Here is a 57,671-nt window from a genome sequence, read left to right as displayed (position 1 = left end):
GGCGTGCCTACGCCTCAGTGGGGATGACGAGCTTGTATCCCTTACCGTGGACGTTCTTGATCTCGACGCGAGGATCAGCATCGAGCATGCGGCGAAGCTTCGTCACATAGACGTCCATACTACGCTGGCTGAAGGAGTTCTCATGCCCGCCAGTAGGCTCGGTGAGCCCCCAGATGACGTTGAGCGCATGGCTACGCTCGAGCGTCTGATTGGCGAAGAGACAGAGCAGCGAGAGCAGCTCGCACTCCTTGGTCGTCAGGCGACGTGACGTCTCGCCGAGGGAGAGCGTCTGAGTCGTCGTATTGAAGATATAGCGCCCGAGCTGGTACACGCGCTGGGGCTCCTTCTCGCCCTCGTGCTTGATCGTGCGGCGCAGGATCGCCTCGATACGCAGGAGGAGCTCCTCCATGCTGAAGGGCTTGGTGATGTAGTCGTCAGCCCCAGAGCGGAAGCCCTCGAGGATGTTCTCACGCATACCGAGGGCGGTGAGGAAGATGATGGGCACGTCGGCCGAGAGGCTACGAATATCCTTTGCTAGGGTGAGACCATCACGCTTGGGCATCATGATATCCAGGAGACAAAGGTCGTACTTAGCGCTCTTGAAGGCTTCCCATCCCTGGTCACCATCAGTACAGAGCGTGACGGCGAACTTCTTACTCTGCAGGAGCTCCTGAAGGATGGTCCCGAGATTCTCTTCATCCTCACAGAGGAGGATCTTTAATGGTTCGTCCATAGTCTTTAATCTATTAGCTGTCGTAGTTTATAATCTATATACTATATAGGTAGGTAACGCAAACCGCTTGGTAGCACTACTCCGGCTCAGAGGCCGGTAGGCGAATGATCATCTTAGTCCCCACACCCAGCTCACTCTCGGCAGTGATCGTACCGCCACACTGGTTGATGACGGAGGTCACGTACGCCAGACCCAGGCCGAAGCCACGCACGTCGTGGCGCTTGCCGGAGGTGACGCGGTAGAAGCGGTCGAAGACACGCTTCAGCTCGCGCTTCTCCATCCCGATCCCATTATCCTCGATGGTGATACGGATCTTGCCGTCTTCGTCAGCAGTACGGATCGCCAGACGCAGGGGCATATCGGGGCGGCTGTACTTGACCGCGTTGTCGAGGAGGTTGAAGAAGACGTTGGAGAGGTGAATATGATTTCCCTGCACCCACGTATTCAGGGCATCCAGGTCCAGCTCCAAGTCTCCGCCACGTTGCTGGGCGTGGAAGGTATAAATCTCCGCTACGGGCAGGAGCAGCTCATTGACGTCCAAGGGCTCCAGTGAGAAGCGCCCCGAAGCTCCGTCCAGCAGCGAGAACTGCAGCACCTTGTCGATGAGGAACTTCATACGCTGTGCCTCCAGCCCGATGATATCCAGTGCACTCTGAGCTCGCGGCGTGAGGTCGCCTCGCTCGGCAAGTGACTGTCCCAGCGACTGACTGGAGAGGAGGATGGTACTCACAGGCGTCTTCAGCTCATGCGTCATATTGTTGATGAAGCTCGTGCGCTGCGAGGAGAAGCTCATGTGCTTGAGAAGGACCCCGAGGGCGGAGAAGCCGAGGACAAGCACGATGATTGTGGAGATGAAGCTGGGCAATGCCAGCCGAAGCACCTCCGACTTCGTGGGGGTGGCGTCAAGCGTGACCTTCATGTAGGGGCGGTCCATCTCAGAGCCATCAGTCGGCACGAAGAGATACTGCACCACGGTATTGCGCTCTTCCCATCGCTTGGCATTGACCATCGCCGGGGGGATGTACTCATAGAGCGTACGCCCCTGGTAGTCATGTAGCGACATCATGTAGGGCCCGCAGAGATCCTTGTTGTCCAGATGCTCACGGATGAGGCTCTTCAAGAGACGCACATTCACCATCTGCGGGATGCTATCCTTGTTGTAGCTATCATATAGATACTTCAGGATGTAGCGGTCGAGCGCATGGACGTTGGAGAAGTAGGCGTGTACAAGGCGGTCGGACGGACGGTAGTCGACACGACTCGTATTCCCCTTGTGTGGCATCTTCAGGTAGATGTTCTCCCGATCCAGAGCCCGCCGGACGATCTGGGTATCGAGCTTGGTGCGCGTCCAGATATCGAATGAAGCGACAGAGGTCGGTAGGAACTCGCTGTCCTCAAAGCGGTCATTCTTACGATTGAGCCCCTTATTGAGGTAGCGTATCAGCTCACGTACCTGTAGCTCTTCTGCCACCTCGCCCATCGCTTCCTTCATCTGATTGCGAATCCCCTCGGTGCGCAGCTCAAGCACGCGACCATAGTATTCATATTGCACCCATGAGAGGAGTCCATAGGCCGAGACAAGGGCCATGACGATGATCCAGATGACTCGTTTTCTCATGAACGATGCAGTAGCTATTGGGAGTGACGACTAAAGAGACACATTACTGTTATTATATGCAAAGATAAGCATTTCCGCCCTTCGCACCGTTAATTCCTTTTCAAAGCGTCAAAGATACCCCCTTTCTTCCTCACTCACCCGGCGATAAGGTAAAGATATGTCACCATAAAATTCGCTCACGAAGCAGCACCCTACCGACGTTACACCACACGGTATCCACCCGCTGCCACCCTGAGGATGCGAAGCCGATGCATCGCCTTTAGCGCGGCACTTGCACCCGAGCCTATTGCCGCGAGTCCTGCCCGCTATTTACTCTGCTAAGGCATCGCACGCCCAGCCCCCCCCCCCCGATATACCTCTCCGAAGTGACACACAAGCCCTTCGCCTTATCGCAAGTATTCCTCTCATCCAGCGGAAGGAAAAGCATTGCTCTCGCGAAGGAAAAAGCGCCTTCACGTAGTGGTTTTCCTCTGTCTACGTACATAGTCTTAATGACCAGGCACGAAAACCCTAAAGTCTACGTACGTAGATATTAGAGCCACGTACGTAGCCCAAACTTATCTACCACTCGTCCGCAACTTTTATTCCTATGCGTAGCAACGGCTACAATAGTCGTTTAACTCCAGACCAGTAGTCGTCTGCACATCGACCTCCCGAGCTTCGCCTACAAGCCACTATAATCAGGAACCCACATCTCGCCAAGGCGGCAGCGAGAGGATAGCAGTACTCGGCGAGAAATTCCCACCGAGAAATTCCCACGATAGGGAGTCCCTCCCCCTACATATATTATGTAAGGAGTCGTATGGGGCATACCGCGTCAGCACGAGAAGTGAGGAAGCGATAAGCTGAATAAAAAGCACAACGACGAGAGGAACAAAAACCCACCTCCACGAAGGCCCATCCTTAAATACCAAAACCAAAAGCGCCACATTCCTTTGATACACGTCGAAAACCAAACGAACTTCCTAAATTATTTAAGGTTATTTTGACCTGGAAAACACCCCTTTACAGGCCCTCCGAGGAAGAAAATTTCGCCCTCCAAAAGCGCACACAAAGAAGGACTAAGAGAGCAAAAAAGAGGGAGCATCATGAACATCGCATATACATAATACACAGGTATTTAGAGAAGACCTATTCCATCCATAGGGCACCTAAACAGCGATGAAACACTCGACTTTAAAGGGCTATAAATAGCGGCTCTCCCCACCCAAGCCAGCACCCTGCTATTGGATAGGAAATAAAAATCTCTACATTTGAAAAAAGGATACGCTGGAGCACGGGTGGGGCAACCCTCCCTTTAGGAGAAAGACATGACGTGAAAGACCGCGAGGATGACACCTCCAGAGTAACCCATGAATAGATAGTAATCCCAAGTTACGGCTCAAAGCAAGTACCCACATATCACACTAAAACTACTATTCTCATGAGAAGAGCACTTTTCTTCCTCCTCGCCCTCTTCCTCTTCGCAGGAGTGGGTTGGTCGCAGAAGAAGACGATCACCGTCACGGGGGTCATCATCTCATCTGCGGATAAGGAGCCCGTCATCGCAGCCAGCGTGTCCTGCGTCGAGTTCCCCACCACAGGGACCATGACCGACGTCAACGGACGCTTCACGCTGAAGCTACCAGATGCAGCTAAGCACCTTACGATTAGCTGTATCGGCTACAACAAGCTCAAGCTGCCCATCGCCTCGGGTGAGATGAAGATCACCCTGCAGGCTGAAGAGCAGGTGATCAAGGACGTCGTCATCACGGGGTATGGGAACACCCGTAAGTCCGCCTTCGCAGGGTCTGCTACGACCATCTCCACGAAGAACATGAAGGACGTGCCCACCACATCCCTCGAAGATAAGCTCACTGGGGCTATCGCAGGGGTAGCAGTGAACTCCAACTCGGGTCAGCCCGGTAGCATCGCTACGGTGCGTATCCGTGGTCTCGGCTCTATCAACGCTGGTAGCGACCCACTCTACGTCATTGATGGGGTACCGGTCAATAACTCCAGCGCCTCAGTCTTCGACTACGCTAAGGGGGGGATGAGCCCACTCTCTACGATCAACTCCAACGACATCGAGAATATCACCGTCATCAAGGACGCTGGTGCTGCAGCCCTCTACGGCTCACGTGCAGCTAACGGGGTCGTCGTCATCACGACCAAGAGCGGTCGTGCTGGGAAGACGCACTACAACTTCAAGGCTGACTGGGGTAGCTCGGATATGGCTATCGACTACCGCCCTACCCTCAGTGCAGAGAAGCGTAACGAGCTGATCCGCCACGGGTACACCAAGTACTACAGCGAGCTCCGCGACAAGACGACGAATCAGCTCCTCTACCCCAACGCCTCTGACGTAGCTGCTCAGGTAGAGAAGACCATCGGTACCGCCATCGCTAAGCCTTGGTCTGGCTACACGGACTGGCGCAAGATCCTCCTCCGCAATGGTGCTTCACAGAACTACGAGTTCAGCGTCTCGGGTGGTGGTGAGAAGACGAAGTTCTACACCTCAATGTCCTACGCAGACCAGAAGGGTATCTCGCTGGCCTCTGACTTCAACCGTCTGACCGGTAGCTTCAACGTCAGCCACACCGACCGCCGTCTGGAGCTGAAGGCTCGCATGCTCTTCGCTAAGACCAAGCAGCACACCAGCAGTGAAGGTGGCGCCTACGCTAACCCTATCTTCGGCGTATCCGCTACACTGACCCCATCCAACTATCCCTTCAAGGAAGATGGATCTTACAACAACAGCTTCTCGGGGAACAACAACATCAACCCCCTCTTCGCCACGACGCAGAACTTCTCCGAAACGCAGCTCGTGCGCGTCTACCCCTCTCTCGAAGCTACGTTCACCGTCTTCCCCTGGCTGAAGCTTCGTCAGAACGTAAGCTACGACTACACCAACTCCGAAGAAGCCGTCTGGTGGGACCCTCGCCAAGGTGACGGTGAAGCTGCTAACGGGGTCTTCCAGCGCTCCAACCTCGAGCGTGCTACCCTCACCACGCAGTCACAGCTCTACGCTAACCATGACTTCGGCAAGCATCACCTCTCTGGTGTAGCCAGCTTCGAGTCCGAAGCCTTCGACCGGCTGAACGTCTATATCTGGGGTACTGACTTCCCCTCTTACCTCAAGTACGAACTGGGGAATGCAGGGAACTCAAGCGGTAGCACCGAAGTCGACAAGACCCGCATGCTCTCCTTCCTCGTCAAGGGGGACTACGCTTATGATGACCGCTACATCTTCGGTGCTTCAGCCCGCTGGGACGGCTCTTCTCGCCTGGCTCCAGCTCACCGCTGGGGGCTCTTCTGGTCACTCTCTGGCTCATGGAACATCGGTAAGGAAAAGTTCATGAAGTCTCTCGAGCCCATCCTCTCCGACACCCGTCTGCGTCTCTCTTACGGTGCTAACGGTACGCTCCCCTACGGCTACTACGACCACCTCTCCCTCTACAGCTTCGGCTACAACTACAACGGGGGTACGGGGGCTTCGGAAAGCGATCTCGGATCACCCAACCTCTCTTGGGAAAAGAACAAGGCTTTCAACCTCGGTCTTGACTTCCGCCTCTTCAATCGTGTCGGTGTTACCTTCGACTACTACAACCGTCTGACTACCGACCTACTCCTCTACAAGAACATCTCAGGTACGACGGGCTTCAGCAGCGAGCTGCAGAACGTAGGTAGTATGCGCAATACGGGCTTTGAAGTCGAACTGCGCTCGACCAATATCTCTACGGACAAGTTCTCTTGGAGCACGACCTTCTCTCTCGGCCACAACAAGAATACCCTCCTGCGCTACGACGGCATACAAACCACACGTGTAGACCGCACTTGGATCCACGAAGTTGGTCACCCCTACAACGCCTACTATCTGGCTGAATACGCTGGTATCGACCCCAAGACGGGTAAGGTACAGTACTACTCCAATAAGTACGACGAAGCCACGAAGACCTACGACCGCTCCATCGTCACGGAGGGCTCTCAGGCCAACCGTCGTCGTATCGATGACAAGCCCTTTGACCCCACCTTCACTGGCGGGCTTATCAACAACATCACTTGGGGCCCCGTCGACATCAACTTCACCCTCAGCTACTCCCTCGGTGGCTACCTCTACGATAGCGCTACCGCGCTCTACCAGGACGGTAACGAAGAAGTGCTGAACCTGGCTATCCCCAAGTACTACGACATCAATAAGATCTGGAAGAAGGTCGGTGACAAGACGGAGCTTCCCTCCTTCGAGCCTACGAATACGTATACGTACTCGACCCGCTTCCTGCGCCCCACCGACCACCTGCGTCTGAAGAACTTCACCATCGGCTTCACTGCTCCTAAGCGCTGGACTGAGAAGATCGGTGTCAACACCCTGCGCCTCTACGCTGCAGGTAACAACCTCCTCACGTGGAAGGATAAGATGCTCGTCGTCGACCCCGAGCAGCGTGGCTTCGTAGCCTACGGCACGCCTCCCCTGCGCACCGTCACCTTCGGTCTTCAGGTCGGTATCTAGTGTATTGCTAACCACACAAATGACAGTTCAAGTCTTATGAAAAGGATCATCATAGGCCTCATGGCCTCCCTGGGCCTCGTGGCCAGCATCTCGTCCTGTAAGGGTTACTTCAACACCGAGCCTTCGAACTCCACTGGCACGGAGAAGGCGCTCAAGGAAGAAAGCCTCCTACAGCCCTCCCTCCGTGGTCTCTTTGACGGCCTCCAGGGAGGAAGATCCAGCACCTCATACTACGGTCAATCCTTCACCATCATAGGGGATGTACGAGGGGATGATATGCAGTGCCCCACCGTAGGCTCCCGCGGGAATAATTACTACAAGATGGACTATACCCGTAGCAATATCACGGGGCCTTGGTTCAAGATCTACAATACGATCCGTCGCGCTAACCGCCTCCTGCAGATGTGCGAAAAGCTCTCTCAGGGAGCTTCAGCCAGCCTGCAGAAGGAGATCGCCAACGCCAAGGCACAAGCTCAGGCCGTACGTGCACTCTGCTACTTCGACCTCTGCCGTGTCTACGCTACGCCCTATCCCTACTCCAATGATGGGGCTGCGCTGGGTGTTCCCCTCATCGAGGGTATCCCCGACAATGCTGCTACGCCAGGTCGTAACACCCTCAAGGAATGCTATGACTTCATCATCAAGAACCTCACGGAGGCTATCTCCAGCAATGCCCTTGAGGATACCAGCTATGGCTACATCAGCAAGTCTGCAGCTAAGGCACTTCTAGCTCGCGTGTACCTCTACAAGGGAGACACCGAGGGCAATACGAAGGCACTCAGCCTGAGCAAGGAAGTCATCGACAGCCATCTCTATGAGCTCGCTACCGATGTCACGACCTACAAGCAGGTCTGGAGCGAAGCCAGCTCGAAGGAAATGATCTTCTCGATCGTGAACTTCGACTCTAAGGACTGGGCCGACCGCGAAGGGCTTGCCTACGTGCTCCACGTCAATGGGTATTACAACGCCTTCATCACGAAGAAGTTCTACGAAGAGATGAAGGAAGACGACAACGATATCCGCTGGAATGTCCTCTGGGCAAGCACAGGCACGAAGGCTGAAGGGGTCGTAAAGAATCTCCCTGACGCTACGCCTGACATGAAGATGTTCATCGGGAAGTACCCTGGTAAGGCAGCCCTCAAGGATATGCGTACCAACGACATCCCCGTCATCCGTCTGGCTGAAGTCTATCTGAATGCTGCTGAAGCTGCCTTCAAGCTCGGCGATACATCTACCGCCCTGAATTACCTCAACGTCATCGTCAAGCGTGCTAACCCCGCCAAGAGCGTCGCTGCAGGCGACCTCACCCTCGCTCGCATCCTCAAGGAGCGTAGTAAGGAACTCGTCGGTGAAGGCCACCGCTTCTATGACCTGATGCGTAATGGTCAGACTTGCGAACGCTTCTACAAGGGTCTTGTCGGCTGGCACGGTGCGCTGATCAACGAAGCTCGCACCTTCGACCACACGTACTTCCGCACGATCCTCCCCATCCCCGAGAGCGAAATCAATGCGAACGCTACGCTGGGCAAGCAGCAGAACCCTGGTTACTAAGCCTCTTAGAGGGTGGGCACTGCCCACCGCTCTGAAGTAACCCCACTATAGCATCCCCCCCCGTCACTCGAATAGAGGAGGCGGGGGGAGATGCCGTTTTTAGAGAAGAGCAAAGCTCCCGAAAGAGAAGGTGCGCAAAGCTATATTGGTCGCTGGGTGAACCTATATAGGTACGCGCTCTGACCTATATAGGTCGCCATCACGAGCAATATAGATTCACCCGCCGACCTATATAGGTTGGTACTACCCTCTACGACGGGGAGCATCACCGCCTCAGGGGCAAGCCCATCAAATCCCACATAGGAAGAGTGTAAATACCCTGCAGGAAGTGCGACTTCCCCCCGAAGGTGCATTTCCCTCTATAGCCCTAAAAAGTGTATCTTTGCGATTAATAAATTGGCGATAGTAGACGTGCCCAAGATCGTAGATAAGTATATCCTCCGGACTTTCATCCCGCTCTTCGTGATGAGCTTCGCCGTGTGCTGGTTCATCGTGGTGATGCAGTTCCTCTGGCGCTACATCGATGAGCTGGTCGGCAAGGGGTTGAGTGGCTTCATGCTGCTAAAGATTATCTTCTATGCAGCCCTCTCCTTCATCCCCATGTCGCTCCCGCTGGGTATCCTGCTGGCGTCGCTGATGACGCTGGGCAATCTGGGTGAGCGCCTTGAGCTCCTTGCGCTGAAAGCCTCGGGTATCCGCCTCTACCGCATCATCCGCCCCATCATGCTCCTCGTCGTGGCGATGGCATGCGGGCTCTTCTACTTCCAAAACGATCTGATGATCCGTGCCCAGGTCCGCATGTGGACCCTGGTCATCACAGCCAAGTATGCAGCCCCCGAGATGGAGATCACCCCGGGGGTATTCTATACTGGTATCCCAGGCTACAGCCTCTACGCCAAGAGCCGCGATGCGAGCACGGGGCTGATGCACCGTATGATGGTCTACGACATGAGCCGTGGCTACCTCAATCCGCGCATCATCCGTGCCGACTCAGGCCGTCTGGTGATGGACAAGAGTAAGAAGTTCCTCGTCCTCAAGCTCTATCAAGGTCAGAGCTTTGAGAACATCCAGACGCAGAGCTACAATACCGCCAGCGAGCCTGTCCCCTACATGCTCCCTCACTTTGACTACAGTGAGACCTTCATCCCCTTCGATGCCAATATCAAGATGCAGGACGAGGGAGAGCTCAGCTCCATGTACGTCGGGAAGAATCTTCATCAGCTGCAGGTATCCATTGACTCCATCCGCCCCATCCTCGATAGCACGCGCAATAGCTACGCTCGCATCGTGCAGTCCGACCTCTTGACCAGCCACTACGGCTTCTCTCCCTATGCCTACGAGGACACCACGGTCTTCGCCCGCCAGCAGGAGCGTATCGCTACCCTCGTGAAAGAGACCAGCGGAGTGAAGCCGGAGGAAGCCAAGGCATCACTCACACTCACTGCACAAGACAGCTTGGAGGCTATCGGCTCCGCCCTCGACAAGGCGAAGCGTATCACGGAGGAAGCCCAGATCTATACGGGTACGGACGACACAGAGTTCTATCACTACCGCACCTTCCATCAGGAGTGGCATCGCAAGTTCACCTTCCCCGTCTCCTGTATCATCTTCGCTCTCATCGGCGCCAGCCTCGGCGCCATCGTACGCCGTGGGGGGATCGGGATGCCTATCATCATCTCCATCTTCTTCTTCGTCGTCTACTTCATCATCGACTCCTTCGGCACGAACATGCTACGCAGCGAGTCGATACCTATCTGGCTGGGGATGTGGCTGAGTAACATCCTCCTCTTCCCCGTCGGGATATTCCTCGCATACAAGGCGAACCAAGACTCTTCGGCGCTCAACGTCGAGGCCTACGTGATCTTCTTCCGCAAGCTCTTCGGCTTCCGCGGGGTCCGTAAGGTCGAGTATCAAGAGCTCATCATCGAAGAAGCCGACTATGAGGCTGGTGCCGTCGCTGTGGCACAAGCCATCGCGCATACTGATGCCCTCCTCCGCAGCCCTATGCTCTCAGGACGTATCTGGCAGATCTGGAGCCACGGAGCCGAGCAGCAGGCATTGGCAGCCCTCAGCGAAGAGCTCGACGCTATCACCGAGAGCCTGCGCCACACGCCCTCACGACTCTTGGTCAGCAAGCTCTGCGACCTCCCTCTCCTGCCCACACGCCTCTCGCCCTTCCTCCCAGAGGAGCCGCGCTGGGGCCGTATCCTTGGGGCTATCCTCCCCATATCTCTTCCGTCTGGACTCTTCCTCTCGCGAGTACGCACCCACCTCAAGGCTGACCTTCGCACGACACGCACGGTGCTCACGCAGATCGCCGAAGAAGTCGCTGTAGCCGCTAAGGGAGTCCATCGCTCCGCCCCCGAATTATCCACTACACAGTCTACCGATCCAGACTCCTGGGAGGTAGCTATACACACACAAGATCTATGAGCGAAATCAAGCTAAACACCATCGAGGAAGCCCTCGAAGACTTCCGCCGTGGTGAATTCCTTATCGTCGTCGACGATGAGGACCGCGAGAACGAAGGCGACTTCATCATCGCCGCTGAAAAGGTTACCCCCGAGAAGGTGAACTTCATGATGCGCTACGGCCGTGGTGTCCTCTGCGCACCTATCACTGAAGACCGTGCCCGTGAACTCGAGCTCGAGATGCAGGTACCCAACAATACCTCCGTCCACGAGACCCCATTCACCGTCACCGTCGACCGACTCGGCAATGGCTGCACCACCGGTGTATCGATGTATGACCGTGCCCAGACGATCCTCGCCTTAGCTGACCCCAATATCACCCCAGGCGATCTGGCCCGTCCTGGTCACGTCTGCCCACTGCGTGCTCGCAACAAGGGTGTCCTGCGCCGTGCGGGGCATACCGAAGCGGCCGTTGACCTGGCCCGTCTGGCTGGCCTGCAGCCTGTAGCCGCACTCATCGAGATCATCAACGAGGATGGTACGATGGCTCGCCTTCCCCAGCTGTGGGAGGTCGCTCAGCGCTTCGGCCTGAAGATCATCACCATCAAGGATCTCATCGCCTACCGCCTCCGCACGGAGAGCATCGTAGAGCGTGGTGAAGAGGTCGCCATGCCCACGCAGTGGGGCGACTTCCGCCTCATCCCCTTCAAGCAGAAGAGCAATGGTCTCGAGCACATCGCGCTGATCAAGGGTGACGTCGCTAACGGCCAGCCCGTCCTCGTACGCGTACACTCCAGCTGTGCCACGGGCGACATCTTCGGCTCGATGCGCTGCGAGTGTGGCGAGCAGCTGCACAAGGCTATGGAGCTCATCGAGAAGGAAGGTCGTGGCGTCGTCGTCTACCTCAATCAGGAAGGCCGTGGCATCGGTCTTATGGAGAAGATCCGCGCCTACAAGCTTCAGGAAGAGGGCTTAGACACCGTCGATGCGAACCTCCACCTCGGTCACCAGGCTGACGAACGTGACTACGGCGTCGGCGCTCAGATCCTCCAGCAGCTCGGCATCCAGCAGATGCGCCTACTCTCCAACAACCCCATCAAGCGCGTCGGCCTCGAAGGCTACGGCCTCGAAGTCGTCGAGACGCTTCCTCTGGAGATCCAGCCCAATGAGCATAACGCCTTCTACATGCAGACGAAGAAGGATCGCATGGGCCACGTCCTCCCCCACCTCAACAAGTAATCACCCACTTCATCCATATAGCTTATGGCAATATTCGTCAACGAAGTCTCCCGCACTTTCGGGGAGTACCTCCTTATCCCAGGGCTCACGACACGTCAGTGCACCCCACAGAACGTCTCTCTGACCACGCCACTGGTCCGCTTCGCTCGTGGCCAGGAGCCCCGCATCAGCCTCAATATCCCCTTCGTCTCGGCGATCATGCAGTCGGTCTCCAACGATACGCTGGCCATCGAGCTGGCTCGCAATGGCGGGCTCTCCTTCATCTACGGCTCGCAGCCCATCGCTGAGCAGGCTGAGATGGTACGCCGCGTGAAGAAGTTTAAGGCAGGCTTCGTATCGAGCGACTCCAACATCCGCCCCGACGCTACGCTGCGTGATGTCCTCACTCTGCGTGCCCGCATGGGTCACTCGACGATCGGTGTCACCAAAGACGGCTCGCCCAACGGTCGTCTGCTCGGTATCGTCACCAGCCGTGACTACCGCATCGGTACCACGCCCGAGGATACCCTCGTCAAGGACTTCATGACCCCCTTCTCTAAGCTCAAGGTCGGTCGCCTCGGCATCTCCCTCAAGGAAGCCAACAACATCATCTGGGAGCACAAGCTCAATACCCTGCCTATCATCGATGAGAACGACAACCTCGTCTACCTCGTCTTCCGCAAGGACTACGATGCGCATAAGGACAATCCCGTCGAGCTCTCCAACAAGGCTACGAAGGAGCTCCTCGTAGGTGCTGGTATCAACACCCGCGACTACGCTGAGCGTGTCCCCGCCCTCGTCGAAGCTGGCGCAGACGTCCTCTGTATCGACTCCTCTGACGGCTACTCTGAGTGGCAGTACGATACCCTCCGCTGGATCCGCGAGAAGTACGGCGACAAGGTCCTCGTCGGCGCTGGCAACGTCGTCGACGAAGAGGGCTTCCGCTACCTCGCTGAGGCTGGTGCAGACTTCATCAAGGTCGGTATCGGTGGTGGCTCCATCTGTATCACTCGTGAGCAGAAGGGTATCGGTCGCGGTCAGGCTACGGCGATCATCGATGTCGCTCAGGCTCGTGACAAGTACTTCGAGGAGACGGGTATCTACGTCCCCATCTGTAGCGACGGCGGTCTGGTACACGACTACCACATGACGCTGGCTATCGCTATGGGTGCCGACTTCCTCATGATGGGTCGCTACTTCGCTCGCTTCGACGAGTCACCCACGCGCAAGCTCAAGATCGGCAACAACATCGTCAAGGAATACTGGGGCGAAGGCTCGAACCGCGCTCAGAACTGGCAGCGCTACGACAGCGGTGGTAGCGAAGCTCTGAAGTTCGAAGAAGGTGTCGACAGCTACGTCCCCTACGCTGGTAAGCTCAAGGACAACCTCGCACAGACCCTCGGCAAGATGAAGGCCACGATGTGCAGCTGCGGTGCTATCACCCTGCCCGAGCTCCAGCAGAAGGCTAAGATCACCCTCGTCTCCAGCACCTCCATCGTCGAAGGGGGCGCGCATGATGTGATCCTCAAGGATCGCGGATGATCACCCTACTCGGACCTACCGCATCGGGCAAGACTGCCCTGGCCGTCCGTCTAGCGCATAGACTTGGCTCAGAGATCCTCAGTGCGGACTCGCGCCAAGTCTATCGCGGTATGGACGTCGGCACCGGCAAGGACCTCTCCGAGTACACCTATGAGGGGACGACCATCCCCTACCACCTCATCAACATCGTCCCTGCCGGGACGAAGTACAACCTCTTCGCATGGCAGCACGCCTTCCACGAGGCGTATGCTGCCATCCGCGAGCGAGGCATCCAGCACCCCATCCTCTGTGGCGGCACAGGGCTCTATGCCGAAGCCGTCCTCCGAGGCTATCATCTACCCGACGTAGCACCCAATCCAGTGCTACGAGAGAGCCTACAAGGGCTTTCGCTCGCCTCTCTCCGTGAGCGTCTTACCTCCTACGGCCCCCTGCACAATGATACGGACCTCGACTCGCCCCAGCGCGCTATCCGTGCTATCGAGATCGCGGACTATATCCAGCGGGAGCACCTCGCAGGAGCTGACCACACCGAGTACGAGCCCATAGAGAGCCTCATCCTCTGCATCACCCTTCCCCGTGAGGAGCGCAGGGCGCGCATCACCGCACGCCTCCGTCAGCGCCTTGACGAAGGCGATCTCATCGGGGAGGTCCAGCGCCTCATCGATTCGGGTATCGCACCCGAAGACCTCATCTACTACGGGCTGGAGTATAAGTTCGTCACGCAGCACCTCCTCGGAGAGCTGACCCGCGACGAGCTCTTTACCGCCTTAGAGACGGCCATCCATCAGTTCGCCAAGCGACAGATGACGTGGTTCAGAGGCATGGAGCGCCGAGGCTTCACCCTTCACTATATCGACGGACTACTGCCCCGTGAGGAGCAGCTCAGCCAGGCCTTAGAGTACCTCGAGGCATGGGAGCAGAAGTAGCCCGTCCCATTCTCCCTACTGCATTATGATCCAGTATAAAGACCTTACCGCTGGCCCCAACTTCTTCCTCATGGCTGGCCCATGCGCTATCGAAGACGAGGACACACCCCTCTTCATCGCTGAGCGCATCGTCGAGATGACCACCCGCCTCGGGATCCCCTATATCTTCAAGGGTTCCTACCGCAAGGCCAACCGCTCGCGTGTCGACAGCTTCACGGGCATCGGCGACGAGAAGGCACTGCGCATCCTACGCCGTGTACGGGAGACCTTTGACATCCCCGTCGTCACCGACATCCATGAGACGCAGGAGGCTGCACTCGCTGCCGAGTACGTAGACGTACTGCAGATCCCCGCCTTCCTCTGCCGTCAGACCGATCTCATCGCTGCGGCAGCACGCACGGGCAAGATCGTGAACATCAAGAAGGGGCAGTTCCTCTCTGCCTCGGGTATGGAGCACGCCGCACGCAAGGTCACCGAGTGTGGCAACGACCAAGTCATCCTCACCGAGCGTGGCAATAGCTTCGGCTACTCCGATCTCGTCGTGGACTTCACGAATATCCCCGCCATGCGCTCCACGGGCTTCCCTGCCGTGATGGACGTCACCCACTCACTCCAGCGCCCCAACCAAGCCAGCGGTGTCACCGGTGGCAAGCCTGCGCTCATCGAAACGATCGCTAAGGCCGCCATCGCGGTCGGTGCTGATGGACTCTTCTTCGAGACGCACCCCGATCCCGCCTCCGCTAAGAGCGACGGGGCTAACATGCTCCCTCTTGACCTCTTTGAAGGCCTGCTGGAGCGCCTTGTCCGTCTACGTGCCGCCCTATGAAGCAGCTCCGCGTCCTCCTCTTCACCGCGCTACTCCTCGTCTCCTCGCTCGCACTGAGTGCTCAGACGACGAAGTATGCCGCCATCATCAAGGCTCTCGGACAGACCGAGCTCTTGGACGAAGACCGCCGTACTCAGCTGGCGACGCTCCTCGCACAAGACTCTGCGCTCAGCCTCCCCTTGGAGCTTGACCTCGGCGCTAAGCTCCTCGCGGTCTCAGAGCATAGCCTTCGCCTGCAGACCAGCCCGGTAGGTACGGCAGAGCTGCGCCTCCTTCCGCTCGCCAGCGGTCAGGGTCCGCTCACAGCACTCATCGAGACCGTCAGCTCTCCGCAAGTCGATGCCCGCATCTCTTTCCTCAGCGCAAGTGGCGAAGCCCTTCCGTCTACGACACTCCTTCGCCTTCCCAGCTCGGAAGACTTCCTCCGCGGCCTCCAGCTCCCTATGAGCACGGCCAGCGATCGCCTGCGTGAGCTGCTCTATCCGCTACACTATGAGCTCAGCTGGGCACAGGGCACATCTGCCCCCACCCTCATCGTCCGCCCCACCCTGCTACTCTCGGAGGAGGACAAGCAAAGCGACGAGCTCAAGGCCCTTATCGCCCAGCTCCCCGCACTCACCACGACTTGGGGCGGTCAGTCCTTCGCCCCCTTTGTACGCGCCACAAACCCCTAAGCATAAATGAAAGTCAAGCACGTCATCATCGCCGCCTCGGCAGTCATCATCGCTCTGGTCGCAGCGTTCTACTTCGTCCTGCGCAATGAGCGCGCCCAGCTCCAGGAGGAGAAGGACCTCTTCGCCAGCGAGCAGAAGGAGATTATGCAGGAGGAGCTGCAGAAGCTCGCCTCCGAGTACGACATCCAGTATCAGAAGCTCTCTCAGGGTATGGGCGAGCAGAAAATCTCCCTGGCTACCGACTCACTCATCAGCCAGCTCCTCTCCGAGCGTGCTAAGGTCGAGCAGCTGCAGAAGGAGCTCAAGAGCAACAAGGCCACCAGCGCCAAGCGCATCGGCCAGCTCACCCAAGAGATATCTACCCTGCGCAATGTCCTCAAGAACTACGTCATACAGATCGACTCCCTTCAGTCGGCCAACGACCGCCTGCGTCAGGAGAATAGTGAGGTACGCGCCAGCTATGCCCGTGCGACCAATGAGGCGCAGCAGCTCTCCAACGAGAAGGCACAGCTCTCCGACCGTGTGAAGCTCGCTGCGAAGCTCGATGCTACGCGCATCTCCATCACGCCCATGGACAAGCGTGGCAAGCTCAGCAAGAAGCTCGAGAAGGCGGTAAACATCCAGATCCACTTCACCGTAGCGAAGAACGTCACCGCTGCCGTCGGGGAGAAGACCTTCTACTGCCGCATCACGCAGCCCAACGAGGAGCTTCTCGTCAAGCCTGGGGCAGGTACCTTCCCCTTCGAAGGCAAGCAGATCCCCTATTCGATTCGTCGCGAGATCGAGTACAACGGCGAAGACACCGCAGTCACGATGTATTGGCCCGTCGAAGAGAGCCTGCAGAGTGGCACCTACCGCGTCAAGCTCTTCGCCGATGGCAACCTCATCGGTCAAGCCTCCTTCACGCTGTAACTCGCACCCTACCCCATTCCCCCAATAAAGCTCGAGGGGCAGGAGATACGCATCTCCTGCCCCTCGGCTTTTTAGCTCCTCTTCAAGAGCTCTATCCCCACACTAATACGCCCCCTTAAAAGAGAGCGATACGGATAGGCGGCATGAACCTATATTGGTCACTGACTCGACCTATATTGGTCAATGTGCAAACCTATATAGCTTGCGTTTGCGACCTATATAGCTCCACCCAGCGACCAATATAGGTCTATCTTACCTTCCCCTATGACATGGTATGGGAAGGACGCCGATGTCGTTCCTCTCCCCAGCATGGGGAAGCGAACGCTCCCAAGGAGGGAAATGAATTTTCCATACTTGGAATCGTCTACTTTCCTCCGCTGGGAAATCCCGACAAGAGCACGGGGTGAGCCAGCACCATCACAGCGGAGACTCGTCCCTCTTATAGGCGCCCTGTGCGCACCAATATAAGATGGTATTTCGACCAATAGTGGTTCGTGCTCGGACCAGTAGTGGTCACGACGCAAAGCAGTACTGGTTACTACTGCTAACCACTACTAGTTCACTCGCTGACCAATACTGGTCCGATTTTCCACCTCCTACAGCATTGGATTTGAATAGCGCTTATTCACTCTGACAGAGCAAATAAAAGGCATCGGCCTTCCCCCATTGCGGAGGAAGGCCGAGGCGCATAAAGATATAGACGAGTGGCACTTAGTTCACGACCATCTCATCCAGAGGAGTACCTGGAGTGTAGACCAAGGAGGTCTTCATATAGGAGTTAGGATCCTTAACCGAGCTCATCTCAACAGTGGGCTTACCAGCAGAATTCGTCCAGTACTTGAAGCGATAAGGCGATTTCTCAACCAGATAATCTATAATCGGAGAGAGTGCCTGCTGATGGAGATACCAGTCATAGCCAACACGAACGAATTTCTTCACCAACAGCTGATTCGGATCTCCCGTCACCGCAGCGAAGTCAAGATAATAGCTTGCCCAAGCCTGGCTAGTGGGAGCAAACACCTGGAAAGACACCTTTGTATCACCACCATCGGTACGCCCCATATAGGCAAACTCACTCAAGGTGGTTCCAGCCTGATACCAGCGATCTCGGGAGATCAGCCCAGGAATAGCCTCCTTACCTTCGCTGGCAGGTGTCCCATTGATGCTCGTAAGCACGTCAACAAAGTCCTTAGAAGCCCAACCTTCATAGAAGTACATCTTAATCTTTCCCTGAGTCAGATCATAGAAGGTCTCCTGGATATCCAGCTGCTGCGTCCCATCGGGAGCGAGCACCTTGTAGGCATCTCCCTCCTTCTTGACCTGAAGGCTGCGCAGTATTTCGGTACCGATCTGACCGACACGTTCGGCAGGCTTATCATCCATCACATCGTCAGGAGCGATGACGTTCACCCCCTCTGGCGTGAAGTAGATCGGCATCAGCTTCGACACCCCATCCACCGTGACATGGAGTTGGCGCGCCAGACCAAAGACGGAGATATTCGCTTCCTTACCACCGAGCTTCAGTGGAGAGAGGGCCTTACCATAGAGGGCATCACGTACGGCCTTGACCTTAGCGAGATATTCTTCTGGTTCTTCATCGAGGCGGGTCAAGACGAGCTTGTTCTTACTATAGATCCCAGTGAAAACAACCTGCTTACCATCAGGAGAAATACTCTCCAGACGAAGTTCGAAGTCCCCCTCTAAGCCCTGCAGGAGGGTGTAGTCAGGCGAAGCATAGCGACCGATACGACTATTCGACGAGTCGAAGGTCAGACGGACACCATCACTCTGAGAGAGCGTGTAGGTCGATCGTACGGCACCACCATCTTCGGAGGAAACATCTACCATCGTCTTATCATCGAACTTGAAGCAGAAATTGATCCCACCATACTGATAGCTACCAGGGATCATCACACCTCGCCAACCATGTGGGCTACTTCCCAACAGCTTATAGAGGGAGAGTATCTCGTCATCGAGTACTACCCCAGGGCGACCCATTCCTGTTGGTGCATCTTCGTAGAGCTGGCAGGAAGAGAAGAGCGAGAGAGCTGCAAAGGCCAATATATAATAGAGTCTCATAGTCTTACTTAGTTGCTGGGATAGTAGAATAGTAGGAAGCAGGGAGGCGAGAGAAGTCAGCCTTCGTATACTCATTGTAGGCATCCCATTTATCTGCAGCTGTATACTTAGGATCTGCCGTCAAGACAGACATACGGCGCTGGGCTTCAGCTCGGATGACTTCTATATCGATATGGAACTCACTAAGCATATACTCCTTGATGATCGCAATCTTTTTCTCGATGAGCTGACGCCCATTGAGCGGATTATCTGCAGGGTATCGACCAGTAGCTGCCTCCTGCATCTTAGCTTCCCATTCCTCTGGCTGGAAGACGATGTACCAGCCGAAGAGCTCAGCAAAGTCTTCTGCAGCACTCTTGCTGGCGTAGTCGGAGATAAAGCCGGCATGCAGACTGGAGATATTCTTCAGATACCAGAAGCTGAAGGCATCATCCTGCTTGTACTGAGCGAGCGTCAGCTTAGCATACTCTGGTGGGACGGGATGCTCTTCATCAAGAGTATGCGCGGACTCGTGGTAGAGCGTCTGAATGTAGTTGTCACGAGCATTCAGATACTCATACCTGAAGCCATCCCAAGAAGAATAGTTACTGAAGTCAGGGATTGAGAGGTTGTTGATGTTATAGACCTGGATCCATCCGTTAGGAGCTTCCCCAAGGAGGTTCTGCGTCGGACCAAAGCCACGTGTTCCGAAGAGGACGAGGAGCTTGATCGTATACTTCTCAGTGAACCCCTTCGGAGCGACCTTATCGTAGACATCGAAGAAGGTATAGCGCATGAGGTTGACGTAGTTCAGCGCCTTCATCTCATCCGTTGGTCCGAGCTTATACTGATTGCTTGCAAAGCGGTCTTCGTAGCGGTAGCGGATATTGACATTGTACTTCGCAGCGAAGTAATCCTCAATATAGCGCTCCACCTCCGTCATACGACTACGGTCGCGTGCCAAAAAGAGCGTACGAGAGGGGTCGATCTCATCGGTATCGGAGGCACACCCCGATACGATAGAGCCCAAAGTGAGGAGAGCTAAGGGGGCGATGAGTAGCTTCTTTATGATATTCATAGCCATATTATGTTAGCGAGGATTCTGTTTGATTTTACCCGTGACAGCCTGCTCAGGGAGGAAGATGGCCTGGCGAAGGTCGTTGCCCTTGAGGATGCCGTCATCCTTCACCTCATAGGTGCCAGCACCTAAGTCGGTCTTCCGCCAGTGGTAGACGGTGATACCATAGCGCTTGATATCCTGCCAGCGCAATCCTTCGTGCAGGGAGAGTACACGGCGGCATTGTAGTACGTACTGCAGGAGGATCTCGGCACGCGTCCCTTCGGTGATCTTCGAGCCGTCGTGGAGGGTGAAGTGTGCCCCCGTGATGTGCTTCTTAGGCGACATAGTCGTCTTGTCCGCATAGGGGAGCTTATCATAATAAGCCTTGAGTTCGGCCTCGGTGAAAGTACGCTTAGCGACAGACTTACGCAGGTAGACATCCGTCCAGGCATTGAGGTCACGGAGCGCAGCTTCATAATCCCCCAGGCGCACTTCGGCTTCGGCTCTGTTGATCAAGAGCTCATCCGTGGTCAGCAATACTTCCTTGGTGCGACCATTTCCCAGATCAGGCATCTTAGGCTGGTAGACCTTGTCGGTATATACCTTGTTGAAGATATAGGGCGAGAAGTTGTATTCGTCATGCGCCCCTCCCTTGTTCCAGATGTTGGCCCAGAGGGTCTCTTCATCGGCGGTGCGATTCTGGTGTGCATAGCGCGTAGCAGTGAAGTACTCCCCAGAGGTCGTCAAAGAAGGATAGTTACTCTTGAGCGAGACGACCAAGAGATTGGCAGGCTCAGCGAGGCTCGAATAAGCTAAGGCCTTCGCATTGACATTCTCCGCATTGATATTAGCGAAGATACTTTCCCACTGGCGGAGGCGACTTTGAGGATCAGCACCGAGCACCTTGTCAGCGTACTCCTTAGCCTTCTCGGGCTTATTATAATAGAGGTAGAAGCGTGCAGCGAAGGCATAGGCTGCTTCGGGGGTGAAGTGGAAGCGCTTGACTTCTTCCTTGTAGTCCGCATACTTCTCCAAGAGGGGGATAGCTGCCAAGAGGTCTTGCTCGATCAGCTCATACGTCTCCTTGAGTGTGCCACGCGGGTAGTCTGGGAGTAGCGTCGTCACACGCTCCTTGACGTAAGGGATACCGAGGTTCGTAGCCCCTCCCTGACCATCGAAGTTGTAGGGGAGGCAGAAGACGTTCGCCAGCTGGAAGTGCGCCCAAGCACGTACGGCTAAGGCTTCTCCTCGAGAGGCCAGATTACGGGGGCCTTCGTCACCACTTTCCAGGATGAGGGTCAGCACCTCATTGGCCTGAGCGATGGGGTAATAGTATTGTTCCCACAGAGCTGCTGGTCCATCGTAGTCAGCGAAGCCACCCGTCTGAGAGATATCCTTCCACTGAAAAGCTTCGTCGAGGAAGCGGTCACGATAGGGATTACCCTCGATGTCCTCGTAGTTATTATCCGAAGCGAGCTCCGAGATATAAGCTACCGAAGACAATGGATATGAGTAGGTGAGGAAGCGACTGATGAGGTAGGGGTTATTTCCATCGACATATCGGGGGTTGGGATTTTCGTCGAGGAATTTATTGCAGGAGGTCATCGTCAGTGCAAGCGTAGCCAGCGCAAAGACTCCCTTGATAATAGACTTCTTCATATTCATAATGATTGAGGGGAAGACTACAGCCCAAGCGTACAGGTGAAGATGTAAGAGTGAGGCGAATGCCCATAGGGCAGTGCTCCATTGAACTTCTTATCAGCGTAGATAAGGAAGACGTTAGAGGCCTGCAGCTTGAGGTTCAGAGACGAGAGGCTGAGCTTACGTGCGAAGGACTGAGGCACCGCATAGCTGAGCGATATATCACGGAGCTGGACGTAGTCCATCTTGGCGATACGTACATCCGAATTGTTGTAGTAGGTGTACGCTTCGGACAGGTACTTATTGTTCTGACGAGCGTTGTCGTTAGCGATAGCAGGGACATTGGTACGCTCTTCATCCCCTGGACGTACCCAGCGACGATTAAATTCCTTACCGAGTACCGAGTAGTCATTGTAGCTCGTAGCGAACTGCGCAGGGAGACGCTTCACAGCCCCGAAGGAATAGACGAGGTAGACCCCTAAGCTAACGTTCTTGATACGGAAGGAGTTGCTCAGCCCACCGAGGTCAGTTGGTCGGGTCGTCCCTGAGTAAAGCAGATAGCTGATCTGATCATCATCGGTAGCAGACCACGAGACCTGACCACCACCCTTGAGCGAAGTGATGCGACGACCATCAGCGAGCGTCTCTCCACCATTAGGATAGAAGAAGTGAGGGAAGCCATCTCCATCGAGCTTATAGAAGGGGATAGAGAAGATCGATCCCAGAGGATAGCCGAGACGAGCAGCCCCCGAAGAGGAGGTCAGTGCCGTGACATCAGGGCGTGTATTGAGCTTAGTTACCTTGTTCGTGCTATGCGAATAGGTCAAGGTCGTCGACCAGGAGAAGTTCTTCGTGTGAATATTCTGCGTCGTCAAGGAGACTTCTGCCCCCTTAGCCGTCATCGCAGCTGCGTTCCCATAGACATCGTTAACGAAGCCGCCCGTACCCTGAGGGCGTACGATATCGATCAGGTCACGCCCCTCACGACTGAAGAGGGTGACCGAAGCATTAATGCGATCCCAAAGGCCGAAGTCAATGCTCCAGTTCAGCTCGTACATCTTCTCATAGGTGAGGTCGTGGTTAGCTGGCTCATAGATGTACAGCCCGGGCTCGATCAGGTCGGCATCGCCCAGGAAGGGTTCCAGGGTGAGCAGACGAGCATATGAGTTGTGCACATAGGGCACCGTCCCCGACATCCCATAGGAGATACTCGTCGAGAGCGAGGAGAGTGGCTTGAGGTTTGCGAAGAAGCCTTCGCTCGAGATATCCCAAGAGAGACCAGCATTCCACGTAGGGATCCAGCGTACCAAGCGCGAACGACCGAACTGGTTCGTTCCTTCGACGCGGTAGGAGGCATTGGCCTTATAGCGCCCCAGGTAGGCATACTCGATATTTCCGACAGCGGAGACAGAGCGGTCTACCGTAGGGCTAATCTTATAGTACTGCAGATTCTGATTACGCAGATGTCTGAAGAGCAATGGAGAGTAGGTCGTCAGATAACCCAACTCGTAGTTGACCCCATAGGCATCATACCACTCGTTCATATTGTTCGAATCATAGAACTCGATCCCAGCCAGAGCCGAGAGGGTATGCTTGCCATCAGCAAACGAGTCGTTGTAGTTCGCCTTAGCCTGCAGGTCAAAGCGTTCGTAAGCATTCTCCTGCGTGGTACGTACGCCCCCATAAGGCATGACGATCTGAGGAAGTGCCGTAGGATCATCCAAGGGCTTATAGAGGTACGAGTTACCTGATCTGATGTAGGTCTTGCTGACATTACGATAGGCCTCAGCAGCATTCGAGCGCTCAGTGCGGTTGGTGACGCTGTACTGATTCTGGTAGCGGATACCGGCCAGCGTAGAGAAGCGAAGCTGACGAATAGGCTGCCAATCGAGGGTGGCTTGCAAGCGTATATCCCCCGTCTTGTAGTCCGTATAGTTATTCTTCAGCTCATGCTTGATATTGAAGGGCGTGTACTGATAGGCATAGTAGGTGTCGGGATCCATGGTACGCGTGGTGGTCTTAGCGTAGTCTAGAGCCTTGAAGTCCCCGTAGCCACGCTCCTTGAGGTAGGAAGCATTAGCGATGATGCCAAACGTCCAGTCCTTGTGCGGCTTGAAGTTGGCGTTGAGGTTGAAGTAATAGCTCTGAGAGTTCTGGAACTTGGACCATCCTGGATCGAAGGTAGCACCGAGCGAAGTGCGGTAGTTTGCCTTCTGGTTCCCCGATGCGAGGCTGATCGTATGCTCGTGTTTGATGCTGTGCTGGAAAAGCTCCTTGAACCAGTTGGTATTGCGACGCTCAGCTTCACGAAGGTATTGGCTACGATCCACATCGGTATTCTTGATCGTGTACTTACCATCTCGGTAATCATACATATGATCATACATATAGCCGTAGACCCCCCAGTGTCCTCTGGTAGTGACGTAGTCGGGGACCATACTCTTCCCTTGGTCCATTTCCTTGAAGATGGACATCTGATCTTGCGAATTGAGGATGTTGTAGTCGCGGTAGGAAGGGATGGCTCGATAGGTCAGCTGCGTCTGGTAGGTGAAGCTATTGATCCCTTGGTTAGCGCGACGCGTCTTGACGGAGATGACCCCACCAAGAGCACGCTGTCCATAGAGAGCCGTAGCCGACGCATCGGAGATGACACGGAAGCTCTCGATATCCTGCTCCGAAAGCCCTGGAAGCGATGCAGCGATGACGCGCTTAGCATCGGGGGAGTTCAAGTCAGAGACGTTGAAGTTCTTATCCTCCTTGTAGACGACACCATCGATGACCCACAGAGGGTAATAGGTACTCTTGACCGAGGTCGCCTGACGCATAGAGGCGACAGACGTGGTTTCCTTCTTCTCGGCCTCAGCTACAGGGAGCGTCACTTGCATAGGCTTGTCTGATACCAGCTGCTCTACCGTTTGCTTTCCCGAGAGCGTGAAGACAAGAATCGTCTTCTCTGCCACTCGAAGCGAGAAGGTACCATCCGAAGCTGTGGTTGTGCGCTTCGACTGATCCAGCTTGGTAGTCACAGCGACTCCGGCGAGGGGCTTTCCTTCGCTGTCGATGACTTTACCTTTGGCTTGGATGAGGTTCTGCGCACACACAGACATCGTGCCTAAGATCACGAGGATTAGGCTGACGAATAAACGACGTAATCGATTTAGCATAATCAAAGTTGATGCATTATTGTGTTAGTGCGAATTGCGGTAGCAAATATAGATAAAAAGCTATATAAAGAACCTTCGAAAATAGGTCCAACTTCCTAAGATTTTTAACGAACAAAACATTCCACCTACTCAGTCACTTCCATCACGTCATTCTGCCACATTTTGCCATAATTCGACCAGCGAAGAGGCACAAACTCCGTCAAAAAGCGACGGCATACTGATCGGAAAATTCTTCACTTTTTACCCAATTTTCCCGTCTCACACGCCTCCAAGAAAGCACGAAAGAGCGCAAGCTATCCACTACCCCTATATCTCAATGTATGAAACACATCGGGAGAGCGATAGATACATCAATAGGAGGATACTAAGCGGAGCTATAGTGTGCCCAAGAGAAAGCAATACAGGTTCGGCATACGAACCAATACTGGTCAGCGCACGAACCAATATAGACTGTTCCCGCGAGTCCTACCCTCTATTTAGAGCGCTAAGGCATCGCGCCCCCAGCTCCCCGATATACCTCTCCGAAGTGATCTCAAGCCAGCCCCTCGTCTTATCGCAAGTACTCCTCTTATCCAGCGGAGGGAAAAGTCTCCTTCTCATGAAGAAAAAAGCGCCTTCACGTAGTGGTTTTCCTCTGTCTACGCACGTAGTCTTAAGGACTAGGCACGAAAACCCTAAAGTCTACGTACGTAGATATTAGAGCCACGTACGTAGTCCAAACATTTCTATCACTCGTCCACAACTTTTATCCCTACGTGGAGCAACAACCTAAATATTGGTCACTTCACAAAGCTATAGTGGTCGGCGTGCGAACCAATAGTGGTCAGAGCAGCGACCAATACGGGTTCCTACCCCTACCCTCCGCACAGCTCCACTCTACGGCATAAAGAAGCCCCTCCCACCGAAGGGCTGACCACTCAGGATCAGCGCCTTTGGTGGGAGGGGCAAGAGGGATACCTTGAGGTAGCGAGAGCAGGAGGTCTTCGCTACCTCAAAGGTGAAAGTGCGGGAGGAGTTACTTCTTCTTAATCGTCTTCATCATCTCCTGCACGGCACGCTCGAGCTGGACGTCACGACCAGAGAGGTAGTCGGCAGGCGTGTTGTAGACCTCGATATCAGGCTGCAGCGTCTGATTCTCCATAGCGACACCATTGACATCGGCGCAGGTGACTTCGGGGATACCGAAGACGAGGTAAGGATTGATCTGCGTCTCCCACCAGACAGCCGTCATCGTACCTGCGACAGGCGTACCGATGACCTTACCGAGACCGAGGGTCTTATACACCCAGGGGAAGCCATGACCATTACTGTAGTTCCCTTCGCTCACCAGGACGCAGCTGGGCTTAGTCCACTGCATGATGGGGTCATCACCGATGTACTGACCACGAGGCGTGAAGCGAGAGTAGAGCTTACCGCTGAGCAGGAAGACGAGGTCTTCGTGGAGCCAACCACCACCATTGTAGCGGGTGTCGACGATGACTGCATCGTAGTTGCGGTACTTACCGAGGAGCTCCTTGTAAGCATTGCGGTAGCTGTACGTATTCATCGAGGGCACGATGATGTAGGCGATACGCCCACCACTGAGCTTCTCGACCATATCCTTACGCTGCTGTACCCAGCGGCGGTGGAAGAGATCCTTCTGCGTAGACTGATTGATGGGGCGGATGAATTCCTCGAAGCGCTTACCCGTCTTAGGATCGTGGAAGGTGACGCTGACGCGCTTACCGACCTTGCCATTAAGGTAGAGCTCTACGGGACGATCAGCATCGATGACTTCGCCATCAATCTTCTCGATGATCATACCGGCCTTGATCTTGTCTCCGAAGTGCGTGAGCGGACCACCAGCGAGGATCTCCTCGATCTTGAGGCCATTGCCCGTGTGCTTCTGATCGTAGAAGGCACCGAGATACCCCGTCTGCTTAGCCCAGCGCTTAGGATGGACGCGAGCACCCGTATGCGAAGCATTCAGCTCACCGAGGAGCTCGCTCAGCATCTCGCCGAAGTCCTCATCATTATCAATGTAGGGGAGGAACTTGCGGTAGGTCTTACGGTAGTAGTCCCAGTCGACACCATGGAGGTTGACGTCATAGAACTTCTCCTTGACCTGCTGCCAAGCGTGGTCGAAGATATACTCACGCTCTGCTGCGGGACGATGCTCAAACTCAGCAGCGAAGCTGATAGGCTTGAGCTGACCACCATCGAGCTTATTGAGTCCAGAGGACGTACCGACATAGACGGTCTTCCCGTCCTGACCGAGCATCAGGCTACCACCACCGACACGTGCGCTGAGGAGCTTCGTAGACTGCTCTTCGAGGTCACGCTCCCAGAGGTCGTAGGAGTTCTCATACTTAGCGATGTAGTAGAGCTTCTTACCATCATCAGTGATGACAGCGTCAGAGAGCGAGCCCGAGGCGCGTGTCAGACGGACCGTACGATGATCCAGATCGGTGAAGTCAGGCGTGAAGCCCTTGCTTTCCTTCGTATCCTTAGCATCCGCTGCATCAGTCTTAGCCGACTTCTTCGTGGACTTCTTAGCAGGCTTCTTGGTATCCTTCTTCTCGTCGGTCTTCTTGTCCTTAGTCGTAAGGTCAGCGAGTTCCTTGCGGAGCTCCTTATCCTCCTTAGAGAGCTTGAAGTCTTCGTAAGCCTGACGGTCGAGGAACATCAGGTAGTAGTCGCGCTCTGCCCCCCAGCTACCATGGCTGCGATAGCCCGCACGGTCAGAGGAGAAGAGCACAGCCTTGCCCTTCATGACGAACTTACCCGAGCCTTCGGAGTAGCCGCTCTCGGTGAGGTTCACGATCTCGCCAGAGCCATCAGCCTTGACCATAGCACAGTCAGGGTGCTGCCAGCCGCCATGACCGATATAGTTAGCGAGGATCCACTTGCCGTCAGGGCTCCAGTGATAGCTGATATCGCCGTCGGAGTAGGAGTAGTTGAACTTCTTGTCGAGGACCTTGTAGTCACGGCCAGACTTGAGGTCGTGGACGTAAATACCCGTGCGGTCACGCAGGTAAGCCACCTTCGTGCCGTCGGGAGAGAAGTGAGGCTGGAAAGAAGCTTCCTTATTCTTCGTCAGCTGCGTCTCCTTGATGTCACGCGAATAGACGAAGAGGGGATCATCCGAGCGATTCAGCTCAGCCATATAGATATTCCACCCGCCATTACGCTCAGCGGCGTAGACGATCTTCTTGCCATCGTTGCTGAAGTCGACATCACGCTCTTCTTCGGGGGTGCTGGTGAGGCGCTTCGTCGTGCCGTATTCGGTGTGAGTGACGAAGACATCCCCGTGGACGATGAAGGCAATTTCCTTATTACTGGGAGCGACGGCAAAGGACGACACGCCATCACGGATCGTCTCAGGATTGATAGCCGATTCCTCCTGGTCACGGACGATGGAGACATTCACCTTCGTGGGCTGACCACCAGGCGTCTGAGTGTAGATCTCGCCATCGAAGCCATAGCAGAGCGTGCCATTAGAGGCAATAGAGAGGAAGCGAACGGGGTCCTTCGTGAAGGAAGTGATCTTCTTGTCTGCAGCGGCAGCCGCAGCAGCATCACGGTGGTAGACATTGAAGGAGCCTTCGCGCTCACTGAGGTAGTAGAAGCCGCCCTTGCTATCCCAGACAGCATTGCGGTCTTCACCGCCGAAGGTCGTGAGCTTCGTGTGCTTGCCATCCTTGGAGCGGAGCCAGATATCACGCGTCACAGGCGAAACAGCGTGCTTACGCCAGATATCTTCGTAGCCCTTGACGTCGGTGTAGAGGATCTCGCCACCACGCAGCGAAGGCATCAGCATAGGATAAGCACCGTAGAGCTTGGGGCGGGCAATAGTCTTAGAGAGGTCAAGTGAATAGGTCTGTACGAACCAGTCCCAGGGATACATACCATCCTTCACATCAGGCATGACGTAGGACTGGAAGAGGAGCGTAGAGCCGTCGAGGAAGGCGACGGGCACCTCCTTCTCGCTGCTATAGGTCAGGCGGCGCAAGCCAGAGCCGTCAGCCTTGACGATATAGACGTCCTTGCTCCCCTCACGGTCGGAGGAGAAGGCCAGCGAACGGCTGTCGGGGCTCCAAATGGGGGTACCGTCGTAGGCGGCATTAGAGGTAAGGCGTAGTGCCTGCCCACCAGCCGTCGGTACGGTGTAGATATCCCCCTTGTAGCAGAAGGCGATCTGCGAGCCGTCGGGGCTAATCTGCTGATGGCGCAGCCAAAGGGGAGATCCTTTCTCTGCATGAGCCAGGGCAGGTAAAGCCAAAGCCGATGCAAGAGCTAAAGTGAGTATTCGTTTCATAGTCGATACGGATGTGTATAGTGTGGTATGTGCGTGCGGATGACCTGCATGCGGAGGCTTAAGACCCACGGCTCCCAATGCGATGAAAGTGCCCTTGCAGGCTAAAGCTTCCAGCAAGCCGAAGTCTCAGGTAAGAGGCGCTCCAAAATCGAGCACTTTCTCCATGAGATATCCCCATGGGGAAGCCTCTTCTACTCGGGAGAATAGTGTGCGGGAGTGAGTGGGATAAAAAAGAAGAGAGCCCCCGAGACACACGGAGGTGCGCTGGAGGGCTCTCTTCTGAGGGAATAATATCGGAGAGAGAAGCGTGACTTAGTCGTTACGCTTACGAGCCGAGTAGCTTAGGTTAAGTGCGTCGGCGCGTCGGAGCTCTTCCTTGATCTGAGAGATGATGTTCATCTTCGTATCCTTATCGGCCTTCAGAGAGACCTGCATAAGGTTGCGACGCTCGTCCTTGATCTTTGACTGTGACTGCTTGAGGTAGCTGTACACAGCCGTAGGATTCTGCGTGACCTGGTCGTTGAGCTGAATCGCTGAGTTAGACCCGTACATCTCGCGGTATTCCTTGTTGGGCTTACCGACGTAGATGAAGGTAACGAGCGACTTTTCTTCGAGCTTCGTAAGCTCAGTAGCCGTAGGCAGGTTACTGAAGCTCACCTTCGGGGTAACCTCACGGATGGTCGTAACCATCATGATGAAGAAGAGGAAGGCGAATACCAAGTCAGGGAGGGACGAAGTGTTTAGCTCGGGCATCTCACGCCCACCTGATTTACTGAATTTACCCATGTCTTTTACTTCTTTGCAAGGTTAGAGAGAGCCATTTCAGAGATATGCATAGGATATGCATCCTGGACAGACTTCTTCTCGGAAGGGGAAAGCGCCTCAAACGTCTTGCCACCGAACTCCTTCTTAGCGAAGGCATCCCAGACCTCATTGTAGGCCTTGATGAGTTCGTTCTGGACATTGACGTACTGCTGGTAGCTGGTCTCGACCTCATTCTTGATCGAGATAGCATAACCAGAGGTGATGACGGTGCGCTCACCCAGCCCTTCGATCTCACGACGCTCAAGCTCAGGGAGGAAGGGCTTGTTCTCGGGGTTCGTAATGAACTCGACAGCGTAGTCCTTCAGCTGATCCAGCTTGACGGGGATGAGCTGGTCGATGCCAGACGCATCCTTACGCGAGATCACGATCTCGTCAGCGCGGTTGACCAAGAGTCGCATGATGTTGCGGTCATTGATCTCGATCTCCTGCTGCTTCTGTTGCTTTGGAGCCATCGGAGGCAGACGCCTCTTCAGACCCTTATCAGTATCCATTGAAGTTGTAATCAAGAAGAAGATAAGCAACATAAAAGCGATATCGGCCGAGGACGATCCGTTGATACCAGGAGTCTTTCTTTTCGTAGCCATAATGCTTTTTGTTCTATTCGTTACTGATTACAACCGTTACTTCCCGAGGACTCTCTTGGATACACCGCCCCAGATGACGGCACCGAGGGTGACGACGAAGAGGACGTAGGTGGAGTAGAGCCACATGTCTGTGACCTTCAGCCAACCACTGGTGTTATAAGTCTGCGAAGCTTCGTTAAGACCCTTGATAGCCTCACCGCTACCGATAGCATAGCCGAGGATGAGTGAGACGACGAGGACGACGACGGAGATAAGGTTGGACTTACGTGCTACAGCGTCCTTGGTCTTGTTGGTAGCGATGCTACGTCCAGCGAAGAAGAGCGTCGCAAGGACCGTGACGATGAAGAGGAAGTACGTCCAGTAAAGTAAGATACCCGTAAACGCATAGTCCTTGTTGCCCTTAGCGTCGAGCTCCGAGCCTCCTGCGAAGAAGAGGACGAAGATCAGTACGCTGAGCGCCAGGAGGACTAATAAAGTCGTGCTGGATACCTTGCGTATCTTAGTTACAGCCATTTCTTTATTGTTGTTACAGGGTAGGATTACTTGTTCTTCTTGGCATCGTACTTGACGATCAGGTCAAGCAGCGTGATGGAAGCGTCTTCCATACGATTGAGGATGCCTTCGACGAGAGAGAGGATGTAGTTGTAGAAGATCTGAAGGATCAGAGCTACGATGAGACCACCGATGGTCGTGATAAGAGCGACCTTCATACCACCAGCGACGACCGTTGGGCTGATGTCACCGACCTTTTCGATGTTATCGAAGGCCTGGACCATACCTACGACCGTACCAAGGAACCCGAGTGAAGGAGCCATAGCGATGAAGAGCGTGATCCAAGAGAGGTTCTTTTCGAGCAGACCACCCTGTACACCACCGTAAGATACGACAGACTTTTCAGCGATGTCGATACCCTGGTCAGCACGCAGGAGAGCCTGGTAAGCGATAGAAGCGATAGGACCGCGCGTGTTGCGAGCTACTTCCTTAGCCTTTTCGATGTTACCTTCTTCGACGAGAGCCTTTTCGATGTCGCGCAGGAGCTTGTCGGGGTTGACGTTAGCCAGGTTGAGGTAGATGATACGCTCAAGGCAGATAGCCAGACCGAGGATGAGGGCGATGGCGATGGTAGCCATGAAGTCTGCACCCCCTTCGATGAACTTGGTCTTGAGCTCCTGGTGGAAGCCCGTTTCAGCTACAGCTTCTTCACCAGCGACCTGGTCAGCAGCAGGAGCTTCAGCTACAGTAGCGGCAGAGTCAGCAGCGGGAGCAGCAGAATCAACCTGAGTCGTAGCAGCGGCAGCAGCGCTATCTGCATTCTGAGCCGTAGCTACATTAGCCATACCTACAGAGAGGAGACCCACGCAAGCAGCGATTGCGAATAACTTTTTCATGTCGAGTTGTTTTTGTGAGTTAGTTAGTTCTATTTATTCGTTTCTTCTTGTTCCTATAACGTATGAAGGGCACTACAAGCAGATCGAGGAGTACTGCATTCCCGCTATAAGGCAGGGCGAGTGTAGAGCCTTTCGGCATCAAAAATACAGCTTTTCCAAGCGAAAAACAAAATCATTGTTCACCGAACTTCAGTTGAGCCGTCTTCCCGCTCCACAAGAGGGCGTCCGATGCTTCGTCTAACACAATAGTATATAGAGACTGTTGCCTATAATCCTGCCCTCTATTTATTATGCTAAGGCATCGCGCGACCAGCTCTCCGATATGCCTCTCTGAAGAGGTACGCAAGCCCTTCGCCTTATCGTGAGTATTCCTCTTATCCAGCGGAGGGAAAAGTATCCTTCTCGTAGAGGAAAAAGCGCCTTCACGTAGTGGTTTTCCTCTATCTATGTACGTAGTCTTAAAGACCAGGTACGTAAATCCAAACATCCACGTACGTAGATATTAGAGCTACGTACGTAGTCCAAACTTATCTGCCACGCGTCGACAACTTTTCTCCCTACGCGGAGCAACAACCTGATATAGGTCACTTCACAAAGCTATACGGAATCAAGCCAAAGCTATATAGCTTTCTTCGCCATCCCATATAAGCTCTACCCACGCACTCATATAGGGAATATAAACACCTCTGCCGTCCAGCACGCGAAGTGCAGTGGACGGCAGAGGCAGGGAGATGAGTTAGAACTTCACCGACAGGTCGACACCGAGGGTACGGGGTGCCGAAGTCTGGAAAAGACGGCCCAGCGGTGAGGCAGCCTGGAAGACCGTGTAGCTATTATCCGTAAGGTTGGCTCCCCACAGTGCGAGCGTGTAGCGGTCGTAGCTCAGCCCGAGGCGAGCGCGTAGCGTAGACTGGAGGGACTCGCGGGTCGTATTGTCTTCACGCCAATAGATCTCTCCGAGGCCAGCGTACTCGACCTCGCCCAAGAGGCGCAGGTGGCGTGAGAGCGGCTCGTTCGCCGAGAGCATCACGCTATAAGTATGGCGCGGGATGAAGGGGACGAAGTTACCCTTCTTCGCTGCTGTCGTCTGCTCCGTGAAGCGGGCATCCGTGAGGCTATAGTTCAGGTGTGCGCGAAGCGAAGACCACAGGCGCTGCGTGGCGGAGAGCTCGAAGCCCAGCGTACGGGACGAGCCTGCATTACCGACCATACGGCCTGCCCCCGAGGCGACGAAGCGTGTCAGCTGGAGGTCACGCACCTGCATCAGGTAGACCGAAGAGGAGAGCTCCAGCCCAGCCGAAGGGAGGGCATAGCGTGCTCCGAGCTCATAGCTCCAGCTGTGCTCAGGCTTGTAAGTCGTCGCCGAAGCGATCGTCGAGCTATCGAAGCCCCCACGCCCTGAGATCTGTGCCTGAAGAGCCTTCTGCTGAGCTGTGGTGATGAGGTCGGAGAAGGACTGCTCATTGAAGCCCCCCGTCTTCACCCCACGACTGACGGTAGCATAGGCACGGAGCGCCTCTGTGGGATGCCACGATACGGAGAGCTTGGGCAGGAGATTCCAGTAGCCTACCGACTGCTTCCCCTCGAGGTGAACGGGAGGCGCGGTAGCCAGAGCCTGAGTCGTCCCTGCTACAGCGAGGCTCAGCTCATAGCCACGGGAGTCGTAGCTGATCTCGTGGTGCTCGTAGTCGAGGCGTAGCCCACCGGTGATCGTCCAGGCGGGAGTGAGATGATAGGCACTCTCATGATAGAGTGCCAGCCCCCAGTCGGGCATACGGAAGTCGTTTGCATTCGTTCGATCCGAGCGCGTAGCATCGTAGTAGACGAGCGAAGGCATGGCGGGGACGCGCCGCTTCAGGGCAGCCATCGCTTGATTGATAAGCGCACTCAGCCCACCATAGGAGAAGGTCACGGGGGCCTCTACACGCTTGGCATCGTGGTAGCCAAAGAGCCCGACACTCCAGTCGTAGCGGCTGGGACGCTCGCCACGGAGATTCTTAAGGATGAACTCCTGCGTCAGCCCATGCTCACGCAGCCCCTGCGTGACGTAGAAGTACGAGACAGGAAGGGCATCCATATCCATCTGCGTCTCATCGAAGAGGTACTGATAGCTCGTCGCCGACTGGAGCTGTACCCCACCCCACTTATAGCTGAGGAGATAGCGCAGCGTAGCCGTGTGGCGCTTGTAGCTCTCGGGCGCATCGGCCGAGAGCGGAAGTGGCTGCTTGGTACGAGGGTCGTCTGTACGATAGGGAAAACCTCCCTGGTGGACGTAGTCGCCCGAGAGGGAGAGGGCCATCTCAAGCTGCTCCGTAGGGCGATACTCGAGCTTAGCGAAGCCGCCTACCATACGCAGACTGTCCTGATAGGCCTGACGGGTCTCATTGTAGAAGTAGCCACGGCGGGTCGTCCCCGAGAGGCCGTAGCTTAGCCCCACCTTGTCGGAGAGTTGGAAGGCCTGCTCGACGGAGCCACGCAGGAGGCGGTGTGAGCCTGCGGTGAGCTTTGCTTCGCCTCCAGGCTGGTCGAAGGCTGAGCGCGTGTAGTAGTTGATGATGCCCGACATCGCATTGCGCCCGTAGAGCGTACCTTGCGGGCCACGCAGTACCTCGACACCCGTGATACCAGGGATATCGAAGTTGAAGCCCGACTTATTCAGCACGGGCACCCCGTCTACATAGAGGCCGATGGTCTGGCCCGAGCTACGCGTACCGCTCCCACGGAGGTAGATCGCGGCACTGCGCTTCGAGCCGTAGTCGGGCACGAAGAGGCTGGGCACGCGCCCCGTAAGGTCCGTGATACTCTGCATGCGATACTGACTGAGGTCACGGCTCGTGATCCATGTCAGTGCAGTAGGCTGACCTATGGAAGGAGCGGTAGGGCGCTGGGGGACGTAGGAGCGGATGACGACCTGCTCGATAGGATTGGTCTGGATGCTATCCTGCTCCTCTGCATGGAGGCTCATGGGCATAGCCATGAAGCCGAGCGCAAAGAGCGGAAATACAAGTAGCTGTTTCTTATTCTTGGTAAGCATTGGGGATCATGAAGCTAAGGGCGATCCGCTGACTCGGGCAAAGGCACTCCGTCAGCGCACCGTCTTGGATAAATCACCGCAAAAGTAGAGCCCGCAGCTGTTGCAGCGAATAAAATCACCAAATTCACCCCGAATTCACCTCAAAAAAGACCAGACCCGCCCTATCCTCCCCTACAATAGTACACATCTATCCTCCCGCTCCTCAGAGCAGGATTCACGGGGACGGAGCGAAGGGATTATCTTTGTGCTGTGAAGAAGCCCTTCACTTAGCCCCGTCATCATGGCCAAATACTTCCACTTCTTACCTCTCCTCCTCACGCTCCTCTTTGCATCCGACCTCGGAGCACAGACCTACTACCGCAGTGAAGAGCCTCACTGTACCGCCCCGAAGGATAGCACGACGCTCCTCGGTCTGGACGTCGTCGGCGAAGGCTTCTTCCGCAATGACGAATATGCCTCCGACCTCGTCGCAGACTATACCCTCCCAGGCTATCGCCTGCGAGCCAACCTCAGCTACCGCCCCGAGACCCACCTTCCCATTGAGCTACGTCTTGGTGTCTATAACCTCTACTACTGGGGAGCCACACGCTACCCGGCCGCCTTGGCCTATCAGGATCTCCCCTACTGGCGGGGCGATGGCGACCGCTATACACGCCTGCGCCTCCTCCCCTACTTCCAGGCGTCGATACAGCCAGCAGCAGGCTAGGCTATCCTCCTGGGGCATCTGCAGGGCGGAGTGAAGCACCGACTCATCGAGCCGCTCTACAATCCTGAGCTCAACCTCACCGCAGACCCCGAGATGGGCCTACAGATCCGCTACGAAGGACAGCGTACCCGACTGGACACCTGGGTCGACTGGCAGAGCTTCATCTTCCGAGGCGACAAGCATCAGGAGGCCTTCGTCTTCGGGCTCAGCACCGCCCAAGCCTTTGACGTCAGCCCTGCTGACCGCCTCGAGCTCCAGCTACAAGCCGTCGCCCACCATCGTGGTGGCGTGCTGAATGAGCGAGCCGACACCGTGCACACCTGGCTCAATGCCGCCCTCGGTGCCGTGTACAGCCATCAGTTTACCCTCCCCAAGCACCCCCTGCTGGTACAGGCAGGGCTCTACGGCCTTGTCTACAGTCAGCGGGGCGAGCACTATGCTTCGGACAAGGGCTGGGGCTTCCTCGCTACAGCAGGTCTGAGCTGGCGACGCTGGCAGACGGAGCTAAGCCACTTCTATGGGCACGACTTCATCAGCCCGCTGGGTATCCCCTTTGCGCAGAGTGTCGGGCGTGCGGGACGAAGCCACCTCCTCACACATCACCCACGCTACACCGCTTGGCAGGGGAGCTACCGCATCATCGAGTCCGAGGCGTACACCTTCGGCGTGAGTGCTGGGCTCTATATCCACCCACATTCGGCACATAGCACCAGCTCCTTCATCGAGGCCTACCTGAGCATCTCACCACGCTTCACCCTCCTACGTAGGCAACGACAGTAGCTCCTCCTCTACCCCATCACGCACCGAGGCCCACCCCGCATCAGCAGGGTGGGCCTCGTCATTATATCGTAAGAGGAAAGAGTCGGCTACAGCTGCACGCCCTTAGCGCGTGCTTCGTAGCGACGCCCTACGACCTCCCAGTCGATGATCTGCCAGATGGCACGCAGGTGGTCGGCACGGCGATTCTCATAGTCGAGATAGTAGGCGTGCTCCCAGATGTCGATAGCGAGGAGGGGCACACGGCCACGAGTGACGGGCGTACCCGCATTCGAGGTCTTCTCAATGTAGATAACTCCAGCCTCATCGGTAGAGAGCCAGAGCCAGCCTGAGCCGAAGATCTCACCACCAGCCTTCTCAAAGTCCGCCTTGAAGGCATCAAAGTCCTTGTAGCTACGCAGTAGAGCTGCACGCAGAGCCCCCTGGGGCTCCGTGACGCGACCTGCTTCGTAGGGGCGGAACTGCTTGAAGTACAGGAGGTGATTCAGCAGCTGACCTGCATTATCAAAGATCGCTCCCGAGGAGAAGCGTACCAGACGCGCCAGATCCCGCTCCTTGATATCATTCTCATGCACGAGCTTGTTGAGCTTGTGCAGATAGCCCACGACGTGCTTGCCGTAGTGAAGCTCGACGGTGCGCTGGCTGATGACAGGCGCGAGCGCATCGGTAGCATACGGCAGGTCAAAAAGCTGGAAGGCGGGCTTAGCAGGCTCTGCCGTAGCAGCAGGTGCTGTAGCTGTAGCCTTCGTTGTCTTCGTCTGGGCTGAGAGTGAACTGATGGTGAGGGCTCCCGTAAGGAGCAGTGCAAGGGATCTGATTCGCATGATGAAGGTGGTAGGGTAAATAGGTGATAGACGCTTAGTCGTCGTAGCCAACGATCTGGTAGCGCGAGTCGAAGTAGACCTCAAGGCCAGAGCTAAGCTCTACCTTGTAGCCACGACGCTTGCGCTCGATCTGTACGATGGACTCGCCAGCATGCTGAGCACGCAGAGCATTGATGATCTGAGCGGGAATGAATGACGTAGGCAGGGCGGTATGCTTGCCGTCGACCTCCTTCCACTCACCACGAGAGGAGAACTCGATCTCGGTGCCGTCAGCAAGGAGGACATCGTAGGTCGTCCCTGAGAAGTCACGATCTTCCTTCGCCAGGGACACATTGCGTCCGGCAAAGTGCTTCGCGAGGAAGAGCTGGGCGGCCTTAGGCAGTTGGTTGGTCTGGATGACGCGGTCGCTACCTGCATGCAGACTGAGAGTCGCGAGTACGAGGAGAGCGAGGGTCAAGGACAGAAATCTCTTCATAATCTGAATTACTTAGTTTGGGGGTGAATAATGTGGTGTATTACCATCGCTATAACGTGAGGCGGAGAGAAAAGGTTTTTCCCTGCGAAAATCCCCCCATCACAACCAGCTATCGAACATACATATAGAGCACCTTCAAAGCAACCTATATAGGTCATCAATCCGACCAGTATAGGTTGAGTATAGTGACCTATATAGGTTCGCGTGCGAAGCAGTATTGGTCGCACGAGTGACCAATATAGGTTGATACCAGAGTCCCCAAGCAGTACGGGCGAGGCGATCACAGAGGTCACCCCGCTCGTAGCGGATAGTTAGGGCTTCACAGAGCCCTTAGTGCTTGTCGCCCTGATAGGTGAGCGAATAGGGATGCAGGACGCGAGCACTCCACTTAGCAGCTTGCGAAGCAGAGCTATATTCCTCATTACCGTAGAACCCATAGCGCCCGATACAGGGAGCCGTGACATAACGCCCGCGGCTGTCTGGACTGAAGTTCGAGGGATCAAGCGACCAGTAAGCAGCACGTACCCCACGCTGCGTGGCTTCAATATGACCCTCTTCATGCGTACCTGGGACGAAGAACCAGCGTACGACCTTATTCGCTGTATTCTGCTGATCATCCCAGAAGGACTGAGGGATGAACTCCTTGATATCCCCGACGAAGTACTTCCCGAGATAGACTGCCGTAGCCTCGATATAGCACATATAGGGGTCTTTAATATTGGAGCCTACGCCCGTAAAGAAGACGGGCTTGAAGCGGTAGACCGCCTGATGCTCACTACGCACAGGGCGGCCTGCGACAGCTGCGAGCGTGTCGTGACGGAAGAGCAGTGAGGTAGAGACGTGCTTAGCTCCATCAGAATAGGTGATGACGCGCTCGCGACGAGGCTGCTGGAGCTTACCGCCCTCGATCGGAGTGAAGGCACGATAAGCCATGACGATACGGCCATCAGAGACGGCTGGAGGCGTATTCCCGTCATAGCGCCAGTTGCTATAGAAGACGGCATTGCTACGGGTGATCCCTGCTAACGCCAGCGTGTTGTGGTCAGGGATATAGTAGTTCGTCCCATCGATCTGGATGGGAGTCGTCTGACGAGGCTGTGCGGGATTAGAGCGATCCAGATAGCGGCTGAGCTGATCGAGTGTGAAGAGACTGACATTCTCATTGATCTGCTCCTTGGTCTCAGGAGGAAGAAGAGACGAGGCTGGGTCTGCTGCTTGCTTCCTGCAGCGGCATAGGAGAGGGGGCGACGCGACATGTAGCCCAGCTGGATATTGGGCTGCTCATAGAGTTCGCAGTTCATATGGTAGGCCTTCCCACTCTTGAGGTTGAGGTCTGTCCCCATAATAGGCACGATCGCCATGTTGGGCTTAGCGATGCTCTGTCCACCTTCGCTCGCACCGACAGCATAGACGTGCGTCGTGGCATAGCGCGAGGCAGCCTCGGGATCGATAGAGCGAGAGGCCTCTGGGAAGATCACCTGATAGCTGGGGCTTGACTCAGCTGTGCCATCATTGTAGCCGAAGCTCGTGCGAGAAGCTGCACGTGAGGTAGGATACCACACGACGACCGCATCAGAGGTCGTGCTACCCGAAGCCAGATTAGAGACGGGGAAGCCGTAAGTGTGGGTTTGGTATTCGTAGTCGGAGCTATAGCCAAACCAAGAGGGAAGCTCATTAGCACCGAGCTTATCCAGTAGGCCTGGGTTGAGGTCAATCTTTGCCTCAGGCAGGAGGACGTTTGAGACGACCTTGATCCCCGAGAGGCTGATCGCCTTCTTACGGGAGTTGTGTACGGTGTAGGCTACCATCGTCCCGAGAGGACGGAGATGGAAGCTGGGATTCACCAGCTTACTTCTGCCCCCTGCAACCTTCGTCTTAGAGAGGCGAGTCCAAGAAGAGGCATAGGGGACTTCGAGAGAGAAGGTGCGATTCTGCGTTGTATTGACCAAGCCCTGGGCACCCCCAGCACGTAGAGACTTATAGGTAAGGATCAGATTCGAGGCAGGGACTCTTCCAGCAGGAGTTAGATTCAGCTCGAAGTCATCGGGCACGAGGTAAAGCATGGCCTCCCACTCATAGCGTTCGAAGGGAATGTGGGTAGGAAGCTTGATAGACTCCCCACGGATCGTGAGGGCCTTCTTGCCATTGCGCTTCCACTTCATCAGGGAGTAGATGTAGGGAGCTTGGCCGTTGGGCTGATTCTGTCCGACCGTGCGAAGGATCACAAGCCCCTTGTATTCGGTCTTGTTCTCATCGAGCTCAAGGGCAATCTTCTTGGGACCATTGTAGGCAAAGCCGAGGGACTTGGCTTCTGCACCAGAGCCAAGGACAGGGAGAGCCTCTGCGGACGCTTCGATATCCAGCTCGATGGACTCCCCAGTGTTGGTAGATGACAGGGTAATTCGACTGTTGTCCTCAGCAGGCGTGATGGTAGGTGCATCTGCTGTCTTGGAGCACGAAGTGCCAGCAAGAAAAGGACAAACATTAGGCCCAAAGGCCGGATCATACGGTAATAAGAACCAAACATGATGAGATTAGGGATGAGCGGGGCTGTGCAGTGGCGAAGCCCCTTACAATGTTAGTAGGGTGTGTGGTACGAAAGAGAAGATACTGCTCTCAGGGAAAATACTCTATACGCACCCACGGTACATAGAACGTCTATACTAAAAGTATAGTACATTCCTCTACTAATAAGATGCGCTACCGAACCCTTAAATTAGTCTTTTATGAGCAAAGCGCCCCTACCCATAGAGAGGGAAGAGACCAAAAACAAGTGTGGGCGGAGCGACTCCAAGAGTCACTCCACCCACGCTATGATGTCTTTAGATATGTCTCACACTACGAGGAACTACCCTTTAGCGGGCAGAGCCGAGGCGATGGTCTGCTGTGCAAGGCGTGCTGAGGCCGGGATATGTGCCGGCGGAGTGCCCTGCTCGCTCATATGAAAAGCGGGGTGTACCGTCAGCACCACGCGACGTGGATGCGGCAGGTAGGTACCACGCGGTAGGACCTCAAAGGCCCCATCGATCGTGACGGGCAGGATGGGGACATCCAGCTCTGAGGCCATCACGAAAGCTCCCTTCTTAAATCGGGTAAGACGCCCCGTCTCGGTACGACTTCCCTCAGGGAAGATGAATATAGAGTTGCCTGTCGCCAGGACTTTCTTGGCATCCTCAATCGTCTGTGCAATAGAAGAGACACGCGTCTCATCGACGAAGATGAAGTGTGCAGCTTCACATGCTTTACCCACAAGCGGGAGACGGCGTAGCTCGGACTTCATCACCCATTTGAAGGGGATACCTATATAGGCATTGAGGACAAATATATCGTAAGCGCTCTGATGGTTGGCTACCACTACGCAGGGCGCATCGGATGTCGGTAGATTCTCTCGGCCACGGACCTCGACACGGCACAGCGACACGGCCAGGCACGTCCAAGACCAGAGCTTGGTAGCTCGGCTGATGAACGATGCTGGGGCACCTGTATAGCTCGCAATGATGATCGTAAGGCAGCAGACGATCGTAGCTAAGACAAGGAGCGGTCCACCTATCAGGAAGAAATAGATGAGGTAGACGATGCGACCGAGCGTGAGAGACTTCATAGGACTAGTTATGCATTCACCTTATCACTATTCGTCGAGAGGCAGAGCATGGAGATAGCGAGCCAGGCGCTGGACAGCACATCCGCGGTGACTCATCGCATTCTTCTCCTCACTACTCAGCTCAGCGAAAGTCTGCTGGCATCCTTCGGGGCGGAAGACGGGGTCATAGCCGAAGCCATGGTCACCCGAGCGCTCGAGAGTAATCTCTCCATTGACAGCACCCTCGAAGAAGTGGGTCCCGTACTCATCGATAAGGGCGATGACGGTACGGAAGCAGGCACGACGTGGGGCAGGTACACCCTGGAGACGCTCCAGAAGGAGGGCTACATTCTCTTCGAAGGTAGCATGCTCCCCTGCGAAGCGCGCAGAGTAGACTCCAGGAGCTCCGTCAAGAGCCTCGACCTCGAGTCCCGTATCATCGGCAAAGCAATAGAGCCCGTAGCGCTCCCACACGTGGCGCGCCTTGATGAGGGCATTCCCCTCCAGCGTATCGGCGGTCTCAGGGATCTCCTCGTGACACCCGATGTCAGTCAGGCTGACGACCTCTAGGCGTCCAGAGAAGAGGGCACGGACCTCCTCCAGCTTATGGGCATTATTGCTCGCAAATACCAGCTTTTTCATACATTTGTTATCATAAGCAGCGCCTCACTTAGAGCTTGAAAACTCACCAGTCAGGCTTCATATGCTGGGGCAAATGTAAGGATAATATACATATCTTAAAACATTCTATGGATATTGAGCAGCTGCATGACTACTGTCTCTCGCTCCCTCACAGCAGTGAGAGCATGCCCTTTGGGGACGGATATATCGTATATAAAGTCGTGGATCGCATCTTCGCTATCATGATGCCAGACGGGGGTGAGCCTCGGCTCTCTCTCAAGTGCGATCCCGAAAGAGCTGAGGATCTCCGAGCTACTTACCCTGCCATCATACCAGGCTACCACCTCAACAAAAAGTACTGGAATACCCTGCTCCTTGATCAGCACCTTCCACCGAAACTCCTTCGCTCCCTCATCCGCCACTCATGGAATGAGGCCTCAGCTAAGCTCACGAAGCGGGTACGCACCGAGCTCGGTATCACTCCCCTACCCGAAGAAGACTAACCCCACCTATTCACCCACCCTCAATATTACCTAAGCACATGGATACTTCACTGCTTGAATTCATCGACCAGGTAGACAGCACGAATACCTATCTCACAGGTCAGATCGCCTCGGGGCGTGACCTCCCTCAGCTCCACACCGTCGTATGCCGCCAGCAGACGGCAGGGCGTGGTATGCGAGGTAACACCTGGACCTCGCGCCCAGGAGATAGCCTGACCTTCTCCATCCTCCTGCGCTCCGACATGCTGCAGGGCAAGCAGCAGTTCGCCGTCTCGGAGCTGGCAGCCTGGGCAGTGATGCGCACCTTCGCCTCCTACATGACCGACGACCAGAAGCAGCAGCTCCGCGTCAAGTGGCCAAACGATATCTTCTACGGCGACCGCAAGCTCGCTGGTATCCTCATCGAGCACAGCCTCACGGGGGCCCGTGTAGACTATTCGGTCATCGGCATCGGGATGAATATCAATGACGAAGCCTTCCCCCCCGAGCTCCCCTCAGCTATCTCTCTGCGCATGATCACGGGCAGAAGCCTCGAGCCCATGGAAGTCCTCATCCGTCTGCATAGCGAGCTCTCGCAGCTGCTCCCCGACTTCCTCCTCGGTCGCTACCAAGATGTGCACCGCCGCTATATGAAGTATCTGTATCGCAGAGACGGTTTCTTCCTCTTCACCGATATCCAGGGGCAGTTCCGTGCACAGATCAAGGACGTCACTCCCGAAGGCCGCCTCGTCCTACAGCGTGAGGATGGCTGGGAGCGTGCCTATGCCTTCAAGGAAGTCCGCTTCGATGCTGAGTAAGGCAGAGATCAAGGACATCCGCAGCCTCCACGATGCCAAGGGCCGCTCATCGCAGCAGCGCTTCATCGCCGAGGGAATTAAGCTCACAGGGGAGATGCTCGGCGCCTTCCCCTGTGAGCTTCTTCTTGCTGATGAAGAGACGGCACGTGGCTTCGCTCGACAGCTCGACAAGCTACCGCAAGCCCTCCGTCCCAAGCGCCTCGAGGTCGTGCCCGAGAGCTTCGACTGGGGGCGTGTAAGTTCGCAGCGCGAGCCTCAGCCCCTTCTTGGGGTCTTCGCCCTTCCCCAAGAGGACGAGGGAAGTCCCATCGCTTCGGGCGTCAGCCTGCTCCTTGATCGCATCCAAGATCCAGGGAACCTCGGTACGATCATCCGCACGGCGGACTGGTTCGGCATCGAGCACCTCTACCTCGCTCCAGGCACAGCCGATCCCTTCGCGCCAAAGGTCGTACAGGCCACAATGGGCGCACTCACCCGTGTCAAGGTCCATCGCCTAAGCGATACAGTCGCCTTCCTCAAGGGCTTCTCGGGGCCACGCCTCGGCACCTTCCTCGGGGGCGAAGACCTCTACACGACGGAGCTTCCTATGGGAAAGGATGAGCCCGTGCTACTCATCATGGGCAATGAAGGTCAAGGCATCCACCCCGATCTGGAGCCGCACATCGACCGCCGCATCACGATCCCGCCCTATCCAGCAGAGAACTCCCATACCGAATCCCTCAATGTAGCCATCGCTACGGCGCTCCTCCTCGGCGAGCTCCGCCGCCGTCTCTAAGGCTGCAGTCAACACTTCATCAGCTTGCCCCCCACTGCATCTACACAGGATGTAGTGGGGGGCAAATTTATTCGTATATGGGGTATAAAGAGCATCTTCCCGTAGTGATATTCTTCTATCTATGCACGTAGTCTTAAAGACCAGGCACGTAAACCCAAAGAGCCACGTACGTAGATATTAGAGCCACGTACGTAGCCCAAACTTATCTGCCACTCGTCCACAACTTTTATCCCTACGCGAAGCAACAACCTAATAGAGGTCACTTCACAATGCTATATAGCTTTCTTCACCATCCTATATAAGCTCTACCCACACGCCCATATACCTATATACAATAAGGTAGTACTTCGCCCTAGGACGTGTATGGTTGAGACAAAGGAGAAGCCCTTTACAAGGGGATACCCAATGTAAAGAGGTGTAAGGTGCTACTTCCTCTAACAAGCTCTCCTTCATCCCATGCTTCACCCCAACATTCACCATAAATGGGTAGGCTACCGAAGAAAACTACCTACTAACGAGGATTGCGGGTAGGTAAGATTCAGCATTCCTTTGTGTCAACCATTTATAGCATAGGATAGCTACATAAAGTACAAACAAATGCAAACAAATATGAGCGCACGTCACCTCCCCCTGATGCTATCGCTCTTACTCTTGCTCTGCAGCTGTCATGAGTCGGGCCATGACCCTGGCAAGGAGCTCTATGAGCAACAACTGCAGCAGAAAGGCATGCTTGCCCATCGAATAGACAGCCTCTTCTCCAGCGCATTCACCGATCCTCTCGGTGTGGAGCGAGGATTGGAAGAGCTCTACCTTCATAGAGGAGTCTCAGCTGGCACATTGAGCAGCGATCCATTCTTCCACAGTCAGGTCACCTACGTCCGCAAGGCTCTCAGCTTCAGCTTACGCGCGCACTCTTTGCAGACCCTCTTGGCAAGTGAGCACTTCGACCACTTCCAGACGATGATTCGCCTAGGCTCAGCTGGCTCCGCGTCAGAGGAATATCCAGCTACAGACCCCACAGTACTTCTTCAGATCCGCTCCGCTCTTGAGGGGGAGCTCCGACAGTTCCTCGAGAAGGAAGCTCCGAGCTATGCGCTGCGAGACCAGCAGAAGGAGGAGCAGCTCTGCACCTTCGTACAAGAGCGAGCTATCGGTCGTATAAACCAAGAGCTAGCATCATATAAGAGCTTCACGGGTCGCGAGTCCGAGCTTGAGGGAAAGGTATGGCATCAGGAGGCATACAAGCGTGGTGAGGACTCAGGCTACACCCTCCGAATCCCCTACACTATGGAGAAGCTCTTCGAGGGGAAGATCACCTTCGGGCGAGACCATCAGCTACAGCTGGACTCTCTTCAGCTCCCCACGAGCTACTACTCCTTCCCCTACGGCTACCAGCGCGGGGAGATCTTCAAGTCCTTTGAGGGTAGGGGGCGTGGCATCAACAACTCAATCTTTGCCGTGCTCAATGGCCCGATGGAGCCCACGGGGCAGAGGTATTATTTCGGTGAGCGCTATCTGACGCTCATCCTTCCACTCAAGCCCTCCGCGGACTACCCCAAGAGCAGTCGCTATACCATCGCTATCACCCTCGAGTACGACCAAGCTAAGTACAAGGACAGCCCTCGCCAGCTTATCCCCCGCTACGAATATGGCTTGGACGACACGGGACAGGAAGGTCCGCTCGACCCCTACCTCTTCTATAGTATCTACGACGAGCGCCAGCACTGGGGCACGATCCTGGTGCGAAACTATGCCCCCAACTATGTATGGGCTGGCCCTGTGAGCTTCCGTCCCGCACCCTAAGTACCGACGAGCTATGATGACACCGACACGACATATCCTCCAGATCATCCTCTTCATAAGCGCCCTATCGGCTGGCCTACAAAGTTGCTTCAAGCGCGAGCTGGAGCATGAGGAGAACTACATCAATATCAAGCAAGATCCCAGTATCGCCGACAACGAAGTCCTGCGTTTCCGCACCTTCAAGCTCGATGACTATGACCGCTACATCATCTTCGGCAACAATAATGAGGTCAGCATCGACGGTACGGCACAGCTCCCACTCCTGCTCTATTATGATGGGCAGAATCGCTCAGCGACGATAGACCTCGGAGGCTGTATCTATGAGTATCAGACGCAGCTGGACAAGCTCACCTTCCGTGGGGCTCTCTTGCGCAGTCCGATCTTCACGGAGCCTATTGTCATAGACGCTGAGACCCTGCTGAAGCGCCAGGGGAGCACGAGTCAGAGCCAAGACCGCTTCATCCTCCGCCTCAAAGCCTTCACCCTGCCTGATGGCAAGCGCGTCAGCGTCGATGAGCGCCAGAGCTATCTCGACAAGCCTCTCGGCATCAGCATCGAGCCCCTCTATCACCTGACCTATTACCGCAACTAATACGCCCCATGAAGACAAGATATACGCTCTTGCCCAGCATCCTCTCACTCGGCCTGCTTGCGACCCTACCTACCCTCGCCCAGCAACAGGAGCCAGCGAAGAGCAAGACCGATACGACCGTGCGCCGCACCTACGTCATCAAAGAGGTCAATGTCAAGGACAAGAAGCGAGAGAAGAAGGTACAGAAGAAAGAGATCGGCCGAGAGGTCGTCTCCGATCGCGATATCAGCCGGCAGTTCATCCTCTCGACGAAGGACTTCGTACGCTACATGCCAGGGGTCGGTATCTCTGAGTCGGTATCCCGCTATGGAAACAAAGGCTTTGCCATACGTGGGGTAGATGAGAATCGCGTATCCATCTCTGTCGATGGCTTGCCACAGGCCGAGACGGAGACGAACGTCGTCTTCAGCTCCTATGGACTCATCAACTCAGCCCGCCCACAGTTCGAGACCGAGTTCATTAAGAAGGTGGAGATCAAGAAGGGGGCTTCCTCCTTCGAGCACGGCACTGGTGCTCTCGGAGGCGCCGTGAACTTCGAGACCAAGGAGGCACAGACTATGATCGAGCCTGGGCGAATCTATGGGATACAGGGGAAGATCGGTGGAGACAACATGGCCAAAGGGCGTATCTATTCGCTCGGTGGTGCAGTCGTCTATAAGGGGATAGAAGCTCTCGCTCTCTATGCTGAACGCACGGGACATGAGGTACGGAACTTCGGGACAGGGGAGCTACGACGTAGCATCTTCGCTACCCGACCCGACCCGATGGAGTATCGGCAGCAGAGCTTCCTCGGCAAGATAGCCTACCGCCACGGAGATCACAAGCTCACAGCCTCCTACTATAGCCAAAACAAAGTGACCGACTCCGAAGTCTGGTCCATGGAGCCTGCCTATGTGCTCACCTCACAGCACGAGCCCTACTACTATGGGCACGACCAGGTACTGACCCGTCGCTATGACGTCAACTACCGATTCACCCCACTCGAGTCCTCGTGGCTCAACCAGCTTAATATCTATGTCAATGGACAGCAGTCCTTCCTCGACGCCGATACACGTAGCTCCATATACCGCCCCGAGATCAGCAACTTTCGCCCCAACTATCTCCCAGCAGGTACGCGCCGTCTACTCAAGGGGATGAGCTTCTACGACCAAGCTATTGCCCTCAAGGCCACCTCTAAGCCCCAAGACTTCGGCGCACTCGGGTATCACTTCTTCACGCTACATGCCTCTTATCTCCATCACCATACCACAGATAAGAATGTCGACATCAGCCGTCCGCTAAACACCTACCGAGAGGGGGTGCGCTACAAGGGGCAATTCTATCGCTTCGGAGAAGAGCTACCTCAGAGCTCCTACATCTACTCCTTCCAGCGCCCAGCCGATCGAGACAACCTCTCCGTAGCCCTCTCAGATAAGATCCAGCTTGGCCGTCTCAAGCTCGACTTAGGGATACGCTACGACCTCTTCTCCTCCCGCACCCGCGACTGGCAGGGAGACAACGACTTCAACTATCTGGGATACCTCATCGGGAATCTCAAGACAGCTGGGATGGACTTCGACAAGGCCAGCATACAAGAATGGGGATTTACCCCCATGGCGATCATCAGCTATGACTTCAATCCCTACCTAAGCGTCGGCTACAAATTCTCCACGGGCTACCGCGTACCGACCTCACAGGAGCGATTCTTCCAGTACGTCAGTCTCTCACCAGCCTTCTTCGTACTATCGAACCCCAAGCTCCGTCGTGAGCTATCGTTCAACCATGAGTGGCATATAGGTACAGCTGATCCTAAGTACTTTGCGTACGATCTGAGCTTCTACTACAACACCTATAAGGACTACATAGAGCCGCTATATGGGGTACAGAAGGTCTTCTTGGATGGGCAGAATAGAGATGTCGCCTACTCGATCAATGAGAATAAGAAGAATGCTCGCCTCTGGGGGATTGACTTCAGCACGAGCCTCTTCCTCGAGGAACTCCTACCACAACTCAAGCGAGCGGGACAATTCATGCTCACGGGTTCCCTGAACTACTCCGAGGGGCGATTCAGCGATGGCACATCAATGCTTGCGATCCAGCCGCTGAAGGCTGTCCTCGGGCTAGATTACGACCTCCCCAAAGAGCGAGCAGGTATCAGTCTACGCGCAAACTTCCTCAAGGCAAAGGACGTTGACCAGACACGCTTCGTCAAGAGCTTCTATGGTGATGAGCAGATCAGCCAGTTCCCCTACTACTTCTTTCAGAACGCTGTGACGGTGGATCTCTTCGCCTACGTCAAGCTGGCTAAGCACTTCACCCTGCGTGCCTCGATCATGAACCTCACCGATACCCGCTACTGGCTTTGGGATGACCTGCGCCAGATCATCAGCCCCGTAATGCTCGTCCAGCACAGCGACTTCTTCCGCGGTGGACTGGAGTCCGTCATACGCTTCTCCCAGCCACGCCGCTATGCCAACCTCTCTCTCGAATTCAAGCTATAGCCCCCCGTCTATGATGGACAAGATCATCAATCGCTACGCAAGCTATTTCCTTCTCTTAGGCGCCCTCTTATGCCTCTCCGCTTGCCACCGCTCCTACGAGCCTCTGCCTCGTGATGAGCAGCAGATAAGTCCAGAGGCCGGTGGACGGCTCCAGATGAATCAAGCGGAGATCCAAAGCCGAGCCAACGCCTACATTCGCCAGCTGGCCTTCGATTTAGCTCGCCAAGAGCTGGAGCTACTTAGTGACAAGGTGGTCCGCGACTCGCTACAAAGCGTATTAGACAAAGCGGAGAAGTTCGCTGATGCCCACCTGATCTACCTCTATGATTCTAAGCATCGCAAGAGGTATCTCAATGGAAAGAAGCGTATCGCCTACTTCCTCGAGCATGGTTATCTCTCCTCCTACGAAGATGATCCGAGCCTGGTCCTTCTAACCCTTGAGGATGGCAACTACTCTCAGCCCGAGGGTATGGACTATGTACCTCGAGACATGAGTGAGCTCTATAACCTCTCGGCCTACCCTCGCACGACCTCACTGGAGATCTCAGCGGGACAACTTGAGCGCCTCGACCTGCGTGGCCTGAAAGATTTGCGTAGACTCCAGATCAAAGGGGCTAAAGATGGACTCATCGTCGATGCCACCGACTGCGCTAAGCTCCGAGAGATTCAGGTCACAGGGACGCCCAACCTCACCATACGTCAGCACCCCGATGCCCGCTTCAAGCTCATCGTCAGCAAGAGCTACTTCTCCAGCCTCTCCAGCCTCGGCGTAGAGCAGGCGAACTCGCTCTATCTCGAGGATGTCCGCCTGCGAGATATTGACCTCCTCGGCAAGGTCAGTCCGAGCATCACATCCCTATCTATCACGGTGGAGGCAGGTGACGTCTACGGTGCTGATGGGCTGCGCTATCGTCCCCTCCCCTTTGACAACACCTTCATCACACAGCTCAGCAATCAGCTTCCTCAGCTACAGAGACTACAGGTCACCTTTGCTGAGCGCCAAGACTTCGACCGAGCCTCCTTTGACAAGCTCAAGCTCCCTGCTCTCCAAGAGCTATCCATCGGCATACGTCCTAAAAAGGGAGCTGTAGCACGCAGTAGTTGGGGACGTAATGTACGCTTTACCTTAGCAGGATGCCCCGCACTCCAGAAGGTCGAGTTGCTCCATCTCTATGCCCCAGAGATTGACCTTTCGCCCCTTAATTCAAGTACCACTCCCCAGCTCCAGCACGTTCTCTTCTCAGGCGCGACGAAGACACTCACGGCACCCAGTCTCTCCCACACCTTTGCCTTCGATGTGGAAGTCGAGGAAGTCGAACAAATCAACGTTCCCCCTTCAGCCAAGAAGAAGGGCAACCTCACTCTTCGTGACTACAACTCTCTTGTCCATACATCCCTGGATCACGAGTACCTACGCAGTCACTTCGCCTCGGTCTACGGGCTGGCGGTAAGCCTCCCTCCGAGCAAGTACGTCCCCCATGCTGATGAGCAAGCGATATGGTTTGCCTTCAATATCCTTGACTTCAGCGGAGAGCAGTGGCGAGGCTTCAAGGGCTTGATCTATCTCCAAGGCCTCGGGGGCGTCACCTCTCGCAATAGTAAGATCGATTACATCGACTTCGGTCACCTCACTAAGGCGAATATAAGCGCCAGCTCCATCACAGTCAATCCAGGCTGTGTCGTCAAGAACGCCCCAGAGGGCCTACGCATCTACTATGCTTCCGCTGGCCAGCAAGAATAACCCGCCGATGCACTTCCCTATGAATAAGCTATCTCGCTATACAGCACTCTCGCTACTCATCTTCACACTCTTCCTCGGAGGCTGCCGCAAGGAAGAGGCGCCTCACACCACGTCCACCCCGTCTGAGACTGAGGAGACGCTCGGAGCTGACCGCTATGTGCTGATGACCTACAAGAGTACGACGATCCCTGCGGGTCCGATGAAGGGGCTCAGCTACAAGGAGAGCTATATCTCTTACTTCGACCACCTCCCCACCTCCGATGGAGTCAACAATATCCTTGAGCGGAATACCCTCTTCGGGCGCTTTGGCTCGGATGGCGGTGGCCTGCTAAAGGCTCATGGCCAGATCTACCGCTACTCCAATGCGGTGAACAACCATGCCCAAGGAGATCTCCTCATCAATAATCCCGTACGCCTCACATTCTCACCCTCAGCTCAAGCTATCGGCGAGCGAGCCTACCTCGAGAGTGATGCCGACGGCTTTAGTCAAGCGGAGAAAAACTTCGCCATCGGGGAGCAGCTCGGCTTCCTGATCCAACCTCCAGCTATAGACCGTATCATAGAGGTGACGACTTTCGACCCCAAGACGATGGCGAAGCTCCCAGCAAAGATCCTCATCTCCGAAGCCGACAAGGAGCGTATCCGCCAGTTCATCCTCGAGAAGACACCTGCTCTATCGGGCCAGCAGCTCCCCCGCCTCGTCCTGGGGATGAAGCTCATGGTACTGCACGAAGGGACACTGATCATGGATGCAGAGCTCCAGTCCGATGCCCATACCAACCTCTCTCGAGACTGCTACCTCGTCGCCTACGAAGCTAAGAACGGAGGCCGCCTCCTCTCGCTCTCCTACCTGCCGAATACAGGACGTCTCGGCACTCCCTCCGAGCTCCTGCAATATGCCCATGACGAAGCCGGGGACCTCTACCTCCTCGCCCAAGGAGGTGACCTCCTTGGCTTCTATCAGAACTCTCTCATCTATCGCATCCGCCATGGTAGCCATGAAGTAGACCCCGACTGGCAGGTAAAGATCTCGGATCTTGGCCTCAGCTACCCCGCACGATTCAACGGGATCTATGTCTACCAAGGCAAACTCCTAACGATGGTCTCTGCCCACCAGCTATCAGCTATCAGAAGCGAGATCCCCCAAGACGAATGGCAGTACTACACCATCGATCTGGCGACACGCCAAGCAGAGCCAATAGCGTCACTACGCCCCTCTTCGGCCTTCCGCCAAGGTGTGAATATCGGGACGGTCATCGACGGGCGCCTCTATCTGCGCTATGTCCGTACAAGTAGCGAAGCTCCCTACAACGGATACTATACCTACGATGTCACCACAGGCCTCGCCACACCAGCCTTCTCCGTAGCTCTACAAAGTGGCTATATCGCCGACTTCAAGAAGATCACCCTCACACCTCAGCCCCGATGATAAGCAGACGCCCCTACCTCCTTGCGCTACTCCTTGCGCTCATCACCGCCTGCACCAATGATCTCCCGACCGATCCCTCGGGACAGAAGAGTCGCATCCAGTTCCCCTCTTCACTCACCCTGGAGAAGCTACTCGGCGTGACGTGGAAGATCGACCACGAGAAGCAAGAGGTGATCCTCCCACAACGTCTCGGGAACCTATCCGCTGCAGCCCGACCCATACTCAACGTAGCAGGCAAGCATCTCAACTCCCTCTATCTCTCTAAGACAGGGCAAGTCTATGCCACCTATGTCATCGAGGAGTTTGGGAGCACAATCTTCTACTACACAGGTACCTGGACTCTGGACCCCAAGGCCCCCGAAGAGCTCCTTGTACGAGTCGGCTCTCCCATCGGGGGAGATCTGGAGTATCGGATGAAGATTCGTCGCTTCAACCTATTGAATAACATGCTCACTATGGAGGCCTTCTTTGTCAATCCCGACTACAGCTTCTCGGCGCTGATGACGGGTAAGGGGGCTCAAGATGACTACTGGAGCAAGGAGACCGATGTCATCGACCCATCTTGGAGCGAACGCAATCCGATTAGCCAAGCCCCAATAGACTATCGTACCATCCTCGGCTCCTATCGCGTCGACCTTGAGACCTGGAAGCGTGTCCTCTATATCGATGACGCCCTATATAATGTTTATCCACTCCTCTCGCGCTACCAACTGAGCTTCCAAAGCAATGGTCAGGTACTGCTGAGCTCACTCCCCGTCCTGCAGTATGGGATCAATATCTATAAGGGGACGTGGCGTGTCGCTGGGAGTAAGGTCCTCCTGACCTTCCCACTCTTCCCCTTCCGAGGAGATACCGACCACTATGCTGGCACCTTCGAGATCGACGTCATCCCCCCGATAGCCACGACCTACGCACGGCACGACGTCACCCTGATCATGGAGCTCGTACGTGACGAAGAGGAGTCTACCCTCGTCCATATCTCTGAGCCAGGGATGATCTCGGCTTACATTACCCTACACAAGGTCAAGTCCAAGTAGCTACACACATGATGATGAAAGTCAAAGCCTACCTCCTCGCCCTCCTCTCGATACTCCTCCTCTCCGCCTGTCGTAGTACAGCGGAGACACCACAGCTTGACCTCAATGATGGCGGCAAAGGCCTGGAGCTCACGGCTCGCAGTACAGGGGATACGCTATATATACCCTTTTCCTCCTCAGTCACCGATGAGCGCTTACAGATCACCGAGGCAGAGGACTGGATCGAGACAGAGCTTCGTCGTGGTCAGCTCCTCGTCTATGCAGCCCGCAATAGTACGCCCTTCGCCCGCCAAGCAGAACTCATCCTCCAGATCATCGAGCGAGGAGGGCGCCAGGCAGCCCGCCGTATCACGATCCGTCAGGAGGCAGACGAATCACTGGCTACCGATAGGTATCTCTTCCCCGATATCCCTGTCTTGGGCTTCCCCTTGAGCACATACTATAGCAACAAAGAGAAGATCTACACGATACCTCTTTCCGCCACTGGAGGGACCCATACCGACCCCATACTCTTCCGCACCAACCTCTCCGGCGATCAGCTACGCATAAGCTATGACTACGGTGAAGGCTCGAGCGATTGGGTGCACGACCTACAGATCATCAAGACAGGGGATAGCTGGGGTATCAGCCTCCGTGCAGATGCTATCCCGACGAGTATGGCACAGCGCCGAGTACGCATCACGCTCGCTGATGCTCAGTTCGCAGACCAAAAGATCTCCTTTGACTACCTCCAGCTGGGGCACTCTACCGTCTCGTTTGTGCACCCCGAGCAGATGTTCACAAGCCTTGGGATGCTTCCCCAGCAGATCTCTATCCCACTGAAGACCGACCTACCGCTGAGCAAGCTCCACCTCACTGTCTATATCGACAGTCACAACCTCGAGGGTCAGATAGAGCGGAATGGCGATGGCGAGGTGACGCCAGACTACCGAGAGAAGTATCGTAGTCCCTTCTGGCAATACGCCGTCAATACGCAGGATGAGCAGATGGAGCGTCCAGCGCTCCAGCGGTACTTCCGACTCATCAAGAGCCCCGGCGGAGTCACCCTCACGGGGCAGACCACGACGAGTGCAGACTTCCTCGATCTCTCACTCCTGATGAGCAAGGGCTTCAGCCTCGTCTACTGTATCACCAATGATGCGAACGATCAGAAGCTTTGGGGATTCCTCCAGCTACCCAACCACAACCGCCATCTCTATCTCCACAGCCAGCATGGCAAGAGCGAGGAGCGTATCACCCTCCCAGCTGAAGCATCTGAGTTTGCCCTCAGCTACCGGACGAATCTTCACTTTGATGATATCGAGTGGACTCGCCCAACCTTCGTCACCCTCCCCGAGCGCTCTTGGGGAGCGGAACTCCCTGTACCCGAGGGCTCGACTATCCACTACCCCGATCTAACGAATTTCAAGGGAATACGTGTCACAGCTAACCCGCTACGCACCATCCGACGCTTCTCCATCACCGCCACCTTTGGCACGTATGTAGGAAGCGAATATATAGGACCGAAGCTGGCTCCTCTGCAGTTCACTTGTGAGCAAGCACCCTTCACGGGAGTATATGAGTTCGCCACCAGCGAAGACACCACTCTTGATCTGGCAGCGCTCCCCGACGATGAGAGCAGCAAGATGGTCGTCGCCACGATTGCCCTCACCACCAATCTCTCACAGGAGCAGATCCAGATCACCAAGCCTCAGGCGCGCAGTGGCTGGATCCAGGCAGAGCTCGGGATAGACCCCGAGACGGGCTATGTCAGCTCGATCGCCTTCTACTTGGATAAGAATACGAGTGGAGCTGATCGCAGCACCCAGATACGCCTTATCCCCCCGACGGGCGAAGGTCTATCCCCCATCATCTTCACCATCCGTCAGACGCACTAAGCACGCTCAGCACGATGAACTACCGCATCGCCATCACGGCGCTCCTCGCCATCCTCTCCCTTCTCTCCTGCTCACAGGAGGATCCCGCCATCGAGACGCTCACGATAGCCTCCTTAGGCTCCGACACCCTCTATACGGGTAGGGAGTACCACCTCTCGGTCACCTCTACTCCTCGAGTCGAGTCCCCACGTCTCTCATGGAGTGTCTCCGACGCCAGCATCGCATCCATCCAGTACGGGGGCGTACTGAAGCCACTACGCAAGGGCGAGCTTACGGTCCTCGTGACCTCACTCCAGTCAGGGGGCAAGCGCGTGCGAGCCAGCCGCCACTTCACCCTCATCTCCTCTGGGGTCTACCTGCGTGATCGCTCGATCACGATCAATCCCCTCGAGACCTACACGCTCCCCTACCGCTTCCTCCCCGAAGACTACAAGCCTACAGAGGCACTCTCATGGAGTGTCGCCGATCCCTCCATCGCCTCAGTCGATAGCGAGGGGCGGGTACGCGGCCTCACTGATGGTGAGACGACGGTCTATGTACGCCTGGGCAATCCCCTCTCAGGCTTCTTCTCTGAGGACTCGGTAGCTGTGACAGTGCGCCACCACGCAGCCCCTACCTACACCTACACGGATGGAGTGCTGGAGCTTACGCAGAAGGTCCCAGGGCTCCTACCCATGGTCGCTAAGGAGATGCCCTACTTCTCCAAGATCATCGTCCATGGCCCGATCAATGGCTCCGACCTACTCTTCTTCAGCGAGCAGAATGCCCGCATCGATGCCCTCGATCTCTCCGATACACGCATCGTCAGTGGTGGTCGCACTGTCCTCCCTAAGAAGCGCTTCTTCAGTGACCCCGAGCCTACCCCGGTAGCTGTAGAAGACGATATCCTCCCCTCGGCCTTCGCTTCAGGTCTCACGATCAAGGCGCTGACCTTACCTCGCGGGCTAAAGGGACTCATCAGCTTCGGGCTCAACTTCATCTACACAAGTCTCACCCTGCCCGAAGGCTATGAGAAGATCGAGCTCGGAGAGTTCGCTACGGAGCAACTCCACCTCCCCAAGAGCCTCAAGCGCCTCTACTGTGATCAGCCGAAGCTCTTCGTGGAGCTGACGGGGAGGGAGGATGATCTGAAGATCTCCTCTGTAAAGGATGAGCTTGTACTCCCCGAAGGCCTCGAGGAGCTACGGGCACTCCTGGAGCTCAGCAGTCCGCTTACCCTCCCCCGATCGCTGAAGGCGGTGACCCTTACCGGGCGCTTCGATGATATCACCTTTGCTGGACCCTCAGCCATCACCACACTCAGTAGCACCTTCTTCATCCAGCACCCCAATCAGGATAAGGGACCTCTCTCCACGATCCAGGCCAAGACACTCCGCCTGCCTGAGGGGCTCGAGACGCTCGGAGCACGCGCACTGGCCGCTGGAGCCTATGGCTACTTCATCATCAATCAGCAGATCGACCTGAGGACGGCGCTCAATATCAAGCAGCTCCTCCTCCCCTCTACACTTCGGAGCATAGGCGAAGCAGCCTTCTTCTCCGCACAGATCCAGGAGTCCGTCACACTCCCCCAGCGCTTACGCACCATCGGCCCGCTGGCCTTCTACGCCAGCAGCCTCCCTGAGATCACGCTTCCAGAGAGCCTTCAGCGCATCGATGATCAGGCCTTCGCCCTATGCGGATCGCTGGAGACCGTTCGAGCTCTCGGGAAGACCCCTCCGATACTGGGCTCTATGGCTTTCTTCCGTACGACAAAGCAGGGGCGCATCGAGCGTCTCATCGTCCCACACGGGTGCAAGTCAGCGTACGTCAAGGCAGGCTACGCACCGTTCTTCTTCGACATCGTAGAGGCTGCTCATTAGTCCCACCATCTATCGCTTATCTCCTATGATACGCTACTCCTTCCCTAAGCGTCAGTGGTATCTCACCCCACTCCTTTTACTCTTACTCATCCTCGTCTGTGGCCTACAGAGCTGTAGCAAGGGTAGTCCTCAGGAGCCCAAGTCCAGCGGCCTCGCCGGCTCTCTATGGACTGAGGGGACGGGGACGATGCTCCTCGACTTCGTCAGTGACAGCGAAGTGCGCTTCACCCTCACCCCCTCAGGGAGCCCTCGCACGATGAGCTACACGACCTCCTATCGCCTCGAGGGGCAGACGCTCTACATCACCGACATCATCCGTACCACACCCTTCGGCGAAGCGATCCTCTTGAAGGACTTCCGCGCGGAAATCAGCTCGACTAAGCTCGTAGCCAACTTCACCACGGCATCAGTCACCATCGACCCAGAGAGCAAGACACCATCCTTCTCCCCCCAACCGTTGAAGGGATATATCTTCCACCGCAAGGCATAGCATCAGTCCTCCTCTATACGATAGCGCCCCACCTCCCTCTGCGGGAAGTGGGGCGCTACTTTTATGCAGATAGGTGGGCTATCGCTAAAGCGTCGTGAGGCGAGGCAGTGACTTGAGAATCGTGGGGCAATAGTGATCCGCAGTACAGACCAGTAGTCATTTGCAATCGAACCACTACTGGTCTGCACTCGAACTACTACTGGTCTGCATTCCGACCACTACTGGTTCACACTCCGACCACTACTGGTTCACACCTCGAAGTAGTAGTGGTTCGCACTCCCCTTCTCTACGCCCTTATGCTCTACGCTTCGAGAGGGAGTGACTTCACCATATACAAAAACAAAAGCTCCCCCT

General features: G+C 55.5%; 41 protein-coding genes. 23 read left to right on the top strand and 18 right to left on the bottom strand.

Going from position 1 to position 57,671, the window contains the following annotated elements; translation table 11 throughout:
* Positions 1 to 7 precede the first annotated feature (7 nt).
* Both HMPREF1121_RS05760 and HMPREF1121_RS05755 read right to left on the bottom strand, forming a co-directional pair.
* On the bottom strand, positions 8 to 733 hold the full coding sequence (locus tag HMPREF1121_RS05760) for a response regulator transcription factor (protein WP_009432267.1): 726 nt from the start codon (positions 731 to 733) through the stop codon (positions 8 to 10).
* Between the two features lie 76 nt (positions 734 to 809).
* Positions 810 to 2,351, bottom strand: a complete 1,542-nt coding sequence (locus HMPREF1121_RS05755) for a sensor histidine kinase (protein ID WP_044115276.1) — start codon at positions 2,349 to 2,351, stop codon at positions 810 to 812.
* A gap of 1,423 nt (positions 2,352 to 3,774) precedes the next feature.
* On the opposite strand from HMPREF1121_RS05755, the gene HMPREF1121_RS05750 reads away from it, so the two are divergent.
* The 9 genes from HMPREF1121_RS05750 (at position 3,775) to HMPREF1121_RS05705 (ending at position 16,900) form a co-directional block, all read left to right on the top strand.
* On the top strand, positions 3,775 to 6,840 hold the full coding sequence (locus tag HMPREF1121_RS05750; RefSeq protein WP_044115275.1) for a SusC/RagA family TonB-linked outer membrane protein: 3,066 nt from the start codon (positions 3,775 to 3,777) through the stop codon (positions 6,838 to 6,840).
* A gap of 36 nt (positions 6,841 to 6,876) precedes the next feature.
* Positions 6,877 to 8,391, top strand: a complete 1,515-nt coding sequence (locus tag HMPREF1121_RS05745; protein ID WP_044115273.1) for a RagB/SusD family nutrient uptake outer membrane protein — start codon at positions 6,877 to 6,879, stop codon at positions 8,389 to 8,391.
* 396 nt (positions 8,392 to 8,787) lie between these two features.
* Entirely contained in the window at positions 8,788 to 10,824 is a 2,037-nt protein-coding gene (locus HMPREF1121_RS05735; protein ID WP_232223744.1) for an LptF/LptG family permease, read from the top strand.
* Positions 10,821 to 12,041: a bifunctional 3,4-dihydroxy-2-butanone-4-phosphate synthase/GTP cyclohydrolase II gene (locus HMPREF1121_RS05730; protein ID WP_044115269.1), complete on the top strand. Its 1,221-nt coding sequence runs from the start codon at positions 10,821 to 10,823 to the stop codon at positions 12,039 to 12,041. The genes HMPREF1121_RS05735 and HMPREF1121_RS05730 overlap by 4 nt, the downstream gene beginning before the upstream one ends.
* A gap of 24 nt (positions 12,042 to 12,065) precedes the next feature.
* Entirely contained in the window at positions 12,066 to 13,562 is a 1,497-nt protein-coding gene (locus tag HMPREF1121_RS05725) for an IMP dehydrogenase (RefSeq protein ID WP_044115268.1), read from the top strand.
* Positions 13,559 to 14,488 (top strand): tRNA (adenosine(37)-N6)-dimethylallyltransferase, encoded by a 930-nt coding sequence (locus HMPREF1121_RS05720; protein WP_044115267.1) that lies wholly within the window; start codon positions 13,559 to 13,561, stop codon positions 14,486 to 14,488. The genes HMPREF1121_RS05725 and HMPREF1121_RS05720 overlap by 4 nt, the downstream gene beginning before the upstream one ends.
* Before the next feature lie 25 nt (positions 14,489 to 14,513).
* The gene (gene kdsA, locus HMPREF1121_RS05715; RefSeq protein ID WP_044115265.1) at positions 14,514 to 15,314 is read left to right on the top strand and encodes a 3-deoxy-8-phosphooctulonate synthase; all 801 of its coding nucleotides are present in this window, start codon (positions 14,514 to 14,516) and stop codon (positions 15,312 to 15,314) included.
* Entirely contained in the window at positions 15,311 to 15,988 is a 678-nt protein-coding gene (locus HMPREF1121_RS05710) for a DUF3256 family protein (RefSeq protein WP_044115264.1), read from the top strand. The genes kdsA and HMPREF1121_RS05710 overlap by 4 nt, the downstream gene beginning before the upstream one ends.
* Positions 15,989 to 15,994: 6 nt before the next feature.
* Positions 15,995 to 16,900: a hypothetical protein gene (locus tag HMPREF1121_RS05705; RefSeq protein ID WP_044115263.1), complete on the top strand. Its 906-nt coding sequence runs from the start codon at positions 15,995 to 15,997 to the stop codon at positions 16,898 to 16,900.
* 711 nt (positions 16,901 to 17,611) lie between these two features.
* On the opposite strand, the gene HMPREF1121_RS05700 is transcribed toward HMPREF1121_RS05705, so the two are convergent.
* The 10 genes from HMPREF1121_RS05700 to HMPREF1121_RS05650 all read right to left on the bottom strand — a co-directional run bounded on the left by HMPREF1121_RS05700 (position 17,612) and on the right by HMPREF1121_RS05650 (position 34,951).
* Positions 17,612 to 18,979: a DUF4302 domain-containing protein gene (locus HMPREF1121_RS05700; protein WP_198019166.1), complete on the bottom strand. Its 1,368-nt coding sequence runs from the start codon at positions 18,977 to 18,979 to the stop codon at positions 17,612 to 17,614.
* Positions 18,980 to 18,983: 4 nt separating this feature from the next.
* Entirely contained in the window at positions 18,984 to 20,036 is a 1,053-nt protein-coding gene (locus HMPREF1121_RS05695) for a substrate import-associated zinc metallohydrolase lipoprotein (protein ID WP_198019165.1), read from the bottom strand.
* A gap of 12 nt (positions 20,037 to 20,048) precedes the next feature.
* Positions 20,049 to 21,677, bottom strand: a complete 1,629-nt coding sequence (locus HMPREF1121_RS05690) for a RagB/SusD family nutrient uptake outer membrane protein (protein WP_198019164.1) — start codon at positions 21,675 to 21,677, stop codon at positions 20,049 to 20,051.
* Between the two features lie 23 nt (positions 21,678 to 21,700).
* On the bottom strand, positions 21,701 to 24,823 hold the full coding sequence (locus HMPREF1121_RS05685; protein WP_044115261.1) for a TonB-dependent receptor domain-containing protein: 3,123 nt from the start codon (positions 24,821 to 24,823) through the stop codon (positions 21,701 to 21,703).
* Between the two features lie 1,015 nt (positions 24,824 to 25,838).
* Positions 25,839 to 29,120, bottom strand: a complete 3,282-nt coding sequence (locus HMPREF1121_RS05680; protein ID WP_044115259.1) for a S41 family peptidase — start codon at positions 29,118 to 29,120, stop codon at positions 25,839 to 25,841.
* Between the two features lie 312 nt (positions 29,121 to 29,432).
* Positions 29,433 to 29,906 carry an ExbD/TolR family protein gene (locus HMPREF1121_RS05675; protein WP_009432294.1) on the bottom strand — a complete coding sequence of 158 codons (474 nt, stop codon included), beginning with the start codon at positions 29,904 to 29,906 and terminating at the stop codon, positions 29,433 to 29,435.
* A 5-nt stretch (positions 29,907 to 29,911) separates the two neighbouring features.
* Positions 29,912 to 30,529: an ExbD/TolR family protein gene (locus tag HMPREF1121_RS05670; RefSeq protein WP_009432292.1), complete on the bottom strand. Its 618-nt coding sequence runs from the start codon at positions 30,527 to 30,529 to the stop codon at positions 29,912 to 29,914.
* A gap of 36 nt (positions 30,530 to 30,565) precedes the next feature.
* Positions 30,566 to 31,042: a hypothetical protein gene (locus HMPREF1121_RS05665; RefSeq protein WP_009432297.1), complete on the bottom strand. Its 477-nt coding sequence runs from the start codon at positions 31,040 to 31,042 to the stop codon at positions 30,566 to 30,568.
* 26 nt (positions 31,043 to 31,068) lie between these two features.
* Positions 31,069 to 31,917 carry a MotA/TolQ/ExbB proton channel family protein gene (locus tag HMPREF1121_RS05660; RefSeq protein WP_044115257.1) on the bottom strand — a complete coding sequence of 283 codons (849 nt, stop codon included), beginning with the start codon at positions 31,915 to 31,917 and terminating at the stop codon, positions 31,069 to 31,071.
* Positions 31,918 to 32,653: 736 nt separating this feature from the next.
* Entirely contained in the window at positions 32,654 to 34,951 is a 2,298-nt protein-coding gene (locus HMPREF1121_RS05650; RefSeq protein ID WP_044115254.1) for a TonB-dependent receptor, read from the bottom strand.
* Between the two features lie 280 nt (positions 34,952 to 35,231).
* Here HMPREF1121_RS05650 and HMPREF1121_RS08865 point away from each other — a divergent pair, with 280 nt between their 5' ends.
* Positions 35,232 to 35,657: a hypothetical protein gene (locus HMPREF1121_RS08865; RefSeq protein ID WP_232223743.1), complete on the top strand. Its 426-nt coding sequence runs from the start codon at positions 35,232 to 35,234 to the stop codon at positions 35,655 to 35,657.
* Between the two features lie 30 nt (positions 35,658 to 35,687).
* Positions 35,688 to 36,437: a hypothetical protein gene (locus tag HMPREF1121_RS08860; RefSeq protein ID WP_232223742.1), complete on the top strand. Its 750-nt coding sequence runs from the start codon at positions 35,688 to 35,690 to the stop codon at positions 36,435 to 36,437.
* An 86-nt stretch (positions 36,438 to 36,523) separates the two neighbouring features.
* Here the strand turns inward: HMPREF1121_RS08860 and HMPREF1121_RS05640 are convergent, their stop codons facing one another.
* From HMPREF1121_RS05640 to HMPREF1121_RS05615, 6 genes are all read right to left on the bottom strand, one after another.
* A complete protein-coding gene (locus HMPREF1121_RS05640) occupies positions 36,524 to 37,258 on the bottom strand; it encodes a superoxide dismutase (protein ID WP_084151975.1) in 735 nt (244 codons plus the stop codon).
* A 34-nt stretch (positions 37,259 to 37,292) separates the two neighbouring features.
* Positions 37,293 to 37,733 (bottom strand): PepSY-like domain-containing protein, encoded by a 441-nt coding sequence (locus HMPREF1121_RS05635; RefSeq protein WP_044115253.1) that lies wholly within the window; start codon positions 37,731 to 37,733, stop codon positions 37,293 to 37,295.
* A 330-nt stretch (positions 37,734 to 38,063) separates the two neighbouring features.
* Positions 38,064 to 38,666, bottom strand: a complete 603-nt coding sequence (locus tag HMPREF1121_RS05630; protein WP_044115252.1) for a hypothetical protein — start codon at positions 38,664 to 38,666, stop codon at positions 38,064 to 38,066.
* Between the two features lie 89 nt (positions 38,667 to 38,755).
* Entirely contained in the window at positions 38,756 to 39,958 is a 1,203-nt protein-coding gene (locus HMPREF1121_RS05625; protein WP_044115251.1) for a hypothetical protein, read from the bottom strand.
* A gap of 623 nt (positions 39,959 to 40,581) precedes the next feature.
* Entirely contained in the window at positions 40,582 to 41,334 is a 753-nt protein-coding gene (locus HMPREF1121_RS05620) for a lysophospholipid acyltransferase family protein (protein ID WP_044115250.1), read from the bottom strand.
* Positions 41,335 to 41,361: 27 nt separating this feature from the next.
* Positions 41,362 to 41,955 (bottom strand): non-canonical purine NTP diphosphatase, encoded by a 594-nt coding sequence (locus HMPREF1121_RS05615; protein ID WP_044115249.1) that lies wholly within the window; start codon positions 41,953 to 41,955, stop codon positions 41,362 to 41,364.
* Positions 41,956 to 42,062: 107 nt separating this feature from the next.
* Between HMPREF1121_RS05615 and HMPREF1121_RS05610 the strand changes: the two genes are divergently transcribed.
* From HMPREF1121_RS05610 to HMPREF1121_RS05555, 12 genes are all read left to right on the top strand, one after another.
* Positions 42,063 to 42,437 (top strand): MmcQ/YjbR family DNA-binding protein, encoded by a 375-nt coding sequence (locus HMPREF1121_RS05610; protein WP_044115247.1) that lies wholly within the window; start codon positions 42,063 to 42,065, stop codon positions 42,435 to 42,437.
* 38 nt (positions 42,438 to 42,475) lie between these two features.
* Positions 42,476 to 43,234, top strand: a complete 759-nt coding sequence (locus HMPREF1121_RS05605) for a biotin--[acetyl-CoA-carboxylase] ligase (RefSeq protein WP_044115245.1) — start codon at positions 42,476 to 42,478, stop codon at positions 43,232 to 43,234.
* The gene (locus HMPREF1121_RS05600; RefSeq protein WP_044115244.1) at positions 43,224 to 44,009 is read left to right on the top strand and encodes a TrmH family RNA methyltransferase; all 786 of its coding nucleotides are present in this window, start codon (positions 43,224 to 43,226) and stop codon (positions 44,007 to 44,009) included. The genes HMPREF1121_RS05605 and HMPREF1121_RS05600 overlap by 11 nt, the downstream gene beginning before the upstream one ends.
* 597 nt (positions 44,010 to 44,606) lie before the next feature.
* Positions 44,607 to 45,812 carry a hypothetical protein gene (locus HMPREF1121_RS05595; protein ID WP_198019163.1) on the top strand — a complete coding sequence of 402 codons (1,206 nt, stop codon included), beginning with the start codon at positions 44,607 to 44,609 and terminating at the stop codon, positions 45,810 to 45,812.
* A 13-nt stretch (positions 45,813 to 45,825) separates the two neighbouring features.
* Entirely contained in the window at positions 45,826 to 46,404 is a 579-nt protein-coding gene (locus tag HMPREF1121_RS05590; RefSeq protein WP_044115241.1) for a hypothetical protein, read from the top strand.
* Between the two features lie 8 nt (positions 46,405 to 46,412).
* Positions 46,413 to 48,884 (top strand): TonB-dependent hemoglobin/transferrin/lactoferrin family receptor, encoded by a 2,472-nt coding sequence (locus tag HMPREF1121_RS05585; RefSeq protein ID WP_044115239.1) that lies wholly within the window; start codon positions 46,413 to 46,415, stop codon positions 48,882 to 48,884.
* 10 nt (positions 48,885 to 48,894) lie between these two features.
* Positions 48,895 to 50,625 (top strand): hypothetical protein, encoded by a 1,731-nt coding sequence (locus HMPREF1121_RS05580; protein ID WP_044115238.1) that lies wholly within the window; start codon positions 48,895 to 48,897, stop codon positions 50,623 to 50,625.
* Between the two features lie 19 nt (positions 50,626 to 50,644).
* Positions 50,645 to 52,054, top strand: coding sequence for a hypothetical protein (locus HMPREF1121_RS05575; RefSeq protein ID WP_156946058.1), 1,410 nt, complete (start codon positions 50,645 to 50,647; stop codon positions 52,052 to 52,054).
* On the top strand, positions 52,051 to 53,091 hold the full coding sequence (locus tag HMPREF1121_RS05570; RefSeq protein ID WP_044115236.1) for a hypothetical protein: 1,041 nt from the start codon (positions 52,051 to 52,053) through the stop codon (positions 53,089 to 53,091). The genes HMPREF1121_RS05575 and HMPREF1121_RS05570 overlap by 4 nt, the downstream gene beginning before the upstream one ends.
* A gap of 11 nt (positions 53,092 to 53,102) precedes the next feature.
* A complete protein-coding gene (locus HMPREF1121_RS05565) occupies positions 53,103 to 54,968 on the top strand; it encodes a hypothetical protein (RefSeq protein ID WP_156946057.1) in 1,866 nt (621 codons plus the stop codon).
* Between the two features lie 14 nt (positions 54,969 to 54,982).
* On the top strand, positions 54,983 to 56,827 hold the full coding sequence (locus tag HMPREF1121_RS05560) for a leucine-rich repeat protein (RefSeq protein ID WP_044115233.1): 1,845 nt from the start codon (positions 54,983 to 54,985) through the stop codon (positions 56,825 to 56,827).
* A 25-nt stretch (positions 56,828 to 56,852) separates the two neighbouring features.
* The gene (locus HMPREF1121_RS05555; protein ID WP_044115232.1) at positions 56,853 to 57,317 is read left to right on the top strand and encodes a hypothetical protein; all 465 of its coding nucleotides are present in this window, start codon (positions 56,853 to 56,855) and stop codon (positions 57,315 to 57,317) included.
* Positions 57,318 to 57,671: the final 354 nt, after the last annotated feature.

Source organism: Porphyromonas sp. KLE 1280 (genome assembly GCF_000700805.1).
Lineage (GTDB): Bacteria > Bacteroidota > Bacteroidia > Bacteroidales > Porphyromonadaceae > Porphyromonas > Porphyromonas pasteri.
This window is presented reverse-complemented; position numbering and strand designations above follow the sequence as displayed.

What these genes read in the sequence shown, in the direction of transcription:
- HMPREF1121_RS05675 (WP_009432294.1), bottom strand. Translation starts at nt 29,906, where the DNA reads ATGGGTAAATTCAGTAAATCAGGTGGGCGTGAGATGCCCGAGCTAAAC.
- HMPREF1121_RS05670 (WP_009432292.1), bottom strand. Translation starts at nt 30,529, where the DNA reads ATGGCTACGAAAAGAAAGACTCCTGGTATCAACGGATCGTCCTCGGCC.
- HMPREF1121_RS05695 (WP_198019165.1), bottom strand. Translation starts at nt 20,036, where the DNA reads ATGAATATCATAAAGAAGCTACTCATCGCCCCCTTAGCTCTCCTCACT.
- HMPREF1121_RS05710 (WP_044115264.1), top strand. Translation starts at nt 15,311, where the DNA reads ATGAAGCAGCTCCGCGTCCTCCTCTTCACCGCGCTACTCCTCGTCTCC.
- kdsA (WP_044115265.1), top strand. Translation starts at nt 14,514, where the DNA reads ATGATCCAGTATAAAGACCTTACCGCTGGCCCCAACTTCTTCCTCATG.
- HMPREF1121_RS05650 (WP_044115254.1), bottom strand. Translation starts at nt 34,951, where the DNA reads ATGCTTACCAAGAATAAGAAACAGCTACTTGTATTTCCGCTCTTTGCG.
- HMPREF1121_RS05660 (WP_044115257.1), bottom strand. Translation starts at nt 31,917, where the DNA reads ATGAAAAAGTTATTCGCAATCGCTGCTTGCGTGGGTCTCCTCTCTGTA.
- HMPREF1121_RS05720 (WP_044115267.1), top strand. Translation starts at nt 13,559, where the DNA reads ATGATCACCCTACTCGGACCTACCGCATCGGGCAAGACTGCCCTGGCC.
- HMPREF1121_RS05680 (WP_044115259.1), bottom strand. Translation starts at nt 29,120, where the DNA reads ATGAAACGAATACTCACTTTAGCTCTTGCATCGGCTTTGGCTTTACCT.
- HMPREF1121_RS05685 (WP_044115261.1), bottom strand. Translation starts at nt 24,823, where the DNA reads ATGCTAAATCGATTACGTCGTTTATTCGTCAGCCTAATCCTCGTGATC.
- HMPREF1121_RS05585 (WP_044115239.1), top strand. Translation starts at nt 46,413, where the DNA reads ATGAAGACAAGATATACGCTCTTGCCCAGCATCCTCTCACTCGGCCTG.
- HMPREF1121_RS05575 (WP_156946058.1), top strand. Translation starts at nt 50,645, where the DNA reads ATGAATAAGCTATCTCGCTATACAGCACTCTCGCTACTCATCTTCACA.
- HMPREF1121_RS05705 (WP_044115263.1), top strand. Translation starts at nt 15,995, where the DNA reads ATGAAAGTCAAGCACGTCATCATCGCCGCCTCGGCAGTCATCATCGCT.
- HMPREF1121_RS05730 (WP_044115269.1), top strand. Translation starts at nt 10,821, where the DNA reads ATGAGCGAAATCAAGCTAAACACCATCGAGGAAGCCCTCGAAGACTTC.
- HMPREF1121_RS05555 (WP_044115232.1), top strand. Translation starts at nt 56,853, where the DNA reads ATGATACGCTACTCCTTCCCTAAGCGTCAGTGGTATCTCACCCCACTC.
- HMPREF1121_RS05755 (WP_044115276.1), bottom strand. Translation starts at nt 2,351, where the DNA reads ATGAGAAAACGAGTCATCTGGATCATCGTCATGGCCCTTGTCTCGGCC.
- HMPREF1121_RS05620 (WP_044115250.1), bottom strand. Translation starts at nt 41,334, where the DNA reads ATGAAGTCTCTCACGCTCGGTCGCATCGTCTACCTCATCTATTTCTTC.
- HMPREF1121_RS05565 (WP_156946057.1), top strand. Translation starts at nt 53,103, where the DNA reads ATGATGAAAGTCAAAGCCTACCTCCTCGCCCTCCTCTCGATACTCCTC.
- HMPREF1121_RS05560 (WP_044115233.1), top strand. Translation starts at nt 54,983, where the DNA reads ATGAACTACCGCATCGCCATCACGGCGCTCCTCGCCATCCTCTCCCTT.
- HMPREF1121_RS05570 (WP_044115236.1), top strand. Translation starts at nt 52,051, where the DNA reads ATGATAAGCAGACGCCCCTACCTCCTTGCGCTACTCCTTGCGCTCATC.
- HMPREF1121_RS05600 (WP_044115244.1), top strand. Translation starts at nt 43,224, where the DNA reads ATGCTGAGTAAGGCAGAGATCAAGGACATCCGCAGCCTCCACGATGCC.
- HMPREF1121_RS05700 (WP_198019166.1), bottom strand. Translation starts at nt 18,979, where the DNA reads ATGAGACTCTATTATATATTGGCCTTTGCAGCTCTCTCGCTCTTCTCT.
- HMPREF1121_RS08865 (WP_232223743.1), top strand. Translation starts at nt 35,232, where the DNA reads ATGGCCAAATACTTCCACTTCTTACCTCTCCTCCTCACGCTCCTCTTT.
- HMPREF1121_RS05725 (WP_044115268.1), top strand. Translation starts at nt 12,066, where the DNA reads ATGGCAATATTCGTCAACGAAGTCTCCCGCACTTTCGGGGAGTACCTC.
- HMPREF1121_RS05760 (WP_009432267.1), bottom strand. Translation starts at nt 733, where the DNA reads ATGGACGAACCATTAAAGATCCTCCTCTGTGAGGATGAAGAGAATCTC.
- HMPREF1121_RS05595 (WP_198019163.1), top strand. Translation starts at nt 44,607, where the DNA reads ATGCAAACAAATATGAGCGCACGTCACCTCCCCCTGATGCTATCGCTC.
- HMPREF1121_RS05750 (WP_044115275.1), top strand. Translation starts at nt 3,775, where the DNA reads ATGAGAAGAGCACTTTTCTTCCTCCTCGCCCTCTTCCTCTTCGCAGGA.
- HMPREF1121_RS05580 (WP_044115238.1), top strand. Translation starts at nt 48,895, where the DNA reads ATGATGGACAAGATCATCAATCGCTACGCAAGCTATTTCCTTCTCTTA.
- HMPREF1121_RS05610 (WP_044115247.1), top strand. Translation starts at nt 42,063, where the DNA reads ATGGATATTGAGCAGCTGCATGACTACTGTCTCTCGCTCCCTCACAGC.
- HMPREF1121_RS05605 (WP_044115245.1), top strand. Translation starts at nt 42,476, where the DNA reads ATGGATACTTCACTGCTTGAATTCATCGACCAGGTAGACAGCACGAAT.
- HMPREF1121_RS05615 (WP_044115249.1), bottom strand. Translation starts at nt 41,955, where the DNA reads ATGAAAAAGCTGGTATTTGCGAGCAATAATGCCCATAAGCTGGAGGAG.
- HMPREF1121_RS05690 (WP_198019164.1), bottom strand. Translation starts at nt 21,677, where the DNA reads ATGAAGAAGTCTATTATCAAGGGAGTCTTTGCGCTGGCTACGCTTGCA.
- HMPREF1121_RS05635 (WP_044115253.1), bottom strand. Translation starts at nt 37,733, where the DNA reads ATGAAGAGATTTCTGTCCTTGACCCTCGCTCTCCTCGTACTCGCGACT.
- HMPREF1121_RS05590 (WP_044115241.1), top strand. Translation starts at nt 45,826, where the DNA reads ATGATGACACCGACACGACATATCCTCCAGATCATCCTCTTCATAAGC.
- HMPREF1121_RS05630 (WP_044115252.1), bottom strand. Translation starts at nt 38,666, where the DNA reads ATGGCTTATCGTGCCTTCACTCCGATCGAGGGCGGTAAGCTCCAGCAG.
- HMPREF1121_RS05640 (WP_084151975.1), bottom strand. Translation starts at nt 37,258, where the DNA reads ATGCGAATCAGATCCCTTGCACTGCTCCTTACGGGAGCCCTCACCATC.
- HMPREF1121_RS05745 (WP_044115273.1), top strand. Translation starts at nt 6,877, where the DNA reads ATGAAAAGGATCATCATAGGCCTCATGGCCTCCCTGGGCCTCGTGGCC.
- HMPREF1121_RS05665 (WP_009432297.1), bottom strand. Translation starts at nt 31,042, where the DNA reads ATGGCTGTAACTAAGATACGCAAGGTATCCAGCACGACTTTATTAGTC.